This window comes from Nonomuraea sp. NPDC059023, assembly GCF_042740095.1.
Taxonomy (GTDB): Bacteria; Actinomycetota; Actinomycetes; order Streptosporangiales; family Streptosporangiaceae; genus Nonomuraea.
Window position 1 is genome coordinate 1 of record NZ_JBHYIO010000064.1, and the last position, 46,013, is coordinate 46,013.

Genomic DNA, 46,013 nt, shown 5'->3' on the forward strand with positions numbered 1-46,013 from the left:
CCCACCCCCACCACCACCACCCCCCCCCGCCCCACTACCTCGCCCCGCGGGACGACCCAGCCTGATCCACATGGGGATCGGACTCGGACCACCGGGACGCGGGCCACCGGCGCCGGGACCCGGACGCGGACCGGCCGCACCGGGCGGGCCGGGACGCGGACCCGCGGCACCCGCGGGACCGGGACGGCCCTGCGGCGGACGCGGACCGGCGCCATCGCGCGGCGGACCGTCACGACGGTCGCGCGGGCCACCCTGGCCACCGTCGCGGCCGGGGCGGTCGCCACCGGGACGCGGCGGACGGGACTGGCCCATGCCGCTGGCGTTGGACGAGAACGGGTTGTTGCCAGGACGCGGGCCGCGCGGACCCGGCTTGGGTCCACCGGGGCCCGGACGCGGGCCACCGCCGGACTGGGCGCCTGGGCGCGGGCCGGACTGACGGTCGCCGCCGGACTGACGGTCACCGCCGGAAGGACGCTCGCCACCGCGCTCGCCGCCGGATCCACCGGGACGGGACGCGGGACCGGGCTTCGGCCCGCCGGGCCCGGGACGGGCGGCGGGACCGGGGCGCGGGCCGGGAGCCGGCCGCGAGCCGGAGGGCCCGCTCGGGGTGCTCGGAGCGCTCGGGGCGCTCGGGGCACTGGTGCCACTGTCGAAATGCGCCTGCGGAGCCTCGGAGCGCGGAGCTTCGGGCTGCGGCTGGTGCGGCATCGGAACCGGACCAGGGCGCGGGCCCGGCTTGGGAGCCGGACCAGGCTTGGGCCCCGGACGCGGGGCTGATGGAATCGGCGACTCAGCGCCGTTGCCGGCTTGGCTGTCAGCCGGCCGAGGAGCAGCCCTTGGCGGCTGCGGCTTGTTGGACGACGAACCGCCGCCCTTACTGGACCCACCCTTCGATGCGCCCAGAGCTTCGGTGAGCCTGCGGACCACCGGCGCCTCGATGGTGGAGGACGCCGAACGGACGAACTCCCCCATCTCCTGGAGCTTGGCCATGACGACCTTGCTCTCGACGCCGAACTCCTTAGCGAGCTCGTATACCCGGACCTTCGCCACTGCACTCCCTTACTCGGCCCGGGAGGCTGGCTGTGCCGTCCGGACCGTCGCTACCTTGACGTCTTCATCGCCGCGTGCTCATCAGGCGCTCATAGCAATCTGACTCCGCCCATCAACTCGGCGTCCTACATGACATTTCGTGGTTCTCCTCTTCCAGGTGCGCCCGCACACGCGAGACGTCAAGCGGCCCCGGCACGCGGAACGCGCGCGGAAACGCTCGGCGACGCTCGGCAAGCTCCAGACAGCTCAGGTCGGGATGCAGCGATGCACCCCGGCCGGGAAGCCGTCCTCGCAGGTCGGGGACTATGTGATCCTCAACCAGCACCAATCGGAGCAGCTCGGACTTAGCCGTGCGAACCCTGCAGCCCACACATGTTCTCTGCGGGGCTGCCAGGCCACCATATTCCAGCTTACCGTGTTGACGCATCTACGGAACCGGCGGCATCCTCTGCCTGTGCGTCGGAGCGGATGTCGATCCGCCATCCCGTGAGGCGGGCGGCGAGCCGGGCATTCTGCCCTTCCTTGCCGATGGCCAGCGAGAGCTGGTAGTCGGGCACGATGACGCGCGCGACCCTCCCCTGCAGATCCAGAACCTCGACGTTGGAAACACGGGCGGGCGACAGGGCATTCCCCACGAACTCCGCGGGGTCCTCCGACCAGTCGATGATGTCGATCTTCTCGCCGTGGAGCTCGGTCATCACGTTGCGCACCCGCGAGCCCATCGGCCCGATGCAGGCGCCCTTGGCGTTGACGCCCGGCTTGCGCGAGCGCACCGCGATCTTGGTACGGTGCCCCGCCTCCCTGGCCACGGCGGCGATCTCCACCGTGCCGTCGGCGATCTCGGGCACCTCCAGCGCGAACAGCTTCTTCACCAGCCCGGGGTGCGTGCGCGACAGCGAGACCGACGGCCCCTTGTGCCCCTTCTTCACCTGCACGACGTAGGCGCGGATGCGCTCGCCGTGCACGTAGTCCTCGCCCGGGACCTGCTCGTTGTGCGGGAGCACGGCCTCGATCTTGCCCAGGTCGACCAGCACGACGCGGGGATCCTTGCCCTGCTGGATGACGCCGGAGACCAGCTCGCCCTCCCGGCTGGCGAACTCGCCGAAGTTGATCTCGTCCTCGGCGTCGCGCAGCTGCTGCAGGATCACCTGCTTGGCGGTCGTCGCCGCGATGCGGCTGAAGTTGCCCGGGGTGTCGTCGAACTCCCGGACGACCTCGCCCTCCTCGTCGAGCTCCGCCGCCCAGATGCTGACGTGGCCGGTCTGCCGGTCGAGTTCGGCCCGTGCCTTCTGGGCCGCGCCGTCGGTGCGGAAGTAGGCGATCAGCAGCGCGTCCTCGATCGCCTTGACCACCAGGTCGAAGGAGATGTCCTTCTCCCGCTCCAGGCTGCGCAGGACGCTCATGTCGATGTCCACGAGGCTTCCCCCTTAGCCTTCGTCGCCGTCTGGGTCTTCGTCGTCCAGACGGCGGAATTCCACCTGCACCCGTCCGCGGGTGAGGTCCTGATAGTCGAGCCGGCGCTCAGCGCCGTCAACGGAGAGGTCGACGCCGGCGTCGTCGGCGGTCAGCACCCGGCCCTCCACGACGGAGCCGTCGCGCAGCTCCGCCTTCACCAGCCGCTTGGCCGCGCGGCGCCAGTGGCGCGGCTCCGTCAGCGGCCGGTCGACGCCTGGAGAGGACACTTCGAGCGTGTAGGCGGATCCGCCCATCGCATCGTCCTCGTCGAGGGCGGTGGAGACGGCCTGGCTCACCTCCGCCACGTCGTCGAGGCTCACGCCGCCGTCGCGGTCGACGACCACGCGCAGCAACCGGCGCTTGCCGGCGGTGGTGACCGTGACGTCCTCCAGATCGAGACCCTCCGCGGCGACGACGGGCTCAAGGAGCTTCATCAGGTGGTCGCGGGATGATGCGCTGCCCATATCGACCTCCCCTATTGTCATGTTTCCAGCCGGGCGTACCTCGCCGTCGGCTGTCGGCGTCCATGGCAGCACTGCCAGCGACGACAGTTGACACCCTATCCGTACCAGGGCCCGAAAAGAGCGCCACTCGGCACGCTCGGGTGGCGAGCCGCCGGTGGCGGCGATCGCGGGCGCGAGCCCGTACGATGCTGTCTGCGTCCTGTTTCCCGGAGGTCTCACCCGTGCGCCGTCCACTGTCCCGCCGTGCCGTTCTCGCGGGCGGGGCGAGTCTCGCGGGCGCGACGGCCCTGGCGGGGTGCAGCGGCTCGGGCGCCCCGGAGGCCACGACCCCCAAGCCGGAGGACCCGGAGCACGTCCTGGCGCGCGAGCTGATCGCCGACAAGGAGCGTACGATCGGCCTCTACACCACGCTGATCACCGCGGGCGGCGAGAAGCTGGCGCCCTTCCGCGAGCGTCACCGGGCCCACCTGGCCGAGCTGCGCCGCCGCTTCCCCGACGCGGCCAAGCTCCCCACCAACCCGCCGACCACCCCGCCGTCGCCGCCGCCGCCGAAGGTCTCTCTGACGCGGCTGCGCGACGTGGAGCGCAAGGCCGCCGCCCTGCGCCCGCGCCAGCTCGCCGACGCCTCACCCGCCCTCTCCCAGCTGATCGCCAGCATCGGCGCCTGCGAGGCCCTGCACGTCCTGTCGCTGCCGAGGTCCCTATGACTCTCTCCACACAGACATCCGGCTCCGATCTGGAACGGCTCCGCAAGGCACTCGCGGCCGAGCACGCGGCGGTCTACGCCTACGGCCTGATCGGCGCGAGGACGACGGGCGCGCTGCGGGCCAGGGTGACGTCGGCGTTCGACGGCCACCGGGCCCGCCGCGACCAGCTACGCGGCCTCATCACCGCCCGCCGGGGCCGCCCGGCCGAGCCGGAGCCCTCCTACGCGCTGCCGGTGACGCCCGGCAACGCCACGGAGGCGATCCGCCTGGCGGTCCACGTGGAGCAGGGCATCACCGCGACCTACCTCGAACTGGCCGCCTGCGAGGACGCGGCCCTGCGCCGGTACGCGGCCCTGGCCATGCAGGAGTCGGTGACCCGCTCCTACGGCTTCCGCCCCTCGGCGCCGGCGTTCCCCGGCATGCCCGCCCCGCCCAAGCCGGCCCCCTCCCCCACCACCAGTCCGTCTCAGTAGCGGTAGTGGCGGGTACGGCCGCGCCCCAGGGTCTTGGTCACGTGGAGCCCACCGGGCAGGCGGACGGAAAGGTGCCGGCGCCCGTCGGGGGTCGTCTGGATGTGGAAGCGGCGGTTGCCGAAGCTGTGGCCGACACCGTGGCGCGAGAGGTTGATGCGGAATGGGCCTACCTTGATGGACTTCCGGTAGTGCCAGCCCATGGAACCCTCCTCGGGATCGGTTACGCCCTGATAACGAGCGACCGGGTGAGGAGAGTTCCGGAGCGTGACGGTCAGGAGCAGGCGGCGAGGATGCGGGCGCTCGCCTCGGCGAGGGGGATCTCTTCCTTGGTGCCGGAGGCGCGGTCGCGCAGTTCCACCACGCCGGAGGAGAGGCCGCGGCCGATCACCAGGATCGTCGGCATGCCCAGCAGTTCCGCGTCCTTGAACTTGACGCCCGGCGACACTCCGGCCCGGTCGTCGACCAGGACGCGCAGGCCCTTGGCGGTCAGTTCGTCGGCCAGTTGCAGGGCGACCTCGATCTGGTTCTCCTTGCCGGTGCCGACGATGTGCACGTCGGCGGGGGCCACCTCGCGCGGCCACACCAGGCCGAGCTGGTCGTGGGCCTGCTCGGCGATGACGGCGACGGCGCGGGAGACGCCGACGCCGTAGGAGCCCATGGTGATGCGGATGGGCTTGCCGTCGGGGCCGAGGGCGTCGAGGCCGGCGGCGTCGGCGTACTTGCGGCCGAGCTGGAAGATGTGGCCGATCTCGATGCCGCGGTCGATCGACAGCTCGCCGCCGCAGCGCGGGCAGGCGTCGCCGGCGCGTACCTCGGCGGCCTCGATGGTGCCGTCTGGGGTGAAGTCGCGGCCGGCGACGACGTCGACGGCGTGCTTGCCGGGCTCGTTGGCGCCGGTGACCCAGGCGGTGCCGGTGACGACGCGGGGGTCGACCAGGTAGCGGATGCCGAGGTCCTTCAGGACCTGCGGGCCGATGTAGCCGCGGACCAGGCCGGGGTGCTTGGCGAAGTCCTCGGCCTCGAAGATCGCCGGCTCGCCGGGGGCCAGCGCGGCCTCCAGGCGCTTGAAGTCGACGTCGCGGTCGCCGGGGACGCCGACGATGAGCGTCTCGACCTTGTCGGAGCCGGGCGTGGTGATCTTGACGACGATGTTCTTGAGGGTGTCGGCGGCGGTGATCGACAGGCCGTGGACCGTGTTGACGTGCTCGACGAGGGTCTCGATCGTCGGGGTGTCCGGGGTGTCGAGCACCTGCTGGGCGCCGGCCTCCGCCACCGGGCGCGCGGCGGGCGCGGGGGTGGTGACGGCCTCGGCGTTGGCGGCGTAGCCGCAGGAGTGGCAGGCGACGAAGGTGTCCTCGCCGGTGGGCGTGGGGGCCAGGAACTCCTCGGAGGCCGAGCCGCCCATGGCGCCGGAGGTGGCGAAGACGATCTTGTAGTGGATGCCGAGCCGGTCGAACAACTTGATGTAGGCCTCGCGGTGCTGCTCGTAGGAGCGCTTGAGGCCGTCGTCGTCGAGGTCGAAGCTGTAGGAGTCCTTCATCAGGAACTCCCTGCCGCGCAGGATGCCGGCGCGGGGGCGGGCCTCGTCGCGGTACTTCGTCTGGATCTGGTAGAGCGTGACCGGGTAGTCCTTGTAGGAGGCGTACTCGCCCTTCACCATGTCGGCGAAGAGTTCCTCGTGGGTGGGGCCGAGCAGGTAGTCGGCGCCCTTGCGGTCCTTGAGGCGGAAGAGCGTGTCGCCGTACTCGGTCCAGCGGCCGGTGGCCTCGTAGTACTCCCTGGGCAGCAGCGCGGGGAAGAGGACCTCCTGGCCGCCCATCTTGTTCATCTCGTCGCGGACGATCGACTCGACGTTCTTGAGCACGTGCATGCCCAGGGGCAGCCAGGAGTAGATGCCGGGCGCGACGCGGCGGACGTAGCCGGCGCGGACCAGGAGCTTGTGGCTCGGGACTTCCGCGTCTGCCGGGTCGTCCCGCAGGGTGCGAAGAAACAACGACGACATGCGCAGCGACACGGCTACTCCTTGCTCGAACCCGGAAGTGAAGGACTACAGGCTATCGACTCGGGGGGCCGCGCCGCGCGGGCTTGCGCCTCGGCGCCTTCACACTCAGGTCACGAACAACGCGAAGAGCCCCGCCAGCACGGCCGTGACCCCCAGCGCGCGCAGCCGTCCCACGGTGGTACGGCGCAGCCACAGCACGGCCATGACGGTCAGCACGCCGACGACCACGGCCGGGACCGGCCAGAACGTGGCCTCGGTGTCGAGGAACCCGGGCGTCGCCCGGTCGATGACGTCGGCCAGCACCAGGGCGCCGATGCCGCCGGCGGCCAGGTCGCCCCAGAGATCGTTCCTGCGGGTGAGGTAGCCGAGCATGCCCAGGCCCACGAGCAGCACGAGCAGCACGTTCAGCGCGACGGGTCCGCCGCCCACGACGTCGATGTTGAAGCGGCCCTGGATCGCGCTGCCGCCCATGGCGGCCACCAGCGACGAGACGGTCGCCAGGAACGTGGTCAGCAGCGCCCATCCGAACCCGGTGCTCGTGGCGCCGAGCGCGATGGTCAGCGCGAGGTAGACGTACGGGTCGTAGAGGTCGGCGAGCAGGGCCGGCGCGTTGTCGGTGACGAACATGCCGAGAAGGCCGACGGCCAGCCCTCCGAGGAAGGCCGCGAGAACGTGGCGTTCGATGCCGCGCTGTCGCCGGTCGTACTCGGCGAAGTCGGCATAGTCGACGGCGCTCGTCTTCTTCTCCATCTCCATTCCCAGGCCACCCTTTCCCCCAGTAACCACTAAAGGCGGCCATTACTCACAGTATGCGGACTTACAGAAAAGGCAAAATTCGGTCAACCGAAGCTAACGGCGAAGCAAGTGCTTGGTTAGTCTTGGAGCATGGATCTGCTGCGTGACACCGTCCGGTCGTACCTGTCCCGCCGCCCGTCCGCGTCGTGGGCGGACTTCGCGCGGGAACTCGGCGTCGCGGGACTGGCCGTGCCCGAGGAGTACGGCGGCGCGGGCGGCGGGCCCGAGGAGGTCGCGGCCGTGGCGTGGGAGGTGGGGCGGGCGCTGTCGGCGCAGCCGTTCCTGCAGACGGCGGTGCTGGCCGTGGCGGCGCTCAGGCTCGACGGGGATGCGGCGGCCCGCTCGCGCCTGCTCCCGCCGCTGGCCGAGGGCGCGATGAGCGCGACCGTCGTGTTCGGCCCTGAACTGTCGCTGGAGGACGGGCTGCTGACCGGGGAGGCGCCGTATGTCCTGGACGGGGATCTGGTGCTTCTCTACGCCGGCGGGCACCTGGTCGAGGCCCGGCCCGCGGTGCGGGAGCCGTACCGGACCATGGACCTCACGCGGCCCCTGACCAGGCTCGTCTTCGAACGGACGCCCGCCACCGTCCTGGGCGGGGACGAGCACCGGGACGCGGTCCGCACGCTCGGGATCGCCGCGCTCGCGGCCGAGCAGGCGGGCGGGGCGGAGCGGTGCCTTGAGGCGTCGGTGGAGTACGCCAAGCAGCGGCGGCAGTTCGGGCGGCCGATCGGGTCGTTCCAGGCGATCAAGCACAAGCTGGCCGACGTGGCGCTGCTGGTGGAGTCGGCCAGGTCGGCGGCGCTGGCCGCGCACGAGTCGGACGTGACCGCCGCCGTCGCCGGGGCCTACTGCGGAGAGGCCTATCTGCGCGCGGCGGGTGAGAACATCCAGGTCCACGGCGGCATCGGGATCACCTGGGAGCATGACGCCCACCGCCATCTGAAGCGCGCCACCTCCGACGCCCAGCTCTTCCGCACCCCGCTGGGGCATCGCGGGGAACTGGCCGCGCACGTGTTCGGCGGCTAGCCCCCGAGGAGTTCTTCCCAGGGCTGGCGGGCGTTGGTGCGGCGGGTGGTGTCCAGGGCCTCGGCCAGGCGCCAGAAGCCGGGGCGTACGTGCACGCGGGCCGAGCCCATGGGGTCGACGGCGTGGAGTTCGAAGCGGACGCCCATGACGTCGAGGACGGCCGAGGCGTTACTGCCGGGACCGGCCGCCGTGACCAGGCTGCCGTCGAAGTCGGGGTCGCGCACGTGCTCGGCGAGCAGCGCGGCCACCTCGGCGGCGTAGGGGCCGTCGCGCCACTCGATGTGCCAGCTGTGGTCGGCGCCCCGCCACCAGGTGAGGTCGCGGCACGCCTCGATGAAGTCCGCCTTGGTGGCCAGGACCGCCATGACCCGGCCGAACGCCTCGTAGCGGCGCGCGCTGGAAAGCTCGTCGTCGCTCGACCGAGTCCGGCGGAAACCCCTCATGTCTGGGAGCGTGCCATCTTTCTGCCGCCGCAGCGCGTGCTTTCGCCTCACGATCACCCACTCTGATCGCCGTACCACGTATCCCGCAAGTCCCGGACGCACAGCCGCACTTCCCGCCGGACAGCCACCCTGATAGTCTCTACCAAGCGAGCGCTTGGTTTACTTGGAGGATGAATGCGGATCAGCCTCGGTTACGAACTGGAGGTTCGCGGGCGTACCCGCGAGGTCGAGCAGCAGGCGTTCCGGAATGTGATCGACCAGGTGGTCCTGGGCGACCAACTGGGCTTCGACACGGCCTGGTTCGTCGAACACCACTTCACCAGGGGTTTCTCCCACTCCTCCGCGCCGGATCTGGTGCTGGCCGCGATCTCTCAGCGCACCGAGCGGATCCACCTGGGGCTGGGCGTGGTGCTGCTGCCCTTCCAGTCGCCCATCCGTACGGCGGAGCGCGTGGCCACCCTCGACGTCCTGAGCGGCGGCCGGGTGGAGTTCGGGACCGGCCGCGGCGCCTCGCCGCTGGAGTACCAGGCGTTCCAGAAGCCGTTCGAGAAGTCGCGGCAGATCTGGGAGGACTCCCTGGAGGCCACGCTGGCCATCTGGCAGGCGGACGGCGAACCGGTCAGCCGGTCGAACGAGTTCTTCGAGATTCCGGACGTGTCCGTGTACCCGCGGCCGGTGCAGGAGCCGTATCCGAGGGTGTGGGTGGCGTCCACGTCCCTGGAGGGCTACCTGGCGGCAGCCAAGCACGGCTACAACCTGCTCGGGATGACGATGCTGAAGGGCATCGACGACGTCGCCGCCGACATCGCGAAATACCGGGAGTGCCTGGCCGACCATGGCTTCGACCCCGCCAGCCGGCGGGTGGCGCTGATGATCCCCTGGTACGTGGGGCAGGCGCGGGACGAGGCGGCCGACGCCGTGCTCTGGTACATCCGGCGCCAGGTCAACCTGGTCACGCCGCCCGACTACTACGACGCCCGCCACGCCACCCATCGCGTCCTGGGACAGCTCGCGGCCGGCATGCCGCCCGACGAGGCCATGGCGACGCTGCGCGAGCACCTCATGGTCGTGGTGGACGACGTGGAGGGCTCACGCAAGGCGGTCGCGCGCATCGCCGAGGCCGGCGCCACCGACCTGATCCTGCAGTGCCAGGTGGGCGGGCTGGCGCATCCGCTGGTCACGGAGTCGATGCGCACGTTCATGACCGAGGTGGTGCGCTGATGCGCCGCGCGGGTCTCAGGGAAGGGATGGGGGTGGCCTTCGATGCGATGGCTCACACGTGACGACCTGGGCGCCGCCGGGCGGTCGGCGTCCGGGCTGCTGGTGGTCTCGCCGGACGCGGCGAGCGTGTTCCCGCTCGGGCCCGGGGAGCGCGCCGACGCCGCCGCGATGACCGGGGCGGCGCTCACGGCAGCGGGCGTCGGCGCGCGGGACCGCGTGGTGGTGGCGCTGGCCGAACCGGCCGGCGCCCTGTGGGCGGGCGCGGCGGCGGACGTCGCGCGGGCCGGCGCCTCGGTCGGGCCCAGGGGGCGGATGCGGCTGCACCACGCGCTCACCTCGGTCGGGGCGACGGCGCTGGTGGCGACGCCGACCGGGGCCATGGACTTCCTGTCCCGCCTGCACCTGGAGTTTCTGCTTGACCCGCTGGACCTGGGGCTGCGCACGATCGTGCTGACGGGTGAGAACGCGGCCAAGCGGACGATGGCGTATCTGGCCAAGGAGTTCGACGCCGCGGTGACCGAGGTGTACGCGAGCCCGTTCACCGGGGCCGCGTTGGCCTGCCGTACCGCGGAGGAGGAGCCTTTCGTGCCGCTGGCCGAGGGGCTGGTCGGGCTGGCGGCGCTGGGCAAGGACGCGCTCGATCCCGGTGCGGGCGAGCTCGCCGAGGTGGTGATCACGCCGCGCGGGCACGCGGCGCTGGGTGACGCGGTGCTGCGTACCGGGCAGGTGTCGCGGGGCGGGCTCGCGCCCGCGCACACGGTCGGCGAGCACGTGCTCGTGCGCGGGGTGTGGGTGTCGCTGCTCCGGATCCAGAAGGCGCTGGCCAAGGTGGACGGGGTGTCGGGCTGGAAACTGACGGTCAGCCGCCAGGGCACGCTGGACGCCGCCGTGCTCACGGTCGTCTTCAACCGGGCGAGCCTGGTCAAGAACCCGATGTGGAAGTCGCGCATCCAGCAGGCCGTGCACGGGCTGACGCCGGTGCAGATCGGCGTGGAGGTGGCGCCCGAGGTGTCGGAGGCCGTCACGCCCGGTGTCGTGGCGGACCTGCGCGGCCACCACCTGGGCCGCGATCGCAGCCTGGCCGGCTGAGGAGGCGCGATGGAGAGTGTGCCCGGCTGGGGGACGCTCCCCCGCATGCTGCGCGCGCGGGCCGCGGCGTATCCGGACACCCTCGTGGTGGACGGGCCGGTCCGCCTCACCCTGCGCGAGCTGCGCGAACGGGCCGCCGCGGTGGCGCGCGGGCTGATGGCGCTGGGCGTCGGGCCCGGCGACCGTGTGGCGGTGTGGGGGATCAACGACGCCGCGTGGGTGGCGCACGCCTTCGGCGTCTGGGACGCGGGCGCGGTGATCGTGCCGCTCTCCTCCCGGTACAAGGGCTTCGAGGCCGCGGAGATCATCGCGAAGACGGGCGCGGAGGTGCTGGTCACCGGCCCTGGCGCGGGCGGCGCCGTCCTGGCCGACCTGCTGCCGCCCCTGCCGGTCCTGCGCCACGTGATCGTCCCCGACGAGGTACGGCGGGCCGCCACGCTGACCGCCTCCGAGCTCCTGGAGACCGGCGAGGGCGACGTCGAGACCAGGGCGCTGGCGGTGAGACCGGACGACCTGTGCGAGATCATGTCCACCTCCGGCACCACCGGCACCCCCAAGGGCGTCATGCTCGACCACGCCCAGGTGCTGCGCGGCTACTGGGACTGGGCCGAGATCGTCACCCTGGGCCCGGACGACCGCTATCCGGTGATCGCGCCGTTCAACCACGGCTTCGGGCTGAACGCCGGGCTGATCGCCTGCGTCCTGCGCCGGGCGACGATGATGCCGGTCGGGGTGTTCACCCCCGATGGCCTGATGGCGCTGGTGGAGTCCGGGAAGGTGAGCATCCTGGCGGGTCCGCCCACGTTGTTCGCCCGGCTGCTGGACGAGCTCGACCGGCGCGACTGGGACGTCTCGTCGCTGCGGGTGGCGATCTGCGGGGCGGCGTCGGTCCCGGCGCCGCTGATCACGCGGCTGGTCGAGCGGGTGGGCCTGGAACGCATGATCAACGCCTATGGGCTCATGGAGGGCACGGTCGTGTCCATGACGCGGGCCGGCGACCCGATCGAGGTGATCGCGACGACCACCGGGCGGGCGGTGCCGGGGATCGAGGTGAAGATCGTCGACCTGGCTGGCGAGGAGGTGCCGCCCGGGGAGCGGGGCGAGGTCCTGCAGCGCGGGTACGGGGTGATGCGCGGCTACTGGGACGAGCCCGGCAAGACGGCGGAGGCGATCGACGCCGACGGGTGGCTGCACACGGGCGACGTCGGCGTGATGGACGAGGCGGGCAACCTCAGCATCGTGGACAGGAAGAAGGAGCTGTTCATCGTCAACGGGTTCAACGTCTCGCCCGCCGAGGTCGAGGCGCTGCTGCTGCGGGAGGGGTCGCTGGCTCAGGCCGCGGTGGTCGGGGTGCCGGACGACGACTCCGGCGAGGCGGGGTGGGCGTTCGTGGTGCCGCGATCCGGTGCGCGGGTGGACGGCGAGGCGCTGCGGGCGTGGGCGCGGGAGAACATGTCCAACTTCAAGGTGCCGAAGCGGGTGATCGTGGTGGAGGAGCTGCCCGCCAACCCGAACGGCAAGACCGACAAGATCGCCCTCCGCCGGATGGCCGCAGGGGATATTTCCTGACCTGCGGTTTTGGTCGCGCTTGCCGGTCTTTCGCGGATTAGGGTGGAAGTGCGCCGCCTGCCTCAGGGCGGTGCGCGGATCCGTCGCAACCGCTACGTTGACACCGAGGCCGCGCTCGGGATCATGCCCGAACTCTGCCGGAATTGCGGGTGTTCGCGAAAGATGGGTTCGTACGCACGAGCGACCGGGGATACCTCGTTGAGGTTGGCCGGTCGCACCTACTAGGACGTGTCCCCCGCTCCTGAGGAGGCAGGCGTGTCGTTGCGCGTGGCGGTAGTCGGGTCGGGCCCGGCGGGCATCTACACGGCGGAGGCGCTGGTCAAGCAGTCGGCCGAACCAGTCGAGGTCGACGTGCTGGAGCGGCTGCCCACGCCGTACGGGCTGGTCCGTTACGGGGTCGCCCCCGACCACACCTCGATCAAGTCCATCGCCAACTACCTGCGCAAAGTGCTCGAACTCCCCCAGGTGCGCTTCCTCGGCGGCGTCACCCTCGGCGAGCACCTGTCCGTCGAGGATCTCCTGGCGAGCTACGACGCCGTCGTCTACGCCACCGGCGCCATGGTCGACCGGCGCATGGGCATCCCCGGCGAGGACCTGCCCGGCAGCGTGGCCGCCACCGACTTCGTCAACTGGTACTGCGGCCACCCCGACGTCGACCCCGGCCGCTTCGTGATCGACAGCCCCGAGATCGCCGTGATCGGCGTCGGCAACGTGGCCGTCGACGTGGTGCGCGTCCTGGCCAAGACGGCGGAGGAACTGGCCGCCACCGACGTCCCCCACGACGTGCTCGAACGCCTGGCCGACAGCCAGGTCAAAGCCATCCACATGATCGGCAGGCGCGGTCCCGAGCACGCCAAGTTCACGCTCAAGGAACTGCGCGAGCTGGGCGAGCTGGCCAACGCCGACGTGTGCGTACGCCCCGACGAGGCCGTCGTGCTCGGCGCCGACTTCCCGCGCCAGATCCGCGGCAACATCGACGTGCTGCAGTCATGGGCGGCCCGCGCCCCCGTCGGCCGCCCGCGCCGCCTGGACGTGCGGTTCTGGCTGCGCCCGGTGGAGATCCTCGGCACCGACCGGGTCGAGGGGCTCAAGCTGGAGCGCACCCGCCTGGAGGACGGCCGCGTCGTCGGCACCGGCGTGTACGAGACGCTGCCGGTCGGCATGGTGCTGCGCTCGGTCGGCTACCAGAGCGTGCCGCTGCCCGGCGTGCCGTTCGACACGGGCTCGATGACGGTTCCGAACGAGGCCGGCCGGGTGCGTGAGCGCGAGTACGTGGCGGGCTGGCTCAAGCGCGGCCCCACCGGGGTGATCGGCACCAACAAGTCCGACGCCGCCGAGACCGTCCGCACGCTGCTGTCCGACCTCGCCGGCCACGACAGGGTACGGCCCGCCTCCGTCGAGGACCTGCTGCGCTCGCGCGGCGTCGAGCCGGTCACCTACGAGCACTGGCTGCGCATCGAGGCCGCCGAGGAGGCGCTGGCCAGGACGCTCGGCCGCGGCGAGCGGGTCAAACTGGTCGGACTTGCCGCGATGCGCGACGCAGTCCGAGGCTGAGCACGACGATCCCGAGGGCGAGCACGAGCGTGGTCGCCACACCGCCCTCGGGGCCGAACACGCCGCCGGTGACCACGTCGGGGCCGTTCTCCTTCAGGTCGACGATCGCCATCATGCCCGTGTCGGTGCCGCTGACCTCGAAGCCGAAGACGTTGCCCTGGGCCCAGTTCCACGCCGCGTGCCACAGGCACACGCCCCAGAGCGCGCCCTCCCACAGCGCGTACAGGCCGAGGAGCACGCCGACGAGCACCAGGTTGACCAGGCTGAGCGCGTTGACGCCGGGGTTGAGCAGGTGGAGGGCGGCGAAGAGCATCGAGGACAGGCCGACGCCTACCACGGCCCCGTAGCGCGCGCCGACCACCGGCAGCAGGAAGCCGCGGGTGACGATCTCCTCGGTGGAGCCCTGCACGACCCAGCCGGCGAACACCAGGATCGCCGGGCCGATCGCCGCCAGGCCCTGGGGCACGTTGTCGGTCAGCGTGAAGCCCGGCACGACGAGGATCGCGGTGACCAGGCCGAAGGACAGGACGCCGGTCAGCAGGCCGAGCGCCGAGCGCCGGACGGCGTGCTCGCGGGTGAACCCGAGCGTACGGAAGCCGCGTGCCTCGAACAGCCCGATCCACAGCCAGATCAGCAGCGCGACCGGCGCGAACCCGGTCACCAGGGTCACCAGCATGCGCAGGGACGGGTCGGCGGGCAGGCCGGTGAACGCCAGGATGATCGCCCCGATGAGCCCGCCCAGCAGGATCGCGGCCACGGCGACGACGAGGGCGAGGATCGGATGGGTACGCCGCCTGCCCGAGGTGGCCAGGGCGAAGAGCGGATTGTCCGTCACGGTCAGGAACCCTACTTCCTGGAGCGCCGCCTGCGGGCGACATAGGAGACAGCGGCCACCAGGGTTCCGGCGCCGACCACCACGAGCCCGGCGAAGAAGGCCATGCCGAGCACGTCCAGGGGGTCGACGGGCAGGTTCAGCCGCCAGATGCGCCAGGCGAACCAGCCCGAGGCGAGCATCCCCAGGAGCGACAGGCCGACGATCACCAGGCCCCAGTAGAGGATGCGGACGGCCCACCCGCCCACGGTCGGCTTCGGATGCTCGAGCACGGGGGCGGGCTCGGGAGCGGCTTCCGCGCGGGCGATGGGCAGGCCGGGCTCGCGGATCTCGATGACGGCGGCCGGGAGCCCGGCGAAGGCGGCCGCGGTGACGAGGCGGCCGGTGCGCAGGGTCTCGACCAGCGCCGGGGTCAGCTTGGAGTGGACGCCCCTGCCGCGGATCATGCCCTGGTCGAGGACGTACTCGACGCGGTCGGTGGCGCTGAGGAAGACCTGGGCGGGCGCGGACAGACCGGACAGGTCGATCGGGGCGCGCCCGGCGCCGCTGAAGCAGCAGTCGAGGATGAGCACGACGTGCCCGGCGGCGGTCCCGGCCAGCGCCCGCTCGACGGCGGCGACCGGCACCGAGGTCGCGGCCGGGTCCTCGCGGCCGGTCGTGGAGGTGGTCAGCAGCAGGCCGCCGGGGGTGGCGACGGCGTGGCAGGCGACGTAGAGCAGGAGCACGTCGTCCGGCTCCCGGCCGGCCAGGAAGGCGGTGATCTCGGCCAGCACCTCGCCCGGGGTGCCGTTGATCAGTTTCCGCAGGGCAAAGCCCGCGAGCAGTGCTTCGCCGAGCGCGTCGGTATCACTCGCGGGCGTCCGTAATTGGGCCATCCCCGGGTCGGTCTGGGTGACGGTCACGATCATCAGCGCCTCACGGGCTGCCGGCATGGGCCCTCCCAAGCTGTGAGATGCTCGGCGAGCTTGCCAGCGCCGCGTTTCCGGAGGAGAACATGCGTGTCACCGTTGGGCATCGGCCGATCACCGGGTTCGCGGAGGAGTACCGGCTGCAGCAGAGCCGCTACCCGATGACCCCGGCCGGCTGGCAACCGGTGCACACGGTCTATGTTCCGGCCGACCGTTTCTCGGCCGACACGGTCGCGACGTGGGGCGGGCAGGCGCTGGAGCTGGCAGAGACCCACCTGCCGGGTCCCGGCGAGCTGGCCGCGGTGTTCGGGGTGAGCGAGGAGCTGGCTCCCGCCGTGCACCGGCGGCTGCTGGGGAAGCTGGCCGCCGAGCCGGTCGAGGACCTGCGCATCGACTTCGAGGACGGCTACGGCGTGCGTCCCGACGACGAGGACGGCCACGTCGAGCAGGCCGCCGCCGCGGTGGTGGCGATGCACGAGGAGGGACGGCTGCCGCGCAGGTGGGGCCTGCGGGTCAAGTCGTTCGCCGACGCCGACCCGGAACGCTCGGTCCGCACGCTGGACGGCTTCCTGACCGAGGTCGTGTCCCGGATCGGCGCCCTTCCGCCGGGTTTCGCGCTGACGTTCCCCAAGGTCCTGATGGAGAACTACCTCGGCCAGTTCACCGCCTTCCTGGAGGATCTGGAGAAGGGGCTCGGTCTCGGCCCGCTGCGCTTCGAGATCCAGGTGGAGGCGCCGCAGACGCTGCCGTTCCTGCGTGCCGGCCTGGCCGAAGGCCGGCTGGCCGCGGCGCACTTCGGCGTCTTCGACTACACCGCCGCGATCGGGCTGCCGCCGCACGAGCAGCGCCTGGACCACCCGGCCTGCGACCACGCCAGGCACGTGATGCAGACGGCGTTCGCGGGCACCGGGGTCGAGCTGTCGGACGGCTCGCTGGCCGCCGCCCCCGCGTCGTCCGCGACGGCCGACGTGCACGCGCTGTGGCGCCGGCACGCCGAGCTGGTACGCCACTCGCTGGCCCACGGCTTCTACCAGGGCTGGGACATGCACCCGTCGCACCTGGTGAGCAGGTTCGCCACCGTCTACGCCTTCCACCTGGCCACCTACGAGGGCTACGCGGCCCGGGTGGCGGCCTGGGAACAGCAGCGGCAGGTGGAGGGCGTCATGGACGAACCGGCCACCGTCAAAACTCTTGTGACGGCACTTTCGCGGGCCCGGTCCGCGCTGGGGGACTTCACCGGAAACCCCGCCTGAACCGGCCTTGTAGGGCAACCTTGACTGGAGGGTTGTCCGCGGGCTGTCTGGATTGTCAGGGAATCGGGTGCAGTGGACGGGTAGCGCACCATATAGCCTCAGCTCCATGACCGGATCCCTCCTTGAGGTGATCGCGCTCAATGTGCGCGACGCCGTGGCCGCCGAACGTGGTGGTGCCGACCGCCTTGAGGTCGTCTCCGACATGGCCGCCGACGGGCTCACCCCAGCGCCGGAAACGGTCGCCGCCATCGCCGCCGAGTGCGCGCTCCCCCAGATGGTGATGCTGCGCGGCGAGGCCGGGTTCACGGCCGACGCCGAAGCGCTCGACCGGCTCAGGAACGACGCCAAGGCGCTGGCCCAGGCCGGGGCCGCCGGATTCGTGTTCGGGTTCCTCGACGCCGACGGCGCCGTCGACCTGGACGCCACCGAGGCCATGATCCACGCGGTGTCGCCGCTGCCGTGGACCTTCCACCGCGCGGTCGACCACGCCGCCGACACCTCCGCGAGCTGGCGCGCCGTCCGGCTGCTGCCGAACCTGGCCACCGTGCTCACCTCCGGCTCGCCCTCCGGGGTGGGCGACGGGCTGCCGGTGCTCAAGGCCCGGTGCGAGGCGGGCGACGCGGGGCTCATCCTCGCGGGGGGCGGCCTGAAGCCGCCGCACGTGCGGGCCCTGCTCGACTACGGCATCCGCGCCTTCCACGTCGGCAGCGCCGTCCGCACCTCCTGGACCGAACCGGTCGACCCCTCCCTCGTCGCCCGCTGGCGCTCCCTGCTCGACCGCGACTAAACCTCACCACCCCGGCCAGAAGACCCACCGGCGGCCCCTGAAAGTCGGCTTGGGACCCCGGGGTTTGCCTTGGGCGCCGTCGGGTGGCCCAGGGGGCGCTCGTCGCGGCGGGATGTGCGTGAGCCTTCACGAGCGGCCAGGACAGAGGCCCGCCCGTTACGGCGAGGGGGGTGGGCGCGGCTTCGCCGTAACGGGGAGGCGCGAGAAAGCACGAACGAGCGCGAGCGCGCCGTCAGAACGCGCCTAAACAATGCGCCTGAACAATGCGCCTAAAGCCCGCGAACGGTCAGGCGCTCAGCAGGTGCGGCACCGTGAGGTCGCGGAAGGCCGTCGACAGGGCAGGGCGGGTCAGGCGTTGGAACAGGGCGCCGGACGCGCGGTGCGGGAGGTCGACGGTGCGCAGGTGGCGGAAGCCGCGCTTGCGGTAGTACTCCTGCAGGCCGGGGTTGGACTTGGCGCAGTCCAGGCGGAGCCAGGGCAGGCCGACGGCGTGGGTGGTGGCGCCGGCCCAGTCCAGGAGGGCGTCGCCGAGGCCGCTGCCCGACCAGGGGCGGGCCACCGCCAGTTTGTGGACGTAGAGGGCGGCGCGGGGGCGGTCGGCCGGGGTCCAGAACTCGGGGTCGGCCTGGGCGTCGAGGGCGATGGTGGCGACGGGCGGCGCGGCTTCGTCGAAGTCGAGGTAGCGCAGCTCGTCGTCGACGAGGTAGAGGACGTGGGAGTCGATGAGGGGGGCGATGCGCTCGGGGCCGAAGCCGCCTCGGGGCCACTGGCGGATTCCCCGGGAGTGGAGCCAGTCGGCGGTGTCGGCGAGCAGGGTGAGGACTCCGCCCAGGTCAGCGGGTACGGCTCGGCGCAGGGTGAGCGGGTGAAGGAGGGTGTTCGAGTGCATGGGTCTACCCTTCGTTGCGCTGGGTGTCCGGGAGAACACATCTCGTGTGCACTTCACGGCACGCGGCAGCTAAACGGATATGTCTGGATAAATTACGATTTAGGGGAGCATGCACCACTCCCCCGCCCAGCGAAGTCAGATCTCGCTGCGCGCGGCCGTTGGGATCACCCCCAACCGAGCTCGATCAGCGGCTGCCGAGCTCGTATCTGATCAAGTGCTTGTCGGCGGGAAGCACCGACACCGCGACACGGACCGGCGTGTCCTCCCGGTCGTAGCCGACTCGGACATACACGACGACCGGCGTCCCCAGCTCCAGCTGGAGCCGTTCGACCTCCGCCTGGTTGGGCATCCTGGCCCAGATGTCGTCGACCACGCGGATCTGCGCGTGCCCGAGTTCCTCGAGTACCCGGTTCGCGCCGCGCCCGATGTCGCCCGGCCTGGCGATCTCGGACTCGGCGACCAGGTCATGCGGGAAATAGGAATCGTTGGTGTTGTAGGGCTGGCCGTCGACGAAACGCAGGCGCCGCCGTACCACTGCCAGTTTTCCGTCGTCGAGCTCCAGCCTGCTGGCGATGTCCTCAGCCGGTTGGACCGTCAACACTTCGATGAGCTGGGAGGGCTGGCGGCCTTCCTGGCTGACGGCGTACGCGAAGGCCTCCCGGGGAACTCCCGTGGGTTGCGGCTCCAGTTCGCGTTGCGGATGCATCAGCAGGGCGCGTCGTTCTCTGACGATCGTGCCGCGCCGGGGTGCGCGCGTGACGAGGCCTTCGTTGACCAGTTCCGCGACTGCGAGCCTGACCGTGTTCCGGCTGACGCCGTGGCGCGCGCGGAGCTCCTCTTCGGTCGGCAGCTGCGCCCCGGGGCCGTAGTCGCCGGAGTAGATGGCTCTGCGAAGCTCCGAAGCCACCTGCTGATACAGCGACGGTCTTGCCACTTTCACCCCTTTTGTTCCAACAATTTAGACGATCTGGTTCTAGCAGGCCACAACCCCTTGACCGAACGGCCTTGACAGCCGCATCATCCATTCGTTGGTACAAATCCATCGAAAGGCCGGTGAGGGGGTGAGGGCCGGTGTTGCCGGTCCGCGCGGGTGCGCCGTTTGCGAAGCAAGCGAGCTTGCGAAGCTACCCGCCCTGGCACGATCCCCGTGAGGCAACACGTTTACTGCGTTACGCGTTGCATCGCCAGGGGTTCACCCACACCTACCAGAGCAACGGGAACGGTATGTCCGTGCTGTCCGTGCTAACCGAGTTGACCGTGTGGTGCAGAGACGATTTCTTTGTCTGGCATGAGGAGGGCGTCGAAGTCAGCCACCCCATCGACGACCCGGTTGGCGCAGCACGACGGATCGCCGACCGCCGTCGGCGACCACAGTCCTCTCCCTCGGAGCGTTCCCTAGCGGAACACTCCCCCACCGACTCCGCACGCGAACACTCGGCCTAGGACTCCATCCCTCGCCGGAGTCCCGGCGCCGCCCGCGTCGGAGAAAGGAAACGCACCCTGGCGGGTCCCCCACGCCCGCCAGGGTGCGTTCTCCTGTCTGCGTGTCTTCCCCCTCATCCGAGCCTTCCCGCCCGCACGGACCTTCCCCTTCGTGCGGGCCCTCTCGGCTGTGCGAGCTTCTCTCACCGCCATGATCCGTTACGGCAAGCCGCCCCACCCCCACCCGCCGACCGTGGCCGGGCCCCGTCCAGGGGCACGGTCGTCCAGCGTGCGGGGCGGGCCGCCGTTACGCCCGCACCGTTGACCCGGACCTGATATACCGGGGCCACGAGGCCGGCCTTGACAGGCGGTTTCGGTTGGACGGTAAGTGGGTTGCAAGGACGGTCTACAAAGGTCTGGCGGCATGCGAGTTCCTCTTCGAGCATCCGGATTACTGGCTGTGGCCGTGCTGGCCTGCGGGTGCGGGTCTACTGGTGAGCCCGTCCGGCGGGTGGATCCGGTGCCGCCCTCGCCCGGCGTCACCGCGTCACCAAGTCCCCGCGTTTCCGGGTACGGAACCGAGGGGTTGGTGGGGTTCTACTCGGCGGAGCCGTTCAAGATCGATATCAAGGGTGTGGAGCGGACGCCCAAGCTCACGGTGCTGCGCATGGAGATCATGACCACCGCGGACCGGAACACCAAGGGTGATTTCGGGTACGGGAGTGTGCCCAGCGACTTCGCGCGGTTCCGGTTGTTCGATCCGGTGGGCAGGAAGGTGTACTTCACGCTGCGGGCCAAGAGCGGCGACGAGGCGTTCGGGACGCGGCACACCATGGAGGGCAACGGGTTTCCCGAGGACTTCGTGCCTGGAGTGCGGTATCCGGTCGAGGTGTACTTTCCCTTGCTGCCGGCCGGGGTCGAGGCGGTCTCCGTTGTGCCTGATCTGCCGATGGGGCCGATGACCGGGATTCCCGTCGCCGATGCCGCGAGCGAGCCCGTCGCCCGCGAGCGTGGGGCTTCCGGGAGGCCCAAGGCGGGTCAGGTGTTCCAGTGGCCGGTCGTGCTGCCCGAGGGTGACGTCTGGTCCGGCGTCTCCGACGTGAACGAGCTGGTCGAGACGCCGAAGAGGACCACCCTGCAGGAGGGCGCCAAGGAGACCATCGGCCTGCGCACCGACGTGCTGTTCGCCTTCGACCAGGCCGAGCTCAGTGCCAAGGCCGCCGCCGTGCTGGACGAGGTCGCCGAGGAGACGCGCAGGCGCGCCGACCCGGCCAAGCCGCCGGTCGCGATCGTCGGCCACACCGACACCAAGGGCGAGGACGCCTACAACCAGACGTTGTCGGTCCGGCGGGCCGAGGCGGTCAAGGAGTATCTGGCGGCGAAGCTGGGCGCCGGCTACCGGTACGTGACCGAGGGCAAGGGCGAGAGCACCCCGATCGCCAAGAACGACAAGCCCGGCGGCGGCGACAACCCCGAGGGCCGGGCGCGCAACCGGCGCGTGGAGATCTCCTACACGATCAAGCAGCAGGCCCCGGACGTGACCACCACCACGGACCCCTCGGCCGGCGAGGTACGCGGCCCGACCGGCCCGAACGCGCCGTTCCGCCCGGATCCGGGCGCGCCGGTGGCCGACTTCACCTGGACGTTCGCCAACAAGGACGATCGGCTCAAGGTCGAGGTGCTGCCGCTCTACCGCGACGGGGCCTATCTGGTGGCGTCCTTCGACGTCTCGGCCGTGCGGACCAACATGGTGTTCGTGCCCGCTCCGGCGCCGTTCTCCGGGTGGGAGCACGAGTTCTCGGCGGCGGCCGACTTCGGCGCGTTCACGCTGGAGGACCCGGCCACCAAGGCGCGCTACCACCCGCTGAAGATGGCCACCGAGTTCGTCGAGAACCACGTTCCCGCGCTGCAGACCGGCGAGAAGAGCCGCGCCTACGTGTACTACCCGGCGCCGCCGGACGACCGCACGTCCCTCACGCTGCGGGTGGCCAACGGGCCGTCTCCCAGCGTTCCCATCACCCGGTGATCATCCGCCAGCCGACCAGCGTGAGGGTGTCGTCCACGGCCGTGAACACCGCGCTCACCCGCGATCCGCCCTCGGGCTCGCCGGTCCCTTCCCACGAGCCGTGCACCAGGGCGTCCGGCACCTCGTCCAGGCGGACCATGACCACGATCTCGCCCTGGCCGAAGGGCCGGTGGCCGACCACCCAGCTCTCCACCGTCCCGACCGGCCGGACCGCCACCCAGTGACGTCCCTCGCCCCGGCACCGGGGGCAGAAGGCCCGCGCGGGGAAGCGCCGCAGCCCGCACCCGTCGCACTCCTGGACGGCGAACTCCCCCGTGGCCACCCGCTCCCACCACTCCCGTGAGTCCCGGTCGGGCGTGGGCCTGGGATGTGCGGGCATTCACGGGCTCCTCAGGATCAGGGCGGAGGTGGCGGGGAGGATGTAGCCGGGCTGGGAGGTCGACAGCGCCACCCGGGCCCCGGGCACCTGCCGGTCTCCGGCGTCGCCGCGCAGTTGGGAGACGGCCTCGGCGATGTGGTTGATGCCGTGGACGTAGCCCTCCGACAGGAAGCCGCCGTGGGTGTTCACCGGCGGGCCCTCGCCGGAGGCCGCGAAGGGGCCGCCGTCGCCCTTGGCGCAGAAGCCGTAGTCCTCCAGCTGGACCAGGACCGAATAGGTGAAGCAGTCGTAGAGCTGGGCGACGTCGATGTCGGCAGAGGTGAGGCCGGCCTGGCCGTACAGGCGGGGGGCGAGGGTCGCGGCGGCGCTGAGGGTGGGGTCCGCGCCGGACAGGAACGACTGGCCGCCGCCCCAGGCGGCGGCCGAGATCAGCACAGGGGTACGGCGCAGCGACCGCGCCCGCTCCGCGGTGGTGATGACCAGCGCGCACGCCCCGTCGGTCTCCAGGCAGCAGTCCAGCAGCCGGAACGGCTCGGCGATCCGGCGACTGGCGAGGTAGTCGTCCAGGGTGATGGGCGTGCGCATGAGGGCGCGCGGGTTCTTGGCGGCGTGGGCGCGCTGGCGGACGGCGATCTGCCCGAGGTGTTCCTCGGTGGTGCCGTATCGCAGCATGTGGGCGCGGGCGGCGAGGGCGAAGTGCTGGACGGGGGCGGTCAGGCCGTAGGGGGCCTGGTACTGGACCTCGGGGCTGGGGTTGGCGGCCTGGCCCATGCGGAACTCGGAGCGGGCGTTGATGGCCCGGTAGAAGACGACGGTGTCGGCCAGGCCGGCGGCCACGGCGAGCGCGGCCTGGCCGGCGACGGCGTGGGAGACGCTGCCGCCGCCGAACTGGTCCAGGTACCAGGTCGGGTCGCCGAGGCCCAGGGCCGGGCCGACGAGCGAGGGCGGGACCGAGTCGCCGACGCGGTGGGTGGCCAGGCCGTCGACGTCGGACGGGTCCAGGCCGGCGTCCGCCAGCGCTGCCATGATCGCGCGGCAGGCGAGGGTGAGGGTGCTGACCTGGGAGTCCTTGGTGAAGGGGGTGTAGCCGACGCCGACGACGGCGGTGCGGTCCGTGAAGTTGAGCAAGCGCTTGGCCACAGCTCCGAAGCTAGGCTCGCCGTGCGCCGCGTGTCAACGGGATCAGAAAAGGCTCTGCCCATCCAAGCAAGCGCTTGGTAAGCTGGTCTCAGCATCCACGACGAGGAGGCCACGGATGAGCACACACGCAGCCCGGCTGATCAGGCCGGACGGGTGCGACGCCCACTCGTCGTACAAGCGCGGGATTCACAACGGAGCCGCCATGCCGAACGGCCACAACGGGCAGCACGACAGCCGGCGCTTCCGGAACGTGCTCGGCAGGTTCGCCACCGGCGTCGTGGCCATCACGGCGCTCGACCCCGAGAGCGGCGAGCCGTGCGGCCTGGCCGCCAATTCCTTCACCTCCGTCTCCCTCGACCCGCCGCTGGTCGCCTTCTGCGTGGCGCACACCAGTACGAGCTGGCCGAAGGTGCGCGGCGGCAAGGTGATCACCGTGAACGTCCTGGCCGAGCACCAGCAGCCGGTCTGCGCCCAGCTGGCCAACCGGGGTGGCGACAAGTTCGCCGGGCTGGAGTGGACCGGCTCCCCCTCCGGCAATCCGGTCATCGAGGGCGCCCTGGCCTGGATCGACTGCGTGGTCGAGGCCGAGCACCTCGCCGGTGACCACATGATCGTGGTGGCCCGGGTGCTGCAACTGGACACCCACGCCGAGGGCGGGCCGCTGGTGTTCTTCCGCGGGGGCTACGGGAGGTTCAGTGAGCCTTCGTGAGCAGGCGCGGGCCTGGCTGGAGGAGCAGCTGTCCACGACGTTCGCGCACGTGCGCGGCCTCGGCGGGCCCGGTCGTGAGCACGAGGGCCACGAGGAACGTCACGCGTGGGAGCGGCACCTGGGCAAGGCGGGCTGGACCTGCCTGAGCTGGCCCACCCGGTACGGCGGGCGCGCGGCCTCATTGGCCGACCAGATCGCCTTCTACGAGGAGTACGCCAGAGCCGGCGCCCCCGCCCGCGTGGGCCACATCGGCGAGGGCCTGATCGGGCCGACGATCCTGGAGTTCGGCACCGAGGAGCAGAAGGCCCGCTTCCTGCCGGGGATCCAGTCGGGCGAGGAACTGTGGTGCCAGGGGTACTCGGAGCCGGAGGCGGGCTCGGATCTTGCCAACGTCCAGACGAAAGCGGAAATGTCGGGTGATGAGTGGGTCGTCACCGGGCAGAAGGTGTGGACCTCCCTGGCGCACGTGGCCGACTGGTGCTTCGTGCTGTGCCGTACGGAGAAGGCGGAGAAGAAGCATCACGGGCTGTCGTACCTGCTCGTGCCCATGGACCAGCCGGGCGTCGAGGTCCGGCCGATCGTCCAGCTCACCGGCACCTCCGAGTTCAACGAGGTCTTCTTCGACGGCGCCCGCACGCACCGCGACCACGTCCTCGGCGCGCCCGGCGACGGCTGGCGGGTGGCGATGGCCACGCTCGGCTACGAACGCGGCGCCTCCACGCTCGGCCAGCAGATCGGCTTCCGCCGCGAGCTCGACCGGGTCATCGAGGCCGCCAAGCGCACCGGCGCGGCCGGCGACCCGGTGATCCGCGACCTGCTCGTGCGGTCGTGGCTGGAGCTGGAGGTCATGCGGCTCAACGCGCTGCGCGACCCGCAGCTGCCGATCACCAAGCTCTACTGGTCGGAGTGGCACCGGCGGCTGGGCGAGCTGGCCCAGGAGGTCCAGGGCCGGGCCGGGCTGGTCGCCGAGGGCGGGGAGCTGAACGACCTCCAGCGCCTCTACCTGTTCAGCCGCGCCGACACGATCTATGCCGGATCCAGCGAAATCCAGCGCAACCTCATCGCCGAGCGCACCCTGGGACTACCACGATGACGACTCCCCCTCCCTACCCCAGCGCGCACGGCCTGCTCGACGGCAAGGTCACGCTCGTGACCGCCGCGGCCGGGGCCGGGATCGGCTATGCCACCGCGCGCCGCTGCGCCGAGGAGGGCGCCACGATCGTCATCTCCGACCGGCACGAACGCCGCCTGTCGGAGGCGGCCGAGGCGCTGACCGGGCTGACCGGGGTGAAGCCGCTGGCCGTACCGTGTGACGTGACCTCGCAGGCGCAGGTGATGGCGCTGTTCGACGCGGTGGTCGAGGCGCACGGGCGCCTCGACGTGGTGGTCAACAACGCCGGACTCGGCGGTACGGCGAGCCTCGCGGAGATGACCGACGAGGAGTGGCACGCGGTGATCGACGTGACGCTCAACGGCACCATGCGCTGCACCCGGGCCGCGCTCCAGCACATGATCCCGCAGGGCCGCGGCGTGATCGTCAACAACGCCTCCGTGATCGGCTGGCGGGCCCAGGCCGGCCAGGCCCACTACGCGGCGGCCAAGGCCGGGGTCATGGCGTTGACCAGGTGCGCGGCTCTCGAAGCCGCCACGGACGGCGTCCGGATCAACGCGGTCGCGCCCTCGCTGGCCATGCATCCGTTCCTGGCCAAGGTCACCAGCGACGAGCTGCTCGCCGAGCTCACGGCCAAGGAGGCCTTCGGCCGCTCGGCCCAGCCGTGGGAGGTGGCCAACGTGATCGTCTTCCTGGCCAGCGACTACTCCACGTACATGACCGGCGAGGTCGTCTCGGTCTCCAGCCAGCACCCCTGACGCATATCCTGTCTCTCAGGATATAGTGGGGGCATGAATATCACGGAGCCCATGTTCCTGGCGCTGACCGCGCTGGTGGACGAGCCCCGGCACGGCTACGGCATCGTGCGGGAGGTCTCGGGCCTTTCCGGCGGCCGGGTCCAGCTGAAGATCGGCACGCTCTACGGCGTGCTCGACCGGCTGGCCGCCGAGGAACTGGTCGAGCTGGACCGTGAGGAGGTCCTGCAGGGACGGCTGCGCCGCTACTACCGGCTGACCGACAAGGGAGCCGAGGCTCTCCGGCAGGAGGCCGACCGGGTCACGCGCACCGCCGCCCTGGCCACCTCCAGGCTGCGCGCCAGGAACACCGCCATCGGGGGGACGGCGTGAGCCTGCTGGAGTTCCACTACCGCAACGTCCTGCGGATGCTGCCCGCCTCCTACCGCGCCGAGCGCGAGGAGGAGATGGTCGCGGCCTACCTGGAGTACGCGGGGGACGTCCCCGACGAGGTCAACCCCCGGCCGCGCTGGGGCGAGGTGTTCAGCGTCATGGGGCTGGCACTCAGGGTCCGCCTGGCGGGGGCTTCCGGGCCGCCGGTCTACTTCGCCTGGGGCGAGACCGTGCGCATGATCGCGTTGTTCGGGCTGGCCCTGCAGGCGATGTTGTCGGCTCCCTCGTTGCCGTTCCTGCCGAGGATGAGCGAGAACGAGCAGTTCTTCGGCGCGCCCGGCTCGGCCGACCGGCTGTTCAACATCGGCGAGGTCCTACTCCACAACCTGTGGCTGGTCGCCTACGTCGCCCTGGCGCGAGGGGCCGTGCGTACGGCCAGGACGGCGGCCGTGCTGGTCTTCGGCTGGTCGTTCCTGGTGCCCCTGGTGAGCGGCTGGCGCGCGATGGACGCGTGGAGCACCGGCTACGTCCTGCTGTCGGCGGCGCCGGTCCTGGCCCTGCTGCTCGGCTATCACCGCGACGCGCCGCCGCCGCGCCGGTCCTGGTGGGTGGCTGTGCTGCCGCCCGCGATCGCGGCTGCGGCCGTGTACGCGGCCAACCGCTACATGGCGGGCCGCGCGGCGGCCGGCGAAACGACGACGCTGCAGAGTTTCGCGATCTGGACCGACACGTTCAGCATCATCGTCATCGCCCTCGTGGCCGTGGCCGCGGCAGCGCTGACGCTGAGGGCCGGCGCGCCCGCGCTGCTGGGGCTGGCCTTCTACGCGATGGTGTCGCTCCTGGCCAGGGTGCCCGACCTCTACCACTACCACGGCGGCGACGAGGAGATCTGGCAGGTGGCGGCGCTGCAGTGCTGGGTGCTGGGCGGGCTGACGCTCATCCTGGCGGTGGTGGGAGTGTGGAGGCTGCCGATTCATAGGAGACTCCAGGAAAGATCGGTCTAGGCGACCGGGCCGCGCGGACTTACCTTCCCATGTATGGGCACCACGGGCCGCGCGGCCCACATCCTCGACGTCCTGATCACCGAATTCGGCGATTCCATCAAGCGCGACCCGCACGCCTTTTCCCGAAAATTCAGGAAAATGGCGGCGTCGCCGTTCGCCTTCTACCGCGGCAGCGCCAGCGTGTTCTACGCGGACATGACCGCCGAGTACGCCGACGACGCCTACCTCGACGAGCTCACCAGCCGGGTCTGGATCCACGGCGACCTGCACGCCGAGAACTTCGGCACCTACATGAACGCCTCCGGCTCGCTCGTCTTCAACGTCAACGACTTCGACGAGGCCTACGTCGGCCCGTACACCTGGGACCTGAAGCGCTTCGCCGCCAGCGTGGCGCTCATCGGGTACGGCAAGGCGCTGTCGGACGAGGCGATCACCACGCTGGTGACCGAGTTCGGGACCGCGTACCTGGCCGAGCTGGGCGGCATCGCGCACGGCGGGGACGACGCGATCGGCTCCCTCACGCTCGACACCACCAGCGGTGTGCTGCACCGCGTACTCCAGACGGCCCGGCTGAGCACTCGCGTGGCCATGCTCGACGTGGAGACGGTGATCGACGACTACGACCGGCGCTTCGCCCTCATGGAGGGCCGTACGGCGGTCTCACCGCACGACAGGGAGCGGGTGGTGGCGGCCTTCCAGGACTACCTGCACACGCTGCCCGGCGGCGCGAACCCGGTCGAGCACCACATCAAGGACGTCGCGCTGCGCAAGGGCGTGGGCATCGGCTCGGCCGGGCTGCCCTCCTACAACCTGCTGCTCGAAGGCCGCTCGCAGGCGCTGGAGAACGACGTCATCCTCTACATGAAGCAGGCCCAGGTGCCCGCCGTGGCCAGGCACATCACCGACGAGCGGGTCGCCTCCTACTTCCTGCACCAGGGACACCGCACCGCCGAGTCGCAGCGCGCGCTGCAGGCCTACGCCGACCCCTGGCTCGGCTACACCAGCCTCGACGGCGTCGGCCAGCTCGTCGCCGAGGTCTCGCCCTACTCCGCCGACCTCGACTGGGACGACGTGAACGAGCCGGAGGAACTGCGCTCGATCATGCGCGATCTTGGCCGGGCGGTGGCGCGCATGCATTCGGTGGCCGACGACGAGAGCAGCCACGACCTGGTGGACTTTTCAACAGAAGAGTCGATTGTGGCCGTAGTCGACAACGATTCTTCAGGATTTGTTGCGATGTTGGTGAATTTTGCACACCAATACGGGGCACAAGCCCGCAAGGACCATCAAACGTTCGTCGATCTCTTCAGGAACGGCCGAATCCCCGGACTATGATCCGCTTCTCCCTTCCCGATCCTGCCCACCGGCTGGCCGGTGTCCGCCTGTGGCAGGAGCTCGGGCTGCCCTCGGTCGACTTCATGTACGGCGCCGCCGGCTGGACCCTGGCCATCCCCCGCCCGCCCGTGCACCGGATGGAGTACCTCCTGGAGCTGCGCCACCGCGCCGGCGGCGTGGAGACCATCCTCGACCCGAGCAACCCCTTACGCGTACGCGGCGTCTTCGGGCCGAAGAGCGTGCTGGAGTTCCCCGAATACTCCCCGCCCGGCTGGCTCGCCTTCCCCGCCTCCTCCGGCGGCACCAGCGTGTGGGCGCCGGAGGGCGTCGGCGGCGACTTACCCCTGCTCGTGGTCCACGACGGGCCCGAGTACGACGACCTGGCCGGTCTCACCCGCTACCTGGCCGCCGGGGTCGCCGGTGGCTGGCTGCCGCCGCTGCGCGCGATCCTGCTGCACCCCGGCGACCGCAACGCCGACTACTCGGCCAACCCGGACTACGCCGACTTCCTGGCGGCGCAGCCGTACCGGAGCGCGACCGTGCGCATCGGGATGGGAACCAGCCTCGGCGCGCTGGCCATGCTGCACGCCCAGTGGCGGCATCCCGACCTCTTCGACGCGCTGTTCCTGCAGTCGGGCAGCTTCTTCCAGCCGCGCTTCGACGCCCACGAGCGCCGCTTCCCCTATTACGAGCGGGTCACCCGCTTCGTCGAAGAGGTGCACAAAGGTACGGCGGTGCGGACCGTGCCCACGGCGATGACCTGCGGCGGAATCGAGGAGAACATCCACAACAACCGCGCGATGGCCGCCTCCCTGCGCACCCAGGGGTACGCGGTGCCCCTGCGCGAAGTGCCCGACGTGCACAACTACACCGCCTGGCGCGACGCCTTCCATCCCCACCTGACGCGGCTGCTGCAGGACGTGTGCTCATGAGACGCGAGCTGATCGACGGCGTCCTGGCCTACGGTCACTGGGGGCGGCCGATGCTGGTCTTCCCCTCCGAGCAGGGACGGCCCTCGGACTTCGAGGACAACGGCATGCTCGGCGCGATCTCCGACCTGGTCGAGGCCGGGCGGGTCAAGGTGTACTGCGTGCCGAGCAACGACCGCGAGTCCTGGTCGAACCGGTCGATCCCGCTGGAGGAACGCGCCAGGCGGCACGCCGGCTACGAGCAGTGGATCGTGGAGAAGGTCGTCAACGCCATCGACGAGGACTGCGCGGGCGCCGACGACATCATCACGTTCGGCTGCAGCCTTGGCGCCTACCACGCCGCGAACTTCGCGCTGAAACGGGCGGATCTGTTCCCGCTGGCGATCGGGCTGTCGGGCAACTACGACCCCTCCGCGTGGCACGGCTGGGGCGAGCGCGGCGAGGCCGCGTACTTCAACAACCCGCTCGACTACGTGCCGCACCTGCACGGCGACCACCTCGACTGGTTGCGCGGGCGGCTCAGCGTGCTGCTGGTGTGCGGGCAGGGCCAGTGGGAGGACACCACCGGCTCGCTGGAGAGCACCAAGCGGCTGGCCGCCGCCCTGACCGGCGTCGGCATCAGGCACGAGCTCGACCTCTGGGGCCGCGACGTGCCGCACGACTGGCCGTCCTGGCGGGCGCAGCTCGCCCACCATCTGGGGAGGTTCGTGTGAAGCACCTGGTCGGACTGCTGCTGGGGACCGAGGAGGACTGGCCGGCCGCCTTCGAGGAGATCATGCGCAGGGCCATGCCCGCCTACGAGGTGGAGCGGGTCACCATCGAGCCGTTCGACCTGCGCGACGAGCCGCGCTACGACGTCGTCATCGACCGGCTCGCCTACTGGTACTACCACCCGCGCGAGTGGCTCAAGAAGATCGCGATGATGGACGACGTCTACCTGCTCAACAGCCCGTTCACGTTCCAGTCGATGGAGAAGCACACCGCCTACTGCGCGATGATGCGCCTCGGGCTGAAGGTGCCGGACACGGTGCTGGTGCCGTACAAGAACCCGCTCGACAACGCGCGGTACGCCTACACCTCGGCGCGCTACAACAAGGCTTTCGACCTCGACGCGATCGCCGAGCGGATCGGCTACCCGCTGTTCATGAAGCCCTACGACGGCGGCGCCTGGCGCGGGGTCTCGCTCGTGCGCGACGCCGACGAACTGCACCGCGCCTATGACGAGAGCGGTGAGATGCTCATGCATCTGCAGAAGGCCGTCGACGGGTACGACGCCTTCGCCCGCTCGCTGTCCATCGGCGCCGAGACCATGGTCATGCGCTTCCACCCGGAACAGCCGATGCACTCGCGGTACTCGGTGGACCACTCCTTCCTCTCGCCCGAGGTCGGCGAGGAGGTGGTGACCATCGGGCGGCTGGTGAACGCGTTCTTCCGCTGGGAGTTCAACTCCTGCGAGACCCTGGTCAAGGGCACCGACGTGCACCCGATCGACTACGCCAACGCCTGCCCCGACGTGGCGCTGACCAGCCTGCACTACTACTTCCCCTGGGCGATGAAGGCGCTGGTGAAGTGGACGGTGTTCTGCGCGGAGACCGGCCGCAAGCCGCGCATCGACCTCGACACCCGCGAGTACTTCGCCGTCGAGGGCACCTACGCCGAACGGCTGGCGGCCTACCGCGGGCTGGCCGACGCCTACTTCGAGACCGAGCGCTACCACGAGTTCTGCGCCGAGCGCCTGGCCCACCTGGACGAGGCGGTGCTCGACTGGGTGGCGGGGCCGTCGTTCGACCGGCTGCTGATGAACGCGGTGACCGCCACCTACCCGGCGCACGAGCACGACCGGTTCATCGCGCACTTCCGCGGGCTGCTGGCGTTGTGGGTGAAGGACAACTCGTGAGCTGGTGACCGACCGGTCGGTATGGCATGCTTCCGGAACATGACTCTGTTCTCGGTGGAAGGCAAGAAGGTCGTCGTCACGGGCGGCTCCCGCGGCATCGGCCGGATGATCGCGGCCGGGTTCGTGGCGGCAGGGGCGGAGGTGTACATCTCCGCCCGCAAGGCCCACGAGGTGGCCAAGACCGCCGCCGAGCTGGGCTGCACCGGGGTGCCGGCCGACCTGTCCACGCCCGAAGGGGTGGACGAGCTGGTCTCCGCCGTGGACGGCCCGCTCGACGTGCTGGTCAACAACGCCGGCGCCACGTGGGGCGCGCCGCTGGAGGAGTTCCCGCCCGAGGCCTTCGACAAGCTCTGGAACATCAACGTCAAGGGCGTCTTCTACGTGACGCAGCGCTTCCTGCCCCAGTTGCGCGCCGCCGCCAGCGCCGACGTGCCCGCCCGGGTGATCACGATCGGGTCCATCGACGGCATCCGCGTGCCCGGCCTGGAGAACTACGCGTACTCGGCCGCCAAGGCGGGCGTGCACATGCTCACCCGGCACCTGGCCCGCCAGCTCGCGCCCGCCCACATCACCGTGAACGCGATCGCGCCGGGGCCGTTCGAGTCCAAGATGATGGCCTTCGCCCTGGACGACCCGGCCACCCGCACGCTGATCGCCTCCCAGGTGCCGATGGGCCGCATCGGCCGTCCCGACGACATGGCGGGGGCCGCCATCTTCCTGGCCTCCCGCGCGGGCGCGTACCTGACCGGGACGGTCATCCCGGTGGACGGCGGCATCTCCTGCTGACGCCTTCGCCGGGTAGTCTCGGCGCGCGTGAACGTCTACGTGGGGAACGCCGGCCGGGACGCGGCGCTGGACAAGGGCTGGCTGCTCGGGCACTTCAAGGAGGCCGGGCTCCGGCACAGCGAGGATGTCGAGATCAAGTGGGGCGTCCACGCCGCCGGGGACAAGCGGCCCGCCTGGGTGCGCGGGGAGGTGCGCACGGCGTTGCTGGTGCTGATCAGCGGGCGCTTCCGGGTCGAGCTGCCCGGCCGCGACGTCCTGCTGGAGCGGCAGGGCGACTACGTGGTCTGGGGCCGCGGCGTGGACCACTCGTGGGTGGCCGAGGAGGATTCGGTGGTGCTGACCGTCCGCTGGCCCTCGGTGCCGGGGTACGCGTGACGCCCGGCACCGGTGCGTAGCGTCAGAGCAGTTCGCCCAGGGCGACGGCGAGGTTCTTGGCGGCCCGCGGGGTGTGGCTCAGGTAGAGGTAGGGCTCGGTGAGCTCCAGCTCGATGATCGCCGGCCGGCCGTCAGGGAGCCGGACCAGGTCGACGCGGGCGTACAGAAGGGCCTGGGGGATGGCGGCAAGCACCTTCTCGGCCAGTTCGACCTGGTCCGGGGCAGGATCGCGCAGCTGCGCACGGGCGTTGTCGGCGTTGGTCATGCCCGGGGCGAGCATGGGCGTGCGCCGGACGGCGTGGCTGAGGCGGCGGTTGAAGTACAGCAGCGAGGTCTCGCCCTCGCTCTCCACCATGTCGAGGTAGGGCTGGACCATAGGCGTACGGCCCGCGGCCTCCAGAGCTGCGGCGTGGGCCTGGGCGGCGGCGGCTTCGGTGGTTCTGATGGTGTCGCGGGCGCCCGCGGAGACGGCGGGCTTGACGACGAACTCCTCCCAGTCGGGCAGGTCGTGCGAGGACCAGTGGGTCGGCACGATGGGGACACCGAGATCCCGGAGATAGGTCTTGTCGGTGTTGCGCTCCAGGACGTCGGCCGGGTTGAGCAGCCGGGTCACCGCTTCGGCCCGGCGCGCCCAGGCCAGGAAGTCGGCCCTGCGGTCGGTGTAGTCCCACACCGAGCGCACGACCGCCGCGTCGAAGGCGCTCCAGTCGACGTCGGGGTCGTCCCACCGGACCGCGCGGCCCTCGATGCCGTGCTCCCGCCAGGCGGCGAGGGCCGGGTCACGCTCGTCGTCGTGGTTCTCGGGGTCCGCAAAAGTCACATAAGCGCACGTAATCATCCAGGAATGCTAATACGGCGCGAGCCGGGCCTTATACGGACCCGGCTCGCTCGCTCACGTCCGGGCTAGTCGTCGATGGCGATGCCGGTGTGGCTGCCGTTCGCGCTGGTCACGGCGTTGCCCACGATGTTGTTGACGTTCGTGGCGCCGTGGCCGCCGACGTTGCTGGCGACGACGTTGTTCACGTTGTTGCCCGACTGCTGGGAATCGGAGTTCCGGCTCGCGTTGTAGTTCGCGTCCGCGTGAGCGGGGGCTGCCAGAAGCGTGGTGCCCGCGGCAGCGGCGACGACGAGACCGGTCATGCAGAGCTTCTTGAACATGCCTGTGTCCTTCCGAGGAGGATTACTGGGACCGTGCTCCGCCGGCTCGCCTGTGGCCGGACGGATGGGGAAGGTTCGACGGTGAGCGTCTAGTAGAAGACGTAGATGACCGTGATGCTGCCGTTCGTCGTGGTCACGGCGTTGCCGCCGAGGTTGTTGACGTTGGTCGAGCGGCCGCCGCCCGCGTTGACGGCAGCGATCTCGTTGAAGTTGTTGCCGGACTGCGAGGAATCGCTGTTGCTGCTCCCGTTACCGTTCCAGCTGTCCGCGTGCGCAGGGGCCGCCAGCAAAGTGACGCCCGCCACCGCGGCCACAACGGCACCGGTGGCACACAACTTCTTGATCACTTCTGCTCCTTCATCGTCTTGTGACAGGCCGCACGCAGGGCCCAGGCATGCGACCGCCCCTTTGACTCACCTTGACCCGGAGGGGTCAAAGCCAATGTGATCGTATAACCGAGAGTGGTGTTTGGGTAGCTGTTAGTAATCAGAAGATTATTCTGGGGCTCCCGCTGACAGAGGATGTCAGCGGGGCGGTCCTAGCGTGCGCGCATGATCTACGAGCTGCGCCGCTACACACTGCGTCCCGGAGCGCGCGACACCCTCATCGAGTTGTTCGAGCGCGAGTTCATCGAGACACAGGAGGAGGCCGGGATCGAGGTGGTCGCGCTGTTCCGCGACCCGGGCGCGCCCGACACCTTCACCTGGATCCGCGCCTTCCCCGACATGGAGCGCCGGTTCCGGTCCCTCACGGACTTCTACACCGGAGCCGCGTGGAAGGCGCACGCGGAGGCCGCGCGGGCCACGATGGTCGACACCGACGACGTGCTGCTGCTTCGGCCCGTGCTGGTTCCGCCGTTCGCCGGGGTGAGCGGGGGCTCCGGCCAGGCTTCGCCGTACCGGCTGACGGTCTTTCCCGTCGCGGAGGGGTCAGCCGCGCGCTTCGCCGGGCTGGCGGAGGGGGCGGCGGCCTGCTTCGAGAGCGAGCACGCCGTGAACACCTACGCTCAGTTGCCGGTCAGGGAGGGGGAGAACGTCTTCGTCCGGTTCACCAGGGGTGAGGAAGCTCCTGCCGTGCCCGCCCTCGACGGCCTTCTCACCGGGCCGCCGCGGCACTTCCTCCTGCATCCCACGGAACGCGGCCGCGTGCGCTGACGGTGCCGGAAAAGGGGAGGAAGGGCCTCGGGCGGGGTGGATAGGTTGGGCTGATGGACGGGATCGTGGTGGTGGTCAGCGGGCCGCCGGGGGCGGGCAAGAGCACGGTGGGGCGGCTGCTGGCCGACGATCGCGAGCTCAGCGTCCATCTGCACACCGATGACTTCTGGGCCTACATCAGGAAGGGCGGCATCGCGCCGTACCTGCCCGGGGCGCGGCGGCAGAACGCGACGGTGATGAACGTCCTGGCCGGCTGCGCGTTCGGCTATGCGGCGGGCGGCTATTACGTGGTCGTGGACGGCGTGGTGGGGCCCTGGTTCGTGGAGGCGTTCACGCGGCGGGCGCAGGGGACGCCGCTGCACTATGTGGCGCTGCGGCCCTCCCGGGAGACGACGCTCACGCGGGCGACGGGCCGGGGCGCCGGCGCGCTGACCGACCCGGAGCCCGTGCTCAGCATGTACGCGCAGTTCACCGACCTGGGTGAGCTGGAGCCGCACGCCTTCGACTCCTCCGCGCTCACCCCGGCCGAGACCGCGGACGCCCTTGGCAAGGCCCTGGCGGAGGGCGGCTACCTGCTCACGTGAGCAGCGCCTCCGTCCCGGTGACCGTGGCACCCACCATCGTCTCCCGGCTCAGGCGCCGTAGACCGGTTCCGGGGGCGGGGCCTGGGACAGGAGGGTGGCCACGGCGGGGCCGAGGTCGGCGGGGTTCCAGCGGGCGGTGGTGGTGACGGCGGGGCCGTGGTGCCAGCCGGTGGCCAGCGCGACCGTGCCGCCCTCGACCTCGAAGACCCTGCCGGTCACGGCGGCCGACTCCACCGAGCCCAGCCAGACGACCAAGGGGGCGATGTTGGCCGGGTCCATGGGGTCGAAACCGGTCTCCGGTCGCGCCATCGTCGTGGCGAAGACCTCCTCGGTCATGCGGGTGCGGGCGGCGGGGGCGATGGCGTTGACGGTGACGCCGTAGCGGCCGAGTTCGGCGGCGGCCACCTGGGTCAGGGCGGCGATGCCGGCTTTGGCGGCGGCGTAGTTGGCCTGGCCGACGCTGCCCAGGAGACCCGCGCCGGAGGAGGTGTTGATGACGCGGGCGTCGACCCGGTCGCCGGACTTGTGGCGTTCGCGCCAGTGGGCGGCGGCGTGGCGTAAGGGCAGGAAATGGCCTTTCAGGTGGACGCGCAGGACGTCGTCCCATTCCTGCTCGGTCATGGACACCAGCATGCGGTCGCGCAGGATGCCGGCGTTGTTCACCAGCACGTCGAGGCGGCCATAGGCGCTGACGGCCGACTTGACGAGGCGGGCGGCGCCGTCCCAGGTCGCGATGTCGTCGGCGTTGGGCACGGCCTGGCCGCCCTCGTCGCGGATCCGGGCGACGACCTCGTGCGCCGGGCCCGAGGAACGGCCGGCGCCGTCGCGTTCGGCGCCCAGGTCGTTGACGACGACGCGGGCGCCCTGGCGGGCGTACTCCAGCGCGTGTTCCCGGCCGATGCCGCGACCGGCGCCGGTCACCACCACGACGCGACCCTCACAAATGCCCACACGACCTCCAATGATCCTTTTATCGCGCTATTTCAGCAGAAGTTAGCCAGCTCCAGGCAGGGGTCTCGCCGCCTCCGTGTACCTGGATCTGGGCGCCGGTCACGTAACCCGGCGCGGCCAGCCACAGGCAGGCCGCCGCCACGTCCTCGGGCCGGGCCATCCTCCCGGCCGGGATGGTGGCGCCGACCTGCTCGAACGCGCCGCCGTAGTGGCCGGCCGCGTTCTCCGTGGCGGCCAGGCCGACGACGACGGTGTTGACCCGGACCTCGGGCGCCCACTCGGCGGCCAGGCACGCGGCCAGGTGGTGCAGGCCCGCCTTGGCCGCTCCGTAGGCCGAGGTGCCCGGGGACGGACGGACCCCGCTGGAGCTGCCGATCATGATCACCGAGCCGCCGGTGTCCTTCAGCAGAGGGTGGGCCCGCTGGCTCATCAGCAACGGGGCGACCAGGTTGAGCTCGATCACCCGGGCGTGGAGTCTGGGCGAGGAGCCGGCCAGCGGCGCGTGGGGCGAGCCGCCCGCGTTGTTGACCAGCACGTCCAGCCGGGAGAAGCCGCCCAGCAACCGCTCGACGTCCTCGGGGTCGCGCACGTCCGCCCGCACGAACCGCACCGGGCCACCGGACGCCGAGCCGGACGCCGAGCCAGGTGGTGAGCCGGGCGGTGAGCCGGGCGGGGGTGTGCGGGCGCAGACGGTCACGGTGGCGCCGGCGGCGGCGAAGGCGTGGGCGATGCCGGCGCCGATGCCCTTGGTGCCGCCGGTGATCAGTACATGGCGGCCGGTGTAGTCGTAAGTGGCGGTCACGGGTGCTACCGTACCAAGCAAGCGTTAGGTGCGACTATGGGAGCGCTATGGGGATCACGGTGCGCGGCGGGCCGGTCGCCGAGGTAGTGGTGGAGGTGCCGCCGGTCAACGCGCTGGCCGTGCGTGACTGGCACGACCTCGCCGACGCGCTGACCGGGACGGGCGCCGACCCGGCGACCCGCGCGGTCGTGCTCAGGGCAGAGGGCCGCGGCTTCAACGCGGGCGTCGACATCAAGGAGATGCAGCGGACCGACGGCCACGCGGCGCTGGTGGGCGCCAACCGGGGGTGCTTCGCCGCCTTCGCCGCCGTCTACGACTGCCAGGTGCCGGTGATCGCGGCGGTGCACGGGTTCTGCCTGGGCGGCGGCGTCGGCCTGGCCGGCAACGCCGACATCGTGGTGGCCAGCGACGACGCCTACTTCGGGCTGCCCGAAGTGGATCGCGGCGCGCTCGGCGCGGCCACCCACCTGGCCAGGCTGGTACCGCAGCATCTGATGCGCGCCATGGTCTACACCTGCAGGAACGTCACCGCCCAAGAGCTCCACGCCTTCGGCTCCGTCCTGGAGGTCACCACCCCGGACAAGCTCCGCGAAACCGCCCTGGAGGTCGCCGGCCGTATCGCCGAGAAGGACCCCCACGTCATCCGGCGCGCCAAGGAGTCGCTCAACGGCATCGACCCCGTGGACGTCAAGCGCAGCTACCGCTTCGAGCAGGGCTTCACCTTCGAGCTGAACCTGCTCGGCGCCGGCGACGAGCACAGGGAGAGGTTCCTGCGGTGACCAAGGTCATGACGATCGAGCGGGTCGTCGCCGAACTGGAGAGCGGGATGACGATCGGCGTCGGCGGCTGGGGCTCGCGCCGCAAGCCCATGGCGCTCATCGGCGGCATCCTGCGCTCACCCCTGAAAGACCTCACGATCATCTCGTACGGCGGCGCCGACGTCGGCCTCCTGTGCGCGGCCGGCAAGGTACGCAGGGTCGTCGCCCCGTTCGTCACCCTCGACTCGATCCCGCTGGAACCCCACTTCCGCCGGGCCAGGCAGGAGGGAACGGTCGCGTTCACCGAGTACGACGAGGGCATGTTCATGTTCGGCCTGCTGGCGGCTGCGCACCGGCTGCCGTTCCTGCCGACGCGGGCGGGTCTCGGGTCGGACGTGATGCGGGTGAACCCTGAGCTGCGGACGGTCCGCTCGCCGTACACGGAAGAAGAGCTCGTCGCGGTGCCCGCGCTGGAGATGGACGCGGCGCTGATCCACCTCAACCGGGCCGACACGCGCGGCAACGCGCAGTACCTGGGCCCGGACCCCTACTTCGACGACCTCTACGCGAAGGCGGCGAAGAAGACCTACGTCTCGTGCGAGCGCGTCGTGGACACCGCGGACCTGCTCAAGGCGGGACCGGTGCAGTCGTTGCTGGTCAGCCGGTCGATGGTGGCGGGGGTGGTGGAGGCGCCCGGCGGCGCCTGGTTCACCAGCTGCGAGCCCGACTACGGCAGGGACGAGGCGCGTCAGCGGCGCTACACGAAGACCGATTGGCGGGAGTTCCTCGATGAGCACAGCTGATGTGTGCGTAGTGGCCTGCGCGGAGGCGTTCAGGGGGGACGGGGAGATTCTCGCGGCGGGGATCGGGGGCGCGGTCACGGTGCTGGCTGCGCGGCTGGCCAGGTCGGTGTTCGCGCCGGACCTGATCACCCACGACGGCGTCTGCCTGCTGACCGGTGACATCCCGGCTCTGGGCGCGGCGCCCCGGGTGGTGGAGGGGTGGCTGCCGTTCCGCGAGCACCTGTGGCTGGTCCTGAACGGCCGGCGGCACGTCATGCTCGGCGCCTCCCAGATCGACCGGCACGGCAACACGAACATCTCGGCCATCGGCGACTGGGCGCGGCCGAAGGCGCAGCTGCTGGGCGTGCGCGGCGCTCCGGGCAACACGCGCTGCGATCCGACCAGCTACTGGATCCCCCGGCACACCCCGCGGGTCTTCGTGGAGAAGGTGGACGTGGTCAGCGGGCTGGGCACGGACCGGGGCGCGTACGACCTGCGCCGCGTGGTGACGAACCTCGCCGTTCTGGACTTCGGCGGGCCGGACGGGACGATGCGGCTGGTGTCCACGCATCCCGGGGTGAGCGTGGCGGAGGTGGTCGCGGCCACCGGGTTCGCGCTGGACGTGCCCGATGAGGTGCCGCAGACCCGGCCGCCGACCGAGGAGGAGTCCGCGGTGCTGGCCGCCCTCGATCCCGACGGGCTGCGGGAGAAGGAACTCGCGTGAGGACGGCGCTGACCGACCTGGTCGGGTGCCGCCATCCGATCGTGCAGACCGGGATGGGGTACGTGGCCGGCGCCCGGCTGGCCGCGGCCACGTCGGCGGCCGGTGGGCTCGGGATCATCGCCGCCGCCACGATGTCGGTCGGGCAGATGACCGAGGCGATCAGGAGTGTCAAGGAGCGTACCGGGGCGCCGTTCGGGGTGAACATCCGCGCCGACGCCGACGACGCCGCGGAGCGGGCCGAGGTGATGATCAGAGAGGGCGTCCGGGTGGCCTCGTTCGCGCTGGCGCCCAAGCGGGAGCTGATCGCCCGGCTCAAGGACGCGGGCGTGGTCACGATGCCGTCCGTGGGCGCCCGGCGGCACGCGGAGAAGGTGGCGGCGTGGGGCGCGGACGCGATGATCGTCCAGGGTGGCGAGGGCGGCGGCCACACCGGACCGCTGGCGACCACGCTGCTGCTCCCCCAGGTGGTCGACGCGGTGGACGTCCCGGTGGTCGCCGCGGGCGGCTTCTTCGACGGGCGCGGCCTGGTCGCCGCCCTGGCGTACGGCGCGTGCGGCATCGCGATGGGAACCAGGTTCCTGCTGACCAAGGACTCCCCCGTGCCCGACGCGGTCAAGCAGGTCTACCTGTCGGCCGCCGAAACCCTCGTCACCACGAACGTGGACGGGGTGCCGCACCGGGTGCTGCGCACGCCGTTCGTGGACTCGCTGCAGCGCACCCGGCTGCTCAGGGCCGTGCTCAACGGCGCCCGCTTCAAGAAGGTCTCCGGCCTGTCCTGGTCCGGGCTGCTGCGCGAGGGCCGGCGCATGAAGCACGGGCGCGAGCTCACCTGGGCTCAGGTGCTCCAGGCGGCCAACACTCCGATGCTGCTGAAGGCCGCCATGGTCGACGGCCGCGCCGACCTCGGCGTGATGGCCGCCGGCCAGGTGGTCGGCGTCATCGGCGACCTGCCCACGTGCGCGGAGCTGATCGAGCGGGTCATGGCCGAGGCCGAGACGACGCTGCGCGGGCTCACACCACGCTGAGGCCGCGGGCCAGCAGGATCGCGGCCGCCTGGGTCTGGTTGATGGTGGCGCCGGCGAACGCGCGCAGCTTGGCGTCGTCCGGCTCGCCGAGGTCGGCGCCGCGCAGGTCGGCGCCGGTGAACACGGCCCTGAGCACCTTCGTGCCGATCAGGCGGCAGTCGCTGAAGACGGCGTCGGTGAAGTCGCAGCCCGACAGGTCAGCCTCGTCGAAGCGCACGCCCTCCAGGAACTGGCCGCGCAGCGAGCAGCCGCCCAGGTTGGCCATCATCAGGTTGCACCTGCTGACCTTGAAGCCGGTGCCGCGCGAGGCGGTCAGCGAGGTGCCGATCATGCGGCAGCCGCTGAACGCGGCGTCGGTCATCAGCGCGCCGCCGAACCTGGCCGACGACAGGTCGACGTCCGTGAAGACCGCGTCGAGCAGGTCCGCGTCGGTGAACACCGCGCCCAGCCCGCCCCCGCCGGTGAACACGGCGCCGTCGAGGTCGGCCTTGCGGAAGTCGGCGCCGTCCAGGACGCAGGACTCGAAGCGGGCGCCGCCCAGCGAGGCGCCCCAGAAGTCGGCACCGGTCAGGTCGCACTCGCGGAAGACGTGCGTCTCCTCCGCGGCGAGGCGTTCGGTCAGGGCTTGCCGGGAAAGGTCCTCGCCGTCGAAGTTCACGACGTCATAGGGTACCGGTGATCGCTTCGGCGGCGGCCTGGCCGCAGACGCGGGCGGAGCCGTACGTGGCGATGTGGACGGAACCCAGGTCGGTGCGGGCGGGCAGGCCCATCTCGACCACCACCGCGTCGGGACGGGCGCTGAGCAGGTGGCGCAGCGCCTCGCCCTGCCAGTCGTAGCGATGCGCGTCGCGCACCACGATCACCAGCGGGCGGTCCTCGGCGTCCTGCAGCAGGCTTTCCAGGGCGGCGCCGGTGGCCTCGCCGGCGGCCAGGCGGGTCACCGCGGTGCCGGGCAGCATCCTGGTCAACGGCTCGCCGACGCCCCACGGGGTGCCCTTGTCGATGGCCAGGTTCATCTCCGGCGACAGCTCGATGACCTGGGCGGGCCGCTTGATCGGCAGCGTGGGCGCGGCCGACCTGCGGGTGATGCGCAGAGCCCGGCGGGCGGCGTCCAGGCCGATGCGCTCGCCGGAGCCGTTGACGCGGCCGGAACCGGCGACCGGCCCGCCGGACAGGGTCCTGGCGCGGGCGGCGACGGTCCAGTCGGCCAGTTCCGTCACCCGGCGGGCGGCGTCGGCCAGGCGCTCCTCGGGCAGCAGCCCGTCGGACACGGCCGCGGCGATGGCGTCGCGCACCGAGATCGCGGTGGCCTCGTCGGCGTGCTCGCCGCCGACGCAGATGGCGTCGGCTCCGGCCGCGATGGCGCGGGCCGAGGCGCCGCCGATGCCGTACGCGCCGGAGACCGCGGCCATCTCGATGCCGTCGGTCACGATCATGCCTTCGAAGCCCAGCTCGTTCCTGAGCAGCCCGGTCAGCACCTTCTGGCTCAGCGTGGCGGGGGCGTTGGGGTCGTGGGAGGGGACGAGCAGGTGGCCGGTCATGACCGCGCGCACCCCCTCGTCGATCGCCGCGGCGAAGGGGGCGAGCGCCTCCTCGATCTCGCCGCCCACGACGGGGACGCCGTGGTGGGAGTCGACGGAGGTGTCCCCGTGGCCGGGGAAGTGCTTGGCGCAGGCGGCCACGCCGGCCGACTGCAGGCCGCGGACGAAGGCTCTGGTGTGGCGGGAGACGAGATCGGAGTCGGCGCCGAAGGCGCGCAGGCCGATGACGGGGTTGTCGGGGTTGGAGTTGACGTCGGAGGAGGGGGCGAAGTCGACGGTCACGCCGGCGGCGGCAAGATCGCAGCCGAGGTCGCGGGCGAGCGCCTCGGTGAGCTCGGGGTCGTCCACCACGCCGACCGCGTAGTTGCCCGGCCGGCTGCTGCCGGTGGCGACCTCCAGCCGGGTCACCTCGCCCGACTCCTCGTCGGTGCCGACCAGGACGGCGGGGTTCTCGGCGCGCAGGGCGGCGGTCAGTTCGGCCACCTGGGGGACGCTCGCGATGTTCCGGGAGAAAAGCACGACGCCGGCCAGTCCGTCACCGAGCCTGCGCAGCAGCCAGTCGGGGGGCGTCGTGCCTTCGAAACCGGGCAGGAGGACGGCGTCAGCCAGGCGCAGGAGGTCACGGCTCAAGGGCATGACCCGAAATCTAATAGGAAAGTTTCCTATTTGCTAGAGGCATTTTCAGACGTCAACACGGATGATCCGAAGACCGTCCGTGATGAATTCGGCGACAGTACGGACTCCTGAGGCTTCCAGCCCCTTGTGGGACACACGAAATCCGGTCGCGCCGGCCGTACCGGAGAGGTATCCGCGGTGTCCGTCGAAGTGCCGGATGTGCGGGTTTGCGGCCAGAACGGCTTCCGCGTCGGTCTCGGGCGGCCGGCTGGAGACGGCCGAGCAGACGAACTCGGCGCCGACCGAGGGCGAGGAAGGATCAAGAAAGTCGGCTTTGAGATCGCACGCCCAGTGGTTGTGAACGTCGCCACTCAGCACCACCAGGCCGCCCGCCGCGGCCAGGATGCGGGCGCGCTCGGCAGGATGGCCGTCCCAGCTGTCCAGGCGCAGGTTCGGCGCGGGGCCGGGAACGAAGCGACGGGCGAAGAAGAGCGGCTGCACCAGCACCTTCCAGCGGACCGGGGTCGTGGTCAGGCGCGACAGCAGCCACTGCTCCTGCGCGGCGCCGAGCATCGTGGAGGCGTCGCGGTACTGGCGCACGTCCAGCAGCATGAAGTCGGCCACCCGGCCGTAGGTGCGCCGCCGGTACATCTGCAGCGCGCCCGCCTCGGGACGGACACGTAAGGGCAGGTGCTCGTAGTACGCCTGGTAGGCGGCGGCCCGGCGGCGCAGGAAGGCGGCGGAACCGTCACCCCTGCCCCGGTAGTTGTCGAGCACCTCGTGGTCGTCCCAGGTCGTGACCCAGGGGGCGGCGGCGTGGGCGGCCCGCAGATCGGGGTCGGACTTGTAGCGGGCGTAGCGGGCACGGTAGTCGGCCAGCGTGACCGCCTCACCCGGCCGGTCCAGGCGCCGTACCGGGTCGGCGGCCTGCCGGCTCTCGTAGATGTAGTCGCCCACGTGGAAGACCACGTCGGGGCGCTCGTCCGCCAGGTGTCTCAGGGCGGTGTAGCGGCCGTGCTCGTAGCGCTGGCAGTTGGCCACGGCGAAGCGTACGAGATCGGATGAGGCGGGGTCGGCGGCCGTCTTCGTGCGTCCCACGGCGCTGAGGTCGGCGCCCGCGCGGAACCGGTAGAAGTACTCCGTGCCCGGCCGCAGGGCCGCCACCCGCACGTGCACGCTGTGCGCCCACTCGGGCAGCGCCCGCGCCGTGCCCTGCTGCACGATCTTGGTGAACCGTTCGTCCGCGGCGAGCTGCCACCTGACCTCGACCGCCCGGCCGGGCACTCCGGTCAGCCGGGTCCACAGGATGACGCCGTCCGGCAGTGGCTCCCCCGATGCCACGCCCAAGGTGAAGGGGTTGGCCATGCGTTCAATGGTGACTCACAACCGCTCCACGATGGTGACGTTCGCCTGACCTCCCCCCTCGCACATCGTCTGCAGCCCCCAGCGCCCGCCGGTGCGCTCCAGCTCGTGCAGCAGCTTCGTCATCAGCACCGCGCCGGTCGCGCCGAGCGGGTGGCCCAGGGCGATCGCGCCGCCGTTGGGGTTCACGACCGCCGGATCGGCGCCGCTCTCCTTGATCCACGCCAGCGCCACGGAGGCGAACGCCTCGTTGATCTCGATCACGTCGAAGTCGCCGATGCACATGCCCGTCCTGCCGAGCGCGTGCGCGGTCGCGGGGATGGGCGCCGACAACATCTCGATCGGGTCGCCGCCGCGCGCCGACAGATGATGCACGCGGGCGCGCGGGGTAAGCCCATGCTCCTGTACGGCTCGCGCCGACGCCACCAGCAGCGCGGCGGCGCCGTCGGAGATCTGGGAGGCCAGGGCTGCGGTCAGCCGTCCGCCGTCGAGCAGCGTCTTCAGCCCGGCCATCTTGGCGGCGGTGGTGTCGCGGCGCGGTCCCTCGTCCACGGCGGCGCCCTCGTAGGGAACGATCTCGCGGGCGAAGTGGCCGGCGTCGATGGCGTGGATCGCGCGGTGGTGGGAGGTGAGGGCGAACGCTTCCATGTCTTCCCTCGCCACCTCCCACTTTTTCGCGATTTGCTCGGCGCCGTGGAACTGGGAGACCTCTTGCGTGCCGTACCGCTGGGACCAGCCTTTGGAGCCGCTGAACGGGGTCTCGTGACCGAGCTCGCGGCCGGCCAGCATCGCTTGGGAGATGGGGACCATGCTCATGTTCTGCACGCCGCCGGCCACGACGAGGTCGCTGGTGCCCGACATGACGGCCTGGGCGGCGAAGTGCAGGGCCTGCTGGGAGGACCCGCACTGCCGGTCGACGGTGACCCCCGGAACCTCCTCGGGCAACCCGGCGGCCAGCCAGCAGGTACGGGCGATGTCCCCCGCCTGCGGCCCCACGGTGTCCACACACCCGAACACCACGTCCTCCACGGCCGCCGGGTCTATGCCGGTGCGCTGGACCAGCTCCTTGAGCACGTGCGCGCCCAGGTCGGCGGGGTGGGCGGCGGCCAGACCGCCATTCCTGCGCCCGACCGGGGTCCTGACCGCACCGACGATGTACGCCTCGTTCATGCCCACTATCCTAGCAAGCGCTTGGTCGTCGACCCAGTCCTTCCGGCCCACCACAAGGGACCAACCCCACAAGCCCAACCCCCACGGGCGAGCCACCGCGGGCCCAACCCTCACGGGCGAGCCCCACATGCCCAGCCCCACGCGCGAGCCCCACGCGCGAGCCCCACGCGCGAGCCCCACGCGCGAGCCCCACGCGGCCTGCGCCCCACAGGCCCAGCCCCGCAGGCCGACCCCCGCACTGGGCGTCCCTCGGGGAACCCTTCCGAGCGACCCCCGATCCGGGCAACCCGATCCGGAGACCCCGGTAGGCCTCCCGGGTCGCAACCCGGAGGGGCGTGCCGACCGCGAGGTGAGTGCGCCCAGGAGTGCGGTGGGCACATCCGGAGGCGGGCGCAGGCGGGGGGCGGGCGCGGGCGGGGGGCGGACACACCCGGAGGTAGTCGCACCCGGAGGTGGTCGCGCCGAACGTAGGCGCCCGGAGGCGGGCGCAGACGGGGGGCGAGCACGCCCGGGGGCCGGTGCGCCCGGGGGTGGGCGATCCGGGGGTGGGCGATCCGGGAGTGGGCGATCCGGGAGTGGGCGATCCGGGGGTGGGCGATCCGGGGGTGGGCGATCCGGGGGTGGGCGATC

At 71.2% G+C, this 46,013-nt stretch carries 50 protein-coding genes and 1 pseudogene; 27 read left to right on the forward strand and 24 right to left on the reverse strand.

The window, feature by feature from the left end:
- From ACFWYW_RS54685 to rimP, 5 genes and pseudogenes are all read right to left on the reverse strand, one after another.
- A partial coding sequence (locus ACFWYW_RS54685) for a hypothetical protein (RefSeq protein WP_379641387.1) occupies nucleotides 1-284 on the reverse strand: 284 nt, incomplete at its 3' end.
- A 622-nt stretch (nucleotides 285-906) separates the two neighbouring features.
- A pseudogene (locus ACFWYW_RS54690) lies at nucleotides 907-1,050 on the reverse strand (translation initiation factor IF-2 N-terminal domain-containing protein); the annotation flags it as partial.
- Between the two features lie 112 nt (nucleotides 1,051-1,162).
- Nucleotides 1,163-1,477: a YlxR family protein gene (locus ACFWYW_RS54695; RefSeq protein WP_379618091.1), complete on the reverse strand. Its 315-nt coding sequence runs from the start codon at nucleotides 1,475-1,477 to the stop codon at nucleotides 1,163-1,165.
- Nucleotides 1,461-2,465: a transcription termination factor NusA gene (nusA, locus tag ACFWYW_RS54700; RefSeq protein WP_379618089.1), complete on the reverse strand. Its 1,005-nt coding sequence runs from the start codon at nucleotides 2,463-2,465 to the stop codon at nucleotides 1,461-1,463. Before nusA ends, ACFWYW_RS54695 begins: the two co-directional genes overlap by 17 nt.
- A 12-nt stretch (nucleotides 2,466-2,477) precedes the next feature.
- Nucleotides 2,478-2,969, reverse strand: a complete 492-nt coding sequence (gene rimP, locus ACFWYW_RS54705) for a ribosome maturation factor RimP (protein ID WP_379618087.1) — start codon at nucleotides 2,967-2,969, stop codon at nucleotides 2,478-2,480.
- A gap of 221 nt (nucleotides 2,970-3,190) precedes the next feature.
- Here rimP and ACFWYW_RS54710 point away from each other — a divergent pair, with 221 nt between their 5' ends.
- Nucleotides 3,191-3,676: a hypothetical protein gene (locus ACFWYW_RS54710; protein ID WP_379618085.1), complete on the forward strand. Its 486-nt coding sequence runs from the start codon at nucleotides 3,191-3,193 to the stop codon at nucleotides 3,674-3,676.
- Nucleotides 3,673-4,149, forward strand: a complete 477-nt coding sequence (locus ACFWYW_RS54715; RefSeq protein WP_379618083.1) for a ferritin-like domain-containing protein — start codon at nucleotides 3,673-3,675, stop codon at nucleotides 4,147-4,149. Before ACFWYW_RS54710 ends, ACFWYW_RS54715 begins: the two co-directional genes overlap by 4 nt.
- Here ACFWYW_RS54715 and ACFWYW_RS54720 read toward each other — a convergent pair.
- From ACFWYW_RS54720 to ACFWYW_RS54730, 3 genes are all read right to left on the reverse strand, one after another.
- Nucleotides 4,143-4,349 carry a DUF4236 domain-containing protein gene (locus tag ACFWYW_RS54720; RefSeq protein ID WP_184967012.1) on the reverse strand — a complete coding sequence of 69 codons (207 nt, stop codon included), beginning with the start codon at nucleotides 4,347-4,349 and terminating at the stop codon, nucleotides 4,143-4,145. The two genes, ACFWYW_RS54715 and ACFWYW_RS54720, sit on opposite strands and share 7 nt — an antisense overlap.
- 71 nt (nucleotides 4,350-4,420) lie before the next feature.
- The gene (locus tag ACFWYW_RS54725) at nucleotides 4,421-6,163 is read right to left on the reverse strand and encodes a proline--tRNA ligase (protein ID WP_379618080.1); all 1,743 of its coding nucleotides are present in this window, start codon (nucleotides 6,161-6,163) and stop codon (nucleotides 4,421-4,423) included.
- Between the two features lie 93 nt (nucleotides 6,164-6,256).
- On the reverse strand, nucleotides 6,257-6,907 hold the full coding sequence (locus ACFWYW_RS54730; protein ID WP_379618078.1) for a hypothetical protein: 651 nt from the start codon (nucleotides 6,905-6,907) through the stop codon (nucleotides 6,257-6,259).
- A gap of 129 nt (nucleotides 6,908-7,036) precedes the next feature.
- Here ACFWYW_RS54730 and ACFWYW_RS54735 point away from each other — a divergent pair, with 129 nt between their 5' ends.
- On the forward strand, nucleotides 7,037-7,972 hold the full coding sequence (locus ACFWYW_RS54735; protein ID WP_379618076.1) for an acyl-CoA dehydrogenase family protein: 936 nt from the start codon (nucleotides 7,037-7,039) through the stop codon (nucleotides 7,970-7,972).
- On the opposite strand, the gene ACFWYW_RS54740 is transcribed toward ACFWYW_RS54735, so the two are convergent.
- Nucleotides 7,969-8,415, reverse strand: a complete 447-nt coding sequence (locus ACFWYW_RS54740) for a hypothetical protein (protein ID WP_379618074.1) — start codon at nucleotides 8,413-8,415, stop codon at nucleotides 7,969-7,971. The genes ACFWYW_RS54735 and ACFWYW_RS54740 overlap by 4 nt on opposite strands.
- Before the next feature lie 174 nt (nucleotides 8,416-8,589).
- Between ACFWYW_RS54740 and ACFWYW_RS54745 the strand changes: the two genes are divergently transcribed.
- The 4 genes from ACFWYW_RS54745 (at nucleotide 8,590) to ACFWYW_RS54760 (ending at nucleotide 13,848) form a co-directional block, all read left to right on the forward strand.
- A complete protein-coding gene (locus ACFWYW_RS54745) occupies nucleotides 8,590-9,636 on the forward strand; it encodes an LLM class flavin-dependent oxidoreductase (protein WP_379618072.1) in 1,047 nt (348 codons plus the stop codon).
- 42 nt (nucleotides 9,637-9,678) lie between these two features.
- Nucleotides 9,679-10,725, forward strand: a complete 1,047-nt coding sequence (locus ACFWYW_RS54750) for a hypothetical protein (RefSeq protein WP_379641385.1) — start codon at nucleotides 9,679-9,681, stop codon at nucleotides 10,723-10,725.
- 9 nt (nucleotides 10,726-10,734) lie between these two features.
- Nucleotides 10,735-12,294 carry an AMP-binding protein gene (locus tag ACFWYW_RS54755; protein WP_379618068.1) on the forward strand — a complete coding sequence of 520 codons (1,560 nt, stop codon included), beginning with the start codon at nucleotides 10,735-10,737 and terminating at the stop codon, nucleotides 12,292-12,294.
- 255 nt (nucleotides 12,295-12,549) lie between these two features.
- Nucleotides 12,550-13,848 carry an FAD-dependent oxidoreductase gene (locus ACFWYW_RS54760; protein WP_379618066.1) on the forward strand — a complete coding sequence of 433 codons (1,299 nt, stop codon included), beginning with the start codon at nucleotides 12,550-12,552 and terminating at the stop codon, nucleotides 13,846-13,848.
- Here the strand turns inward: ACFWYW_RS54760 and ACFWYW_RS54765 are convergent.
- A complete protein-coding gene (locus ACFWYW_RS54765; protein ID WP_379618064.1) occupies nucleotides 13,802-14,683 on the reverse strand; it encodes a type II CAAX prenyl endopeptidase Rce1 family protein in 882 nt (293 codons plus the stop codon). The two genes, ACFWYW_RS54760 and ACFWYW_RS54765, sit on opposite strands and share 47 nt — an antisense overlap.
- Nucleotides 14,684-14,694: 11 nt before the next feature.
- Nucleotides 14,695-15,612 carry a caspase domain-containing protein gene (locus ACFWYW_RS54770; RefSeq protein WP_379618062.1) on the reverse strand — a complete coding sequence of 306 codons (918 nt, stop codon included), beginning with the start codon at nucleotides 15,610-15,612 and terminating at the stop codon, nucleotides 14,695-14,697.
- 62 nt (nucleotides 15,613-15,674) lie between these two features.
- On the opposite strand from ACFWYW_RS54770, the gene ACFWYW_RS54775 reads away from it, so the two are divergent.
- A complete protein-coding gene (locus ACFWYW_RS54775; RefSeq protein ID WP_379618059.1) occupies nucleotides 15,675-16,841 on the forward strand; it encodes a DUF6986 family protein in 1,167 nt (388 codons plus the stop codon).
- A 106-nt stretch (nucleotides 16,842-16,947) separates the two neighbouring features.
- Complete coding sequence (locus tag ACFWYW_RS54780; protein WP_379618057.1) at nucleotides 16,948-17,628, forward strand: copper homeostasis protein CutC; 681 nt, start codon at nucleotides 16,948-16,950, stop codon at nucleotides 17,626-17,628.
- A 286-nt stretch (nucleotides 17,629-17,914) separates the two neighbouring features.
- Here the strand turns inward: ACFWYW_RS54780 and ACFWYW_RS54785 are convergent, their stop codons facing one another.
- Both ACFWYW_RS54785 and ACFWYW_RS54790 read right to left on the reverse strand, forming a co-directional pair.
- On the reverse strand, nucleotides 17,915-18,517 hold the full coding sequence (locus tag ACFWYW_RS54785; RefSeq protein ID WP_379618055.1) for a GNAT family N-acetyltransferase: 603 nt from the start codon (nucleotides 18,515-18,517) through the stop codon (nucleotides 17,915-17,917).
- A 184-nt stretch (nucleotides 18,518-18,701) separates the two neighbouring features.
- Nucleotides 18,702-19,451: a GntR family transcriptional regulator gene (locus ACFWYW_RS54790; RefSeq protein ID WP_379618053.1), complete on the reverse strand. Its 750-nt coding sequence runs from the start codon at nucleotides 19,449-19,451 to the stop codon at nucleotides 18,702-18,704.
- A gap of 1,077 nt (nucleotides 19,452-20,528) precedes the next feature.
- Between ACFWYW_RS54790 and ACFWYW_RS54795 the strand changes: the two genes are divergently transcribed.
- Nucleotides 20,529-21,965, forward strand: a complete 1,437-nt coding sequence (locus tag ACFWYW_RS54795; protein ID WP_379618051.1) for an OmpA family protein — start codon at nucleotides 20,529-20,531, stop codon at nucleotides 21,963-21,965.
- Here the strand turns inward: ACFWYW_RS54795 and ACFWYW_RS54800 are convergent.
- Nucleotides 21,955-22,344 (reverse strand): Zn-ribbon domain-containing OB-fold protein, encoded by a 390-nt coding sequence (locus ACFWYW_RS54800; RefSeq protein WP_379618049.1) that lies wholly within the window; start codon nucleotides 22,342-22,344, stop codon nucleotides 21,955-21,957. The two genes, ACFWYW_RS54795 and ACFWYW_RS54800, sit on opposite strands and share 11 nt — an antisense overlap.
- Nucleotides 22,345-23,484, reverse strand: coding sequence for an acetyl-CoA acetyltransferase (locus ACFWYW_RS54805; RefSeq protein WP_379618047.1), 1,140 nt, complete (start codon nucleotides 23,482-23,484; stop codon nucleotides 22,345-22,347).
- Between the two features lie 202 nt (nucleotides 23,485-23,686).
- Between ACFWYW_RS54805 and ACFWYW_RS54810 the strand changes: the two genes are divergently transcribed.
- From ACFWYW_RS54810 to ACFWYW_RS54860, 11 genes are read left to right on the forward strand one after another with little or no spacing between them, the layout of a single operon-like run.
- The gene (locus tag ACFWYW_RS54810) at nucleotides 23,687-24,193 is read left to right on the forward strand and encodes a flavin reductase family protein (protein ID WP_379618252.1); all 507 of its coding nucleotides are present in this window, start codon (nucleotides 23,687-23,689) and stop codon (nucleotides 24,191-24,193) included.
- Nucleotides 24,180-25,286, forward strand: a complete 1,107-nt coding sequence (locus ACFWYW_RS54815) for an acyl-CoA dehydrogenase family protein (protein ID WP_379618045.1) — start codon at nucleotides 24,180-24,182, stop codon at nucleotides 25,284-25,286. The genes ACFWYW_RS54810 and ACFWYW_RS54815 overlap by 14 nt, the downstream gene beginning before the upstream one ends.
- Nucleotides 25,283-26,062, forward strand: a complete 780-nt coding sequence (locus tag ACFWYW_RS54820; RefSeq protein ID WP_379618043.1) for an SDR family oxidoreductase — start codon at nucleotides 25,283-25,285, stop codon at nucleotides 26,060-26,062. Before ACFWYW_RS54815 ends, ACFWYW_RS54820 begins: the two co-directional genes overlap by 4 nt.
- A gap of 33 nt (nucleotides 26,063-26,095) precedes the next feature.
- A complete protein-coding gene (locus ACFWYW_RS54825; protein ID WP_379618041.1) occupies nucleotides 26,096-26,431 on the forward strand; it encodes a PadR family transcriptional regulator in 336 nt (111 codons plus the stop codon).
- The gene (locus ACFWYW_RS54830; RefSeq protein WP_379618039.1) at nucleotides 26,428-27,435 is read left to right on the forward strand and encodes a hypothetical protein; all 1,008 of its coding nucleotides are present in this window, start codon (nucleotides 26,428-26,430) and stop codon (nucleotides 27,433-27,435) included. Before ACFWYW_RS54825 ends, ACFWYW_RS54830 begins: the two co-directional genes overlap by 4 nt.
- A 33-nt stretch (nucleotides 27,436-27,468) precedes the next feature.
- Nucleotides 27,469-28,770 carry a DUF2252 domain-containing protein gene (locus tag ACFWYW_RS54835; protein ID WP_379618037.1) on the forward strand — a complete coding sequence of 434 codons (1,302 nt, stop codon included), beginning with the start codon at nucleotides 27,469-27,471 and terminating at the stop codon, nucleotides 28,768-28,770.
- Nucleotides 28,767-29,702 carry an alpha/beta hydrolase gene (locus ACFWYW_RS54840; protein WP_379618035.1) on the forward strand — a complete coding sequence of 312 codons (936 nt, stop codon included), beginning with the start codon at nucleotides 28,767-28,769 and terminating at the stop codon, nucleotides 29,700-29,702. The genes ACFWYW_RS54835 and ACFWYW_RS54840 overlap by 4 nt, the downstream gene beginning before the upstream one ends.
- Entirely contained in the window at nucleotides 29,699-30,412 is a 714-nt protein-coding gene (locus ACFWYW_RS54845) for an esterase family protein (RefSeq protein WP_379618033.1), read from the forward strand. The genes ACFWYW_RS54840 and ACFWYW_RS54845 overlap by 4 nt, the downstream gene beginning before the upstream one ends.
- The gene (locus ACFWYW_RS54850) at nucleotides 30,409-31,596 is read left to right on the forward strand and encodes a hypothetical protein (RefSeq protein ID WP_379618031.1); all 1,188 of its coding nucleotides are present in this window, start codon (nucleotides 30,409-30,411) and stop codon (nucleotides 31,594-31,596) included. Before ACFWYW_RS54845 ends, ACFWYW_RS54850 begins: the two co-directional genes overlap by 4 nt.
- Before the next feature lie 39 nt (nucleotides 31,597-31,635).
- Entirely contained in the window at nucleotides 31,636-32,382 is a 747-nt protein-coding gene (locus ACFWYW_RS54855) for an SDR family oxidoreductase (protein ID WP_379618029.1), read from the forward strand.
- 27 nt (nucleotides 32,383-32,409) lie between these two features.
- Complete coding sequence (locus tag ACFWYW_RS54860) at nucleotides 32,410-32,757, forward strand: signal peptidase I (protein WP_379618027.1); 348 nt, start codon at nucleotides 32,410-32,412, stop codon at nucleotides 32,755-32,757.
- A 22-nt stretch (nucleotides 32,758-32,779) separates the two neighbouring features.
- On the opposite strand, the gene ACFWYW_RS54865 is transcribed toward ACFWYW_RS54860, so the two are convergent.
- From ACFWYW_RS54865 to ACFWYW_RS54875, 3 genes are all read right to left on the reverse strand, one after another.
- Nucleotides 32,780-33,577: a RimK family alpha-L-glutamate ligase gene (locus tag ACFWYW_RS54865; RefSeq protein ID WP_379618025.1), complete on the reverse strand. Its 798-nt coding sequence runs from the start codon at nucleotides 33,575-33,577 to the stop codon at nucleotides 32,780-32,782.
- Nucleotides 33,578-33,660: 83 nt separating this feature from the next.
- Entirely contained in the window at nucleotides 33,661-33,915 is a 255-nt protein-coding gene (locus ACFWYW_RS54870; protein ID WP_379618023.1) for a hypothetical protein, read from the reverse strand.
- A gap of 89 nt (nucleotides 33,916-34,004) precedes the next feature.
- On the reverse strand, nucleotides 34,005-34,262 hold the full coding sequence (locus tag ACFWYW_RS54875) for a hypothetical protein (protein ID WP_379618021.1): 258 nt from the start codon (nucleotides 34,260-34,262) through the stop codon (nucleotides 34,005-34,007).
- Between the two features lie 204 nt (nucleotides 34,263-34,466).
- Between ACFWYW_RS54875 and ACFWYW_RS54880 the strand changes: the two genes are divergently transcribed.
- Together ACFWYW_RS54880 and ACFWYW_RS54885 are read left to right on the forward strand one after the other, a co-directional pair.
- Nucleotides 34,467-35,069, forward strand: coding sequence for an NIPSNAP family protein (locus ACFWYW_RS54880; RefSeq protein WP_379618019.1), 603 nt, complete (start codon nucleotides 34,467-34,469; stop codon nucleotides 35,067-35,069).
- A gap of 53 nt (nucleotides 35,070-35,122) precedes the next feature.
- Entirely contained in the window at nucleotides 35,123-35,653 is a 531-nt protein-coding gene (locus ACFWYW_RS54885) for an AAA family ATPase (protein ID WP_379618017.1), read from the forward strand.
- Nucleotides 35,654-35,701: 48 nt separating this feature from the next.
- On the opposite strand, the gene ACFWYW_RS54890 is transcribed toward ACFWYW_RS54885, so the two are convergent.
- Both ACFWYW_RS54890 and ACFWYW_RS54895 read right to left on the reverse strand, forming a co-directional pair.
- Complete coding sequence (locus tag ACFWYW_RS54890) at nucleotides 35,702-36,604, reverse strand: SDR family oxidoreductase (protein WP_379618015.1); 903 nt, start codon at nucleotides 36,602-36,604, stop codon at nucleotides 35,702-35,704.
- A 19-nt stretch (nucleotides 36,605-36,623) separates the two neighbouring features.
- Nucleotides 36,624-37,406: an SDR family oxidoreductase gene (locus ACFWYW_RS54895; protein ID WP_379618013.1), complete on the reverse strand. Its 783-nt coding sequence runs from the start codon at nucleotides 37,404-37,406 to the stop codon at nucleotides 36,624-36,626.
- A gap of 47 nt (nucleotides 37,407-37,453) precedes the next feature.
- On the opposite strand from ACFWYW_RS54895, the gene ACFWYW_RS54900 reads away from it, so the two are divergent.
- The 4 genes from ACFWYW_RS54900 to ACFWYW_RS54915 are packed head-to-tail and all read left to right on the forward strand — an operon-like array spanning nucleotide 37,454 to nucleotide 40,695.
- Nucleotides 37,454-38,185: an enoyl-CoA hydratase family protein gene (locus tag ACFWYW_RS54900; RefSeq protein ID WP_379618011.1), complete on the forward strand. Its 732-nt coding sequence runs from the start codon at nucleotides 37,454-37,456 to the stop codon at nucleotides 38,183-38,185.
- 8 nt (nucleotides 38,186-38,193) lie between these two features.
- Entirely contained in the window at nucleotides 38,194-38,967 is a 774-nt protein-coding gene (locus ACFWYW_RS54905) for a CoA transferase subunit A (RefSeq protein ID WP_379618250.1), read from the forward strand.
- Nucleotides 38,954-39,670, forward strand: a complete 717-nt coding sequence (locus ACFWYW_RS54910; RefSeq protein ID WP_379618009.1) for a CoA-transferase subunit beta — start codon at nucleotides 38,954-38,956, stop codon at nucleotides 39,668-39,670. Before ACFWYW_RS54905 ends, ACFWYW_RS54910 begins: the two co-directional genes overlap by 14 nt.
- Nucleotides 39,667-40,695, forward strand: a complete 1,029-nt coding sequence (locus tag ACFWYW_RS54915; protein WP_379618007.1) for an NAD(P)H-dependent flavin oxidoreductase — start codon at nucleotides 39,667-39,669, stop codon at nucleotides 40,693-40,695. The genes ACFWYW_RS54910 and ACFWYW_RS54915 overlap by 4 nt, the downstream gene beginning before the upstream one ends.
- Here ACFWYW_RS54915 and ACFWYW_RS54920 read toward each other — a convergent pair.
- The 4 genes from ACFWYW_RS54920 to ACFWYW_RS54935 are packed head-to-tail and all read right to left on the reverse strand — an operon-like array spanning nucleotide 40,682 to nucleotide 45,383.
- Nucleotides 40,682-41,353: a pentapeptide repeat-containing protein gene (locus ACFWYW_RS54920; RefSeq protein WP_379618005.1), complete on the reverse strand. Its 672-nt coding sequence runs from the start codon at nucleotides 41,351-41,353 to the stop codon at nucleotides 40,682-40,684. The genes ACFWYW_RS54915 and ACFWYW_RS54920 overlap by 14 nt on opposite strands.
- Nucleotides 41,354-41,357: 4 nt before the next feature.
- Complete coding sequence (locus ACFWYW_RS54925) at nucleotides 41,358-42,872, reverse strand: glycoside hydrolase family 3 protein (RefSeq protein WP_379618003.1); 1,515 nt, start codon at nucleotides 42,870-42,872, stop codon at nucleotides 41,358-41,360.
- 45 nt (nucleotides 42,873-42,917) lie between these two features.
- Nucleotides 42,918-44,216, reverse strand: coding sequence for an alkaline phosphatase D family protein (locus ACFWYW_RS54930; RefSeq protein ID WP_379618001.1), 1,299 nt, complete (start codon nucleotides 44,214-44,216; stop codon nucleotides 42,918-42,920).
- Between the two features lie 15 nt (nucleotides 44,217-44,231).
- A complete protein-coding gene (locus ACFWYW_RS54935) occupies nucleotides 44,232-45,383 on the reverse strand; it encodes an acetyl-CoA C-acetyltransferase (protein WP_379617999.1) in 1,152 nt (383 codons plus the stop codon).
- Nucleotides 45,384-46,013 lie beyond the last annotated feature (630 nt).

Bases quoted from the DNA above. Each gene is read 5' to 3' on its own strand.
- ACFWYW_RS54695 (WP_379618091.1), bottom strand. From the start codon at position 1,477: ATGCGTCAACACGGTAAGCTGGAATATGGTGGCCTGGCAGCCCCGCAG.
- rimP (WP_379618087.1), bottom strand. From the start codon at position 2,969: ATGGGCAGCGCATCATCCCGCGACCACCTGATGAAGCTCCTTGAGCCC.
- ACFWYW_RS54715 (WP_379618083.1), top strand. From the start codon at position 3,673: ATGACTCTCTCCACACAGACATCCGGCTCCGATCTGGAACGGCTCCGC.
- ACFWYW_RS54720 (WP_184967012.1), bottom strand. From the start codon at position 4,349: ATGGGCTGGCACTACCGGAAGTCCATCAAGGTAGGCCCATTCCGCATC.
- ACFWYW_RS54730 (WP_379618078.1), bottom strand. From the start codon at position 6,907: ATGGAGATGGAGAAGAAGACGAGCGCCGTCGACTATGCCGACTTCGCC.
- ACFWYW_RS54735 (WP_379618076.1), top strand. From the start codon at position 7,037: ATGGATCTGCTGCGTGACACCGTCCGGTCGTACCTGTCCCGCCGCCCG.
- ACFWYW_RS54740 (WP_379618074.1), bottom strand. From the start codon at position 8,415: ATGAGGGGTTTCCGCCGGACTCGGTCGAGCGACGACGAGCTTTCCAGC.
- ACFWYW_RS54745 (WP_379618072.1), top strand. From the start codon at position 8,590: ATGCGGATCAGCCTCGGTTACGAACTGGAGGTTCGCGGGCGTACCCGC.
- ACFWYW_RS54750 (WP_379641385.1), top strand. From the start codon at position 9,679: ATGCGATGGCTCACACGTGACGACCTGGGCGCCGCCGGGCGGTCGGCG.
- ACFWYW_RS54755 (WP_379618068.1), top strand. From the start codon at position 10,735: ATGGAGAGTGTGCCCGGCTGGGGGACGCTCCCCCGCATGCTGCGCGCG.
- ACFWYW_RS54770 (WP_379618062.1), bottom strand. From the start codon at position 15,612: ATGCCGGCAGCCCGTGAGGCGCTGATGATCGTGACCGTCACCCAGACC.
- ACFWYW_RS54775 (WP_379618059.1), top strand. From the start codon at position 15,675: ATGCGTGTCACCGTTGGGCATCGGCCGATCACCGGGTTCGCGGAGGAG.
- ACFWYW_RS54780 (WP_379618057.1), top strand. From the start codon at position 16,948: ATGACCGGATCCCTCCTTGAGGTGATCGCGCTCAATGTGCGCGACGCC.
- ACFWYW_RS54785 (WP_379618055.1), bottom strand. From the start codon at position 18,517: ATGCACTCGAACACCCTCCTTCACCCGCTCACCCTGCGCCGAGCCGTA.
- ACFWYW_RS54800 (WP_379618049.1), bottom strand. From the start codon at position 22,344: ATGCCCGCACATCCCAGGCCCACGCCCGACCGGGACTCACGGGAGTGG.
- ACFWYW_RS54810 (WP_379618252.1), top strand. From the start codon at position 23,687: ATGCCGAACGGCCACAACGGGCAGCACGACAGCCGGCGCTTCCGGAAC.
- ACFWYW_RS54820 (WP_379618043.1), top strand. From the start codon at position 25,283: ATGACGACTCCCCCTCCCTACCCCAGCGCGCACGGCCTGCTCGACGGC.
- ACFWYW_RS54825 (WP_379618041.1), top strand. From the start codon at position 26,096: ATGAATATCACGGAGCCCATGTTCCTGGCGCTGACCGCGCTGGTGGAC.
- ACFWYW_RS54835 (WP_379618037.1), top strand. From the start codon at position 27,469: ATGGGCACCACGGGCCGCGCGGCCCACATCCTCGACGTCCTGATCACC.
- ACFWYW_RS54840 (WP_379618035.1), top strand. From the start codon at position 28,767: ATGATCCGCTTCTCCCTTCCCGATCCTGCCCACCGGCTGGCCGGTGTC.
- ACFWYW_RS54845 (WP_379618033.1), top strand. From the start codon at position 29,699: ATGAGACGCGAGCTGATCGACGGCGTCCTGGCCTACGGTCACTGGGGG.
- ACFWYW_RS54855 (WP_379618029.1), top strand. From the start codon at position 31,636: ATGACTCTGTTCTCGGTGGAAGGCAAGAAGGTCGTCGTCACGGGCGGC.
- ACFWYW_RS54870 (WP_379618023.1), bottom strand. From the start codon at position 33,915: ATGTTCAAGAAGCTCTGCATGACCGGTCTCGTCGTCGCCGCTGCCGCG.
- ACFWYW_RS54880 (WP_379618019.1), top strand. From the start codon at position 34,467: ATGATCTACGAGCTGCGCCGCTACACACTGCGTCCCGGAGCGCGCGAC.
- ACFWYW_RS54885 (WP_379618017.1), top strand. From the start codon at position 35,123: ATGGACGGGATCGTGGTGGTGGTCAGCGGGCCGCCGGGGGCGGGCAAG.
- ACFWYW_RS54900 (WP_379618011.1), top strand. From the start codon at position 37,454: ATGGGGATCACGGTGCGCGGCGGGCCGGTCGCCGAGGTAGTGGTGGAG.
- ACFWYW_RS54905 (WP_379618250.1), top strand. From the start codon at position 38,194: ATGACGATCGAGCGGGTCGTCGCCGAACTGGAGAGCGGGATGACGATC.
- ACFWYW_RS54910 (WP_379618009.1), top strand. From the start codon at position 38,954: ATGAGCACAGCTGATGTGTGCGTAGTGGCCTGCGCGGAGGCGTTCAGG.
- ACFWYW_RS54925 (WP_379618003.1), bottom strand. From the start codon at position 42,872: ATGCCCTTGAGCCGTGACCTCCTGCGCCTGGCTGACGCCGTCCTCCTG.
- ACFWYW_RS54930 (WP_379618001.1), bottom strand. From the start codon at position 44,216: ATGGCCAACCCCTTCACCTTGGGCGTGGCATCGGGGGAGCCACTGCCG.
- ACFWYW_RS54935 (WP_379617999.1), bottom strand. From the start codon at position 45,383: ATGAACGAGGCGTACATCGTCGGTGCGGTCAGGACCCCGGTCGGGCGC.